We start from the raw sequence: 57671 nt of genomic DNA on the forward strand, positions 1-57671 counted from the left end.
CCTTGTTCTCCGCGTGATGTTAAAACGTTCCACCCCATTTTCGCCAACGCCGGCGCGCCGTCCGACTACAATGGGGTGGAACGTTTTAACATCACGCGGAGAACAAGGCATGGATTGGCAGTTCTGGATCGACCGAGGCGGCACCTTCACCGACATCGTGGCGCGCCGTCCCGATGGACAACTCGTGACGCACAAGCTGCTGTCCGAAAACCCCGAACAGTACCGCGACGCCGCCGTGGCCGGCATTCGCCACCTGCTCGGCGGTAATGCCGCCGGCGCGGCGGTCGAAGCGGTGAAGATGGGCACCACGGTCGCCACCAACGCGCTGCTCGAGCGCAAAGGCGAGCCAACCGTGCTGGCGATCACGCGCGGTTTCCGCGACGCGCTGCGCATCGCTTACCAGAACCGGCCACGCCTGTTCGACCGCCACATCGTGCTGCCCGAACTGCTGTATGCACGCGTGATCGAAATCGACGAGCGCATGGGTGCGCACGGCGACGTGGTGCTTCCGCTCGACGAGGATGCGGCGCGCAGCTCTCTGCAGGAAGCGTTTGACGCCGGCCTGAGCTCGCTGGCGATCGTATTCATGCACGGCTACCGTCATACCGCGCACGAAGCGGCGGTGGCGCGCATCGCACGCGCGATCGGCTTCACCCAGGTGTCGGTGTCGCACGAAGTGAGTCCGATGATGAAGCTGGTGGCGCGCGGCGACACCACCGTGGTCGATGCGTATCTGTCGCCGATTTTGCGCCGCTACGTCGACCAGGTGGCGGGCGAGCTGCCCGGCGTGAACCTGCAGTTCATGCAGTCCAGCGGCGGTCTGACCGATGCGCGCGCCTTCCAGGGCAAGGACAGCATCCTGTCCGGCCCTGCGGGCGGCATCGTCGGTATGGTGCGTGCCAGCCGCCTGGCCGGCTTCGAGCGCGTGATCGGCTTCGACATGGGAGGCACCTCGACCGACGTCTCGCATTACTCGGGCGAGTTCGAACGCGTGTTCGAGACCCAGGTCGCGGGCGTACGCATGCGCGCGCCGATGATGAGCATCCACACGGTGGCGGCGGGCGGCGGTTCGATCCTGCATTTCGATGGCAGCCGCTATCGCGTGGGACCGGACAGCGCGGGCGCCAATCCCGGCCCGGCCAGCTACCGGCGCGGTGGACCGCTGGCGGTCACTGACTGCAACGTCATGCTGGGCAAGGTGCAGCCGCGCTACTTCCCGCGCCTATTCGGACCGGGCGGGGACGACGCGCTCGATGCCGAGGCGGTGCGGGCGTGCTTCGATGAACTGGCCGACCGCATCGGTGAAAGCACCGGCACGCGGCCGGCGCCGGAAGCGGTGGCTGAAGGCTTCATCCAGATCGCGGTCGGCAATATGGCCAACGCGATCAAGCAGATCTCGGTTCAGCGCGGCCACGACGTCACCGAATACGCGCTGACCAGCTTCGGCGGCGCCGGAGGCCAGCACGCCTGCCTGGTGGCGGACGCGCTGGGCATGAAGACGGTGTTCATCCATTCGCTGGCCGGCGTGCTGTCCGCTTATGGCATGGGCTTGGCCGACCAGACCGCGATGCGCGAGCAGGCGGTCGAAGAACGCTTGAGCGACGCAATGCTGGCGTCGCTGCGAGCACGCCTGGCGGAACTGGCGGGGCAGGCGCGCACGCAGTTGCGGATGCAGGGCGTGGCGGACGAGCGCATCGTGCTGGTCGAACGCGTGCATCTGCGTTACGAAGGCACCGACTCGGCACTGCTGGTGCTCCTCGGCAGCGCCGACGAGATGCAGGCGCAATTCGAGCAGGCCTATAAGCGACGCTATTCGTTCCTGATGCCGTCGCGCGCGCTGATGGTGGAAGCGGTGTCGGTGGAAGCGATCGGCCAGTCGGATGCGCCACCTGAAACGCGCGTCGATACGCTGGCGACGGAGCCTGCGCCGGCGCCCTCGGTGACCGTGCGCATGTACAGCGGCGGCGAGTGGCGCGATACCGCGATCCACGCGCGCCACGATCTGCAGCCGGGACACGTGGTGCGCGGTCCCGCGATCGTCGCCGAGGACAACGCCACCACCGTGGTCGAACCGGGCTGGCAGGCGAGCGTGACCGACTACAACCACCTGGTCCTGACCCGCGTCGAAGCGCTGCCGGAGCGGCGCGCGATCGGCACCACGGCCGACCCGGTGATGCTCGAGATCTTCAACAACCTGTTCATGTCGATCGCCGAGCAGATGGGGCTGCGGCTGCAGAACACCGCCTACTCGGTCAACATCAAGGAACGCCTCGACTTCAGCTGCGCCATCTTCGACCACGACGGCAACCTGGTGGCGAACGCGCCGCACATGCCGGTGCACCTCGGGTCGATGGGCGAGAGCATCAAGACCGTGATGCGCGAGAACGCGGGCCGCATGCGCGCCGGCGACGTGTATGTGCTCAACGATCCATACCACGGCGGCACCCACCTGCCGGACGTCACGGTGATTTCGCCGGTATTCGATGCCGAGGGCCGCGAGATTCTGTTCTATGTCGGCTCGCGTGGCCACCATGCCGACATCGGCGGCACCACGCCGGGCTCGATGCCGCCGGACTCGGACCACATCGAGCAGGAGGGTGTCCTGATCAACAACTTCAAGCTGGTCGACGGGGCGGACGGCGTGCTGCGCGAAGAGGCGGCGCGCGCACTGCTGTCGGGCGCGCGCTACCCGGCGCGCAATCCGGACCAGAACATGGCCGACCTGCGTGCGCAAGTGGCGGCCAACCAGAAGGGTGTCGAAGAGCTGGGCAAGATGGTGGCCTACTATGGCCTGGACGTGGTGCGCGCCTACATGGGACACGTGCAGGATAACGCTGAAGAAGCGGTACGGCGCGTGATCTCGGCGCTCAAGGACGGCAGCTTCCACTACCAGCTCGACAACGGCGCGCATATCGACGTCGCGATCCGCGTCGATCAGGCGTCACGCAGCGCGGAGGTCGATTTCACCGGCACCTCGGGCCAGCTGCCGAACAACTTCAACGCGCCGTCGAGCGTGTGCATGGCGGCGGTGCTGTACGTGTTCCGTACGCTGGTGGATGACGAGATTCCGTTGAATGCCGGCTGCCTGAAGCCGCTGAAGGTGATCATCCCGCCCGGTTCGATGCTCAACCCGCATTACCCGGCCTCGGTGGTGTCGGGGAATGTCGAGACCTCGACCTGCATCACCAACGCGCTGTATGGGGCGCTCGGCGTGATGGCGGCGGCGCAGGGGACGATGAACAACTTCACGTTCGGGAATGCGCGCTATCAGTACTACGAGACCATCTCGGGCGGCTCCGGTGCCGGCGAAGGCTTCGATGGGACCGATGTGGTGCAGACCAATATGACCAATTCGCGGCTGACCGATCCCGAGATTCTGGAGTTCAGATTCCCGGTGCGGCTGGAAAGCTACGAGATCCGGCACGGCTCGGGCGGGGCGGGGCGCTGGCGCGGCGGGAACGGGGGCGTACGCAAAGTGCGCTTCCTGGAGCCGATGACGGCGGCGATCCTGTCGAATAACCGGATCCATGCACCGTTCGGCATGGCGGGAGGCGGGGAGGCGCAGCGCGGCAGGAACAGCGTGCTGCGATCCGACGGTTCGATCGAGGAGCTTGGTCATATCGGGAAAACCGATATGGGAGCTGGCGACGTGTTCGTGATCGAGACGCCGGGTGGAGGTGGATTCGGCGAAGTTTGAACAGGATGGCCTGGCAATCGCCAGGCCATTCCGCGCTGAATTCAGGCTGCGATACCGTACTTGCGCCGCGCCGCCTGATACTCCTCTACCAGCACCGCAAGGCGCGGATGCAGCGCATCCTGCGCCCTGATCCCATCCAGCAGCGCCCCCGCAGTCTGCCCCAGCGGATGATCCCACCCCAGTTCGTTCATCTGGCGCAGGATGCCGCCCGCCGTCGCCACCATGATCTGCAGATTGTTCGGCGCGATGTGCAGCGCTTCGAGCAGCGTCTGCACCGCCCCGCGCACGTCGCCCATATTGCGCTTCTCGTCGGCCACGCCGAGCAGGATCTGGGCCTGCGCCTTGAGCTGCTGCCCCATGCCTTCGACCAGATCGCCACGCCCGGCCTTGTCGAACACGCCCATCGCCTGGTCGACCGACACGCCGCTCTGGGCATCGTGCATCACCGTCATCATCACGTCGGCCGCCTGCGCGTCGAGCTGATGATCGAGGCAGGCGCGCGCCATTTCCATCTTGAGGCCGGACGATAGTCCGCTGCTGGCGCGCACCGCGTTCACCGCCGCCTGCAGTTCGGCCGCCGCCGCGCCGCCGTTGCCGGTCTTGTCGTGCAACAGTGAGGTTGCATACGACTTGCAGGCGTCGGCCGCCGGGCTGCCGCGCAGCGAGCGTTCCAGGTCGCGGATCACGCCGGTGGCCTGCACCATGTCGCCGCGCGTCACCAGCGCCTTGACCAGATTCACATGGTCTTCGGGATCGCGAAACTCCGAATAACGTGCCTTGGTCACCACCTGCTTGAACGATTTCTCGGCACCTTCCGCGTCGCCCGTCGCCAGCGCCACTTCGCCCAGCTTGCGCAGGCGCCGCACCACGTGCGGGGAAATCGCTACCGCGTCTTCCAGCACCTTCTTGGCCAGCGCTCCCTCGCCCTCGGTTTCGAGGCAGCGCGCCAGCAGGTCGTAGGCCGCCATCATGCGCGGGTTCGAGATCAGCAGTTCGTCGAGGATGAAGCGGGCGTCGTCGATCTGGTTCAGCGCCACCATGCAGCGCGCCAGGCCCAGTGCGGCCCAGCCGAGCGGGCGCTCGGTCATGATCTGACGATAGACGTTGGCCGCCTGCTGGTGCTCTTCCAGCGTGGTGTGCAGCTCGGCGCGGATGCGCGCGAAGTCGAAAGCGTAGCGCGGCTGCGCCTTTTCGCCTTCTTCGCAGGTGCGGATCGCTTCGCGCAGCTTGCCTGCCGCCGCCTGCTGCCAGGCCGGGAGCAGGGCGGCGCGACGTTCCAGCGCGCGTTTGATGCGGCCACTGAGCAGCTCCACCGTGAACGGTTTCAGCACGTAGTCGGTCGGGGTCAGTTCGGCCGCGCTGACCACCTTGTTGTACACGCCCTCGGAGGTGAGCATGATGAAGATGGTCGAGGCCGAAATCAGGTGATGGTGGCGCAGGTCTTCCAGCAGCTGCTGGCCGTCCTGGCCTTCGCCGCTGCCGCTGGCCAGGTCGTATTCGCACAGCACGACGTCATAGGCGCGCTTCGTCAGCTGCTTGATGGCCGTGTTGGCGTTGATCGCGTATTCGACCTTGCCGATGCCGATCAGCCCCAGCATGTTCTGCAGGCTGGTGCGCATGCCCGGATTCGGATCGACCACCAATACCGCCAGATTACCGTTGTCTTGCATATTCGTTCCCGTTTCTGCTGATGCTGCCTTGAGTGCTAATGCCATCCAAATATTGTTCACCGTAAAGATACCGACAAGCTACGGTTCTATCAAGGAAAGTGGCTTGCTGTGTTGTCAATGTGTTGGGCGCCAGAATACCGACAGCGATTCGCCGATGGCCGGGTCGAACCGGCCAGACCCCCATGGTCGCGCCTTTACAACACTGTATAATAGCGGGCTATCTTCCACCCAAGCAGCCACGCTGCATCAACGACTGTCCAAGCCATGTTGATTCTGCCGGGTTCCAATGCCCTGTCCGCCTTCCGTAGCCAACGCCTCCTGAGCCAACTGCAAGCCGTCGCCCCGTCGATTGCCGCGGTGCAGGCGCGCTTCTACCACTTCATCGATACCAGCGCGCCGCTGACGACGGACGACACGTCGCGTCTGTCGGCCATGCTCACCTATGGCGAGCCGGCCCCTGAAACGCTCTACGAAGGTGTGAGCGAAGAGTTCTTCGTCATCCCGCGCCTGGGCACGATTTCGCCGTGGGCCTCGAAGGCGACCGACATCGCGCACAACTGCGGCATGACCCACGTGCACCGCATCGAGCGCGGCGTCGGCTACACCGTGGTGCTGAAAAGCGGCATCCTGGGCAGCAGCATCGGCGCGCCGAAGAAACTCTCGGCCCCCGAACTGGAAGCCGTCAGCGCACTGCTGCACGACCGCATGACCGAAACCGTGCTGCGCAAGGCGGACGAGGCGCAGCACCTGTTCCGCGAACTGGAAGGCAAGTCGTTGGAAAGCATCGACGTGCTGGGCCAGGGCCGCGAGGCGCTGGTGCGCGCCAACACCGAACTGGGCCTGGCGATGTCGATCGACGAGATCGACTACCTGCACGACGCCTTCACCAAAGCGCAGCGCAACCCGACCGACGTCGAACTGATGATGTTCGCGCAGGCCAACAGCGAACACTGCCGCCACAAGATCTTTAACGCCGACTGGATCATCGACGGCGTCAAGCAAGAGAAGTCGCTGTTCGGCATGATCAAGAACACCCACCAGCTGAACCCGCGCGGCACCGTGGTCGCCTACAGCGACAACTCGTCGATCATCGAAGGCGCAACCGTGACGCGCTTCTTCCCGCGTGATGGCCAGCAGTATGGCCCGTCGACCGAGCTGGTGCACACCCTGATGAAGGTCGAGACCCACAACCACCCGACCGCGATTTCCCCATTCCCTGGCGCCTCGACCGGCGCCGGCGGCGAGATCCGCGACGAGGGCGCGACCGGCCGCGGCGCCAAGCCGAAGGCCGGCCTGACCGGCTTCACCGTGTCGAACCTGCTGCTGCCGGACGCCCAGCGTCCGTGGGAAAACGCGTCGGACGTGACCAAGGCTGACCGTACCGACACCGTCTACGGCAAGCCGGAACGCATTGCCTCGCCGCTGCAGATCATGATCGACGGCCCGATCGGCGGCGCCGCCTTCAGCAATGAATTCGGCCGTCCGGTGCTGGGCGGGTACTTCCGCAGCTACGAGCAGAACGTCGGCGCCGCCAACGCGGTGTACGGTTACCACAAGCCGATCATGATCGCCGGCGGCATCGGCAGCATCTCGGCCGCGCACACCCACAAGGACGAGATCCCGGTCGGCTCGCTGCTGATCCAGCTGGGCGGCCCGGGCATGCGCATCGGCATGGGCGGCAGCGCCGCCTCGTCGATGGCCACCGGCACCAATACCGCCGACCTGGACTTCGACTCGGTCCAGCGCGGCAATCCGGAGATGGAACGCCGCGCCCAGGAAGTGATCAACGGCTGCTGGCAGCTGGGCGAGAACAACCCGATCATCTCGATCCACGACGTCGGCGCCGGCGGCCTGTCGAACGCGTTCCCGGAAATCGTCAACGACGCCAAGCGCGGCGCGATTTTTGAATTGCGCAAGGTGCCGCTGGAAGAAAGCGGCATGGCGCCGAAAGAGATCTGGTCGAATGAGTCGCAGGAACGCTATGTACTGGCGATCGCTCCGGATGACCTGGCGACGTTTGCCGCCCTGTGCGAACGCGAGCGCTGCCCGTTCGCCGTGGTCGGCACCGCCACCGAAGAGCGTCAGCTGCGCCTGATCGACGACCAGGCCCTTGACGCCGCGAATGCGTCGCCGGTCGACATGCCGATGGACGTCCTGCTCGGCAAACCGCCGAAGATGCTGCGCGACGTCGAGCACGTCCAGCACAGCTTCCCGCCGGTCGACCTGACCGGCATCGAATTGAAAGAGGCTGTGCGCCGCGTGCTGCTCAATCCAACCGTCGCCGACAAATCGTTCCTGATCACCATCGGCGACCGTACCGTGGGCGGCATGACCGTGCGCGACCAGATGGTCGGCCCGTGGCAGGTGCCGGTGGCCGACTGCGCCGTCACCGCGATGTCGTACGAAGGCTTCGTGGGCGAAGCGATGGCGATGGGCGAGCGCACCCCGCTGGCCGTGATCGACGCCGCCGCCTCGGGCCGCATGGCCGTGGGCGAGGCGATCACCAATATCGCTGCCGCGCCGATCGCCGATATCTCGGACATCAAGCTGTCGGCCAACTGGATGGCGGCCTGCGGCCAGCCGGGCCAGGACGCCGCGCTGTTCGACACCGTCAAGGCAGTGGGCATGGAACTGTGCCCGGCGCTGGGCGTGTCAATCCCGGTCGGCAAGGATTCGCTGTCGATGCGCACCACCTGGAACGACGAGGGCCAGAACAAGGCCGTGATCTCGCCGGTGTCGCTGATCGTGTCGTCGTTCGCACCAGTCACCGACGTGCGCCGTTCGCTGACCCCGCAACTGCAAACCGACAAGGGCGACACCGCCCTGATCCTGATCGACCTGGGCCGCGGCAAGAACCGTCTGGGCGCCTCGATCCTGGCGCAGGTTACCCAGCAGCTGGGCGACAGCGTGCCGGACGTCGATTCGCCGCAAGACCTGAAAGCCTTCTTCGTCGCGATCCAGCAATTGAATAGCGACGGCAAGCTGCTGGCTTACCACGACCGTTCGGACGGCGGCCTGTTCGGCACCCTGGCCGAGATGGCCTTCGCCGGCCGCACCGGCGTGTCGGTCAACCTCGACATCCTGACCATGGAAGGCGAGCACGCCTCCGACTGGGGCGACGCCAAGAACTGGGCCGGCCAGGTGGCCGAGCGCCGCAACGAAATGACGCTGCGCGCGCTGTTCGCCGAAGAGCTCGGCGCCGTGATCCAGGTGCGTCTCGAGGACAAGAGCGCCGTCATGAACGTGCTGCGCGACCAGGGCCTGGGCGCCTGCAGCCACATCATCGGTAAGCTCAACGATCGCGGCGCGATCGAGTTCACCCGCGACGCCAAGGTGATCTACAACGAAACCCGCAGCAGCCTGCACCGCCTTTGGAGCGAAACCAGCTGGCGCATCGCGCGCCTGCGCGACAACCCGGCCTGCGCCGACCAGGAATACGACCGTCTGCTGGACGAAACCGATCCGGGCATGACGCCGAAGGTCAGCTTCGACCTGGCGGAGAATGTCGCGGCGCCGTTCATCGCGACCGGCGTGCGTCCACGCGTGGCGATCCTGCGCGAGCAGGGCGTCAACTCGCACATCGAGACCGCCTGGGCGATGCACCAGGCCGGCTTCAACGCGATCGACGTCCACATGAGCGACCTGATCGCCGGCCGCGCCAAGCTGGACGACTTCCACGGCATCATCGCCGTCGGCGGTTTCTCGTACGGCGACGTGCTGGGCGCGGGCGAAGGCTGGGCCAAGACCATCCTGTTCAACCCACAGCTGTCCGATGCGTTTGCCAAGTTCTTCGCGCGCCAGGACACCTTCGGCCTGGGCGTGTGCAACGGCTGCCAGATGATGAGCAACCTGAAGTCGATCATCCCGGGCGCGCATGCGTGGCCAAAGTTCACCCGCAACAAGTCGGAACAGTTCGAGGCGCGCTTCGGCATGGTCGAAGTCCTCGATTCGCCGTCGGTCTTCTTCCAGGGCATGGCCGGCACCCAGGCGCCGATCGCCATCGCCCACGGCGAAGGCTTTGCCGACTTCTCGCTGACCGGCGACATCAACGCCGCCAACAAGGCGATGCGCTTCATCGACAACCATGGCCAGGCGACCGAAACCTATCCGTTCAACCCGAACGGTTCGCCGGGCGGCCTGACTTCGGTCACCACCGACGACGGCCGCTTCACGGTGCTGATGCCGCACGCCGAGCGCGTGTTCCGCGGCGTCGTGCATTCGTGGGCGCCGGAATCGTGGGGTGACGAGTCGCCGTGGATGCGCATGTTCCGCAATGCGCGCAAGTGGGTCGCTTGATCATCGGTTGATCATCCGCCTAGCATAAAAAACGCCTCTTCGGAGGCGTTTTTTTATTTCCGGGCCAAAGTGAAGGTATGCTCGACGGCGCAGGGAAATCCACATGGCCGCTATTTGGGCTAACAGAATATCAACCGCTAGTTTGGATCGCTTACATGAAAACTGCCGCTGTCCGTTCGTTGTTCCTGATGGTCCTGACGTGCGTGGCCGGCATCTCCGGCGCCGCACAAAAATATCCGATCGACGATGCGACCCGCAGCGGCATCATCGCGACGCTCAAGCAAAAGATCAGCGAAGAATACGTATTCCCGGATAAGGCGAAACTGATCGTCGAGCGGGTCAGCGACAAGGAGCGGCGCGGCGCTTATCGTGGCCTGAACGACCTGAACCAGCTCGGCGCGGCCCTGACCGAAGATTTGCGCCAGCCGACGAGCGATCTGCACCTGACCGTCAGGACGACTACCGAGGTGCTGCCGGAAAACGAAGAAGGACCGCAGCGCACGCCGGAGATGGACCGCATCATGCTTAAGCGATTCAAGGCCTCCAATTTCGGCGTGAGGAAGGTCGATACGCTGCCGGGCAATATCGGTTACCTCGACCTGCGCGAATTCGCCGCGATCGAATTCGCCGAGCCGACTCTGGGCGCCGCGATGACGCAGCTGGCCGATACCGATGCCCTGATCGTCGACCTGCGCCACAACGGCGGCGGCGATCCGCATACGGTGGCGTTCGTGACGAGCTACCTGTTCGACGGGCGTACGCATTTGAATGACATGTACTGGCGCAAGAGCGGAAGCACCGACGCGTTCTGGACGCGCGACGATGTGCCGGGCAAGCGTTTCGGCGGCACCAAGAATGTGTACGTGTTGACCAGCAAGCGCACCTTCTCCGGTGCGGAAGAGTTCAGCTATAACCTGAAGCAACTCAGGCGCGCGACCATCATCGGCGAGACCACGCGAGGCGGTGCGCATCCGGGCGGCGGGCACCGGCTGCATCCGCACATGTTCGTGTTCATTCCGAGCGGGCGCGCGATCAACCCGATCAGCAAGACCAATTGGGAAGGGACGGGTGTGACGCCGGATATCAAGGTCGCGGCAGATGACGCATTACGCACGGCGGAGCGCGTCGCGCTGCAGCAGTTGTTGAAACAGTCTCCCGCTAAGGGCGTGGGTGAGCGGCGCAAGCGTTTGCAGGAGCTTGGCGGATCGTGAGCCGGGCCGGCGGGCTCTGCGCCCGCATCTCAGTGCTGCCGCAGATCGGCACTGCCATCTATTATCTCTGGAAGAGCAAGCATGGATAACTCACGTGTCCTCACAGTACCGCGCGCGCAATACGATAGCGAAGTCGATTCGCCGGATAGCTCTGTTCGATGGGCGTTCCGTCAGGCCGAAGAGAACCCCGACAATCCATATCAGTACGACCTGATCAACATTCCAAAGCACCTCGCGAACGGCCTGTTTTATCGCTACGCACGTGGTGATTCGCTGGACTCGCTGAAGGCGCATTTCTACGAGATCCATATACCGACGCTGGAAAAGGCTGCCGCGGTCGCCGACCGCTATTTTCCCGGACGCCGCATACGCTCACATTTCGAACAGTATGGCAGCTGGATGCTGCTGGCCGCACTGGTGTGCTTCGACGACGAAGGCGGCATGATCTCGCGGATCGATGACTGGTTCACGCCGGACTGCAATCCTGCCCTGGTCGGCATGGTGTTGAAGGGCTTCGTAAAGGACTTCGATTACGACAGGCCGTACAACCTCCGTGACAGTGTGCTGCCGGACGAGGAAGGGCTGGTCGCGATCCTGCTGCAGCCGCGCCCGACCTGGGAGCGCAGCCTGGCGGCGTACATGAAGCAGTGGCCCAAGCGTACCAAAAGCTACGGCTATCGCGAGCACATCGACGAGCACCGTTACGCATTCGCGGCGCTGCCCCTGCACCTGGCGCTGGTGGTGTGCGCCTTCGATGTCGACGACAGTGCGTTTCGCCACCTGCCGCACTATCCACGCGATCTGGTCGACTACTACCGCGCCCACGTCCGCCACGCGCGCGACGCCTGGCGCACCGCATTCGTCGATCCGACGATCGGGCTGCCCGAGAGCGCCCGGCCGAAGGAGAAGAAGCATTATGCGCTGACCAGGGCCGAAGCCTACGCGCGCTGGGTCGAGCTGATTTGTGGAGAGGATGCGCTGCTGATCGAACGCGCCAGGAAGGCGCTCGGCAAGCGCAAGACCATGCCGCCGTTGGACACGGCGATGGAAGCGCTGGCCGGGGTGGGGCTCGGGATCAATGCCGACCTGAAGGACGACGAGACGGTCTTTGCACATGCCAACTCCATGTGCGCGTCATGGCAGTTGCCGGCGCCGTCCGTGCCGCCGATGGAACAGCAGGGCCCGGCGCGGGTAACGGCCATCCTGAATGCGCTGCAGGCGCTCGACCTGCAACGGGGCAACCGGCTGGCAGTACTGGAGAGTGACAGCGATAACTGGAATGCGGTGTTGTACAGCGATGCCCACGCCGCCGAATTCGCCCTGCTGTGCGAGCAGCTCGAGATCACGTGCATGGGCCGCGAACAGTGGCAGTAGGTTGGCTGTCCCAATTAGCGCCGGACAGGCGGTAGCAGCCCTTGCTCCACCAGTCTGGCGACGATACGCCCGACAGCGGCAACGCCGCCGTCGGCCAGATCCTCGGCGTTGGTTGCCAGTGGCAGGTCGGGTTGCACACCGACCGCCTGGAGTGCAAATGGACGGGCGCGGCTAGGAGCGAAACGGTCCCGGCTGATCAGATCGATCAGGGTGGATTCCTTCATCTCGCCGACCTTCACGTCACCTGCGCTATCGAGCACGGCGAAGTTGCCGCTGTAGTTCACTCTCAAACCGGAGCGCGGCATCGGAAAGCCGGTTGCGGCGGAATCGCGTCCGCCGCCGGCACCGATGGTCTGCTCGCCGACGACGATCGCGCCGGTCGACCACAGCCACGCGGCCATGAACTCGCCGCCGGAGCGGGTGCCGGCATCGGTCCAGACCAGCAGCGGGCGCGGGGTTGCGATGGTGCCGCAAGACGGGTCTTCGATCTGCTCGACCAGCTTCAGGCTGCCCGGCGTACTGCCGCGGAACACGTCGTACGTGCGCGCCAGCGGCTTCGGCGTCAGGGCGCGCGCCAGCAAGCGCGCTTCGCGCGCGAAGCCGCCGAGGTTACCGCGCAGGTCGATCAGCAGCAGGTCGGAGTCGGCCGCGAGCGCGTTGATCTGGACCAGCCGCTTGCGTACGATCGCGCAGTAGCCGGCCAGCATCGGGCCGTCTTCGGTCGCATTCGGTCCTTCGGCGGCCTCGGCGGCGGCCACGAAATCCGCGTCGAACTGCGGCGCGAAAGCGCCGAAACGCACGGTGCCGATCCGGTAGCCGAGCACCTGCATTTTCTCGGGCAAGTCGGAGCGCTCGACAGCCTCGCTGAGGGCGACGATTGCCTGCTGGGTCACTGGCCGGTATGCCAGTTCGACCGTGCGGGTGGCGCCCGTGGTATCGCGCAGGGTCAGGCGCACCGTGTCCGACAAGCCGACTGCCGCGTGATACACGGGCGTGGCCGCGCCCAGCTTGAGCGCCGCTTCCGCCATACGCGAGCGGCGGTTGCCGCCGAAGGTGCGGGCGCCGGCTTGCTCGAGCCAGCGCGCGACCGGCTTGCCGTCGATGGTCAGCACCTGGTCGCCGTTGCGGACCGAGGTCACGCCCGGATCGACATGGCGCCACACCGACATCGCGCCGTCGCTGCTGGTGCGAAACAGCACGCCCAGCGTCCGCTGCTTGCCGGCCTTCGGCCCCACCAGGCCGATGTGCTGGTCCTGGAGCGCGGCCAGGGCGTCGGTCAGTTCGGCGGCGGATTCCAGCGCCGGCACGGATGCGCCGCGCCATAGCGATTCGTTGCCTTGCGCTTCGGCGGGAAAGGCTTGCCGGTAGCGCTCGACCCAGGCCAGCGAAGGATAGTGCTGAAGCAGGTCGGCCCGCAGTGCCTGGCCATCAGTGACGGTGGTCTGCGCGCTCGCGGCGGCGGGGAGGGCGAACGCCGCGCATGGCAGCAGGCAGGCTAGGAGGTTCTTCATGGGAAGTCGGAAAGTCGCGGTGTCGATGGTTGGCGCTGGTCGTCGCGCGGCAGCGAATAGGCGACTTCGCGCGCGCCAGGAGCGCCGCGGCGCCAACCCTGGCGCCCATAAAAACGGTCGGCCCGGGTGCCGGGCGTCGTGGTGAGCGTGACTTGCGCAAAGCCGAGCGTGAACAGCCAATCGACCGCGAGCCGGAGCAGCTGCTTCGCCAACCCGCGTCCCTCGTAGGCAGCATCGACGAACAGCGCCCAGATCGAGCCATCGCGCTTGTCGGCATAGGCGAAAGCGGCGATCGCCCCGTCGATGTCGGCCACCCAGCCACGCCCGTATCGATCCAGGTAATCCTCGTACATCTGCAGCGTGACGCGCGCCGGATCGGACAGCACGTTTTCGGTGACCGACAGCCGGATGCGCGACATCGCCGCGATGTCGGCAGGTTCGGCCCGCCGAAACACGGGCGTCACGCACAAGCCTATTTCCACAGCGGGTGCAGCCGTTCGTTCGATGCGCTGTACAGCATGGTGCGGGTACCGGCGTCGATCCGGGCTGGCGGCACGTGCCGCACCACGGTTCTGGCAAATTCCGGCAAGCCCATCAGCGTTCCCGAAACGCGCACCTTGACGCCCGAGGTGAGCGTGATCCGGTACCAGTTCATGCGCTTGTTGAAGCCGACTTGTTGCACCTCGCTCCACTCGAACGTGCCACGCTGCCCGAAGGCGCGGCCGTACTGCATTCCCTCGTCGCCGACTTCGTGCCGCGCGTTGAAGTAGTCCGCGATCATATACACACCGAGCAGCGCCAGCGCTGCGAAGATCAGGAATGGCCAGGCAGGCTCGGAGGCATCGGCCCAGATCAGCGCGCCGATAAAGCTACCCAGAAAGAAAACGGTGCCGACGATGCCGATGACAAGGATGCTGGTCGGCTGCGTCAGCTGGCGCGCCTGTTCCGCCGGACGGGCGCGCAGCCGGCTGCGGCCAAGCCAGCGCATCGTCAGCGCCATGGCCACGATCCAGAACACTACGCCGAGGGTATAAGGCAGCCAGTTTGAATGCATGCAGCACGTCTTTCGTCAGATGAGGGCGGCGTTGCCGTCGACACCGGCGCGCGCGAAAAACCGCAACGATAGCAAACACGCCCTGCATAGAAATGCGCACAAATCCACAGGCAATAAAAAAGCGCCCCGAAGAGCGCTTTTTCGATCCGACAGTTGCCGGGTAATTACTTGACCGTGGCCTTCTTGACCAGGCTTTCGCGGTACTGCGCGACTTGACGCTGTTGCAGCTGTTCCGCGACCTGCTGCTTGACTTCTTCCAGCGGCGGGATCTTGGCAGCGCGCACGTCTTCCAGCTTGATCACGTGGTAGCCGTATTGCGACTTGACCGGGGTCTCGGTGATGGCGCCTTTTTGCAGGGCGACCATGGCTTTCGAGAACTCAGGCACGTAGTTGGCCGGGCTTGCCCAGTCCAGGTCACCGCCGTTCTGGGCCGAACCGTCTTTCGACTGCTTGGCCAGCTCTTCGAACTTGGCGCCGCCTTTCAGCTTGGCGATGATCGCCTTGGCGTCTTCTTCCTTGTCGACCAGGATGTGGCGCGCGTGGTATTCCTTGTCGCCCATCTGTGCTTTGTACTTGTCGTACTCGGCCTTGATCTCGGCGTCCTTGACCGGGTTCTTCTTGACGTAGTCCGCCAGCATCGCGTTGATGATGATGCTTTGACGGGCATTGTCGATCGCTGCCTTGACTTCGGCGCGGTTGCCGATGTTCTGCTTGTCGGCTTCCTGGATCAGGACTTCACGACCGATCAGGTCTTTCTTGATCATCTCGCGCAGCTGCGGCGAATCCGTGGCGCGGCCCTGGGCGACGACTTGCTTGACGAGCTGGTCGACCTTGGCCTGCGGGATCGCTTTGCCATTGACGGTTGCAGCGTTTTGCGCGAGTGCCGGCAGCGCAACCAGTGCGGACATGGCTAACAGCAGGCGGGCTGGCTTCAAAATCATTGTTGTGATCCTATATAAACACGAAAAGTATCGCCGCAGGCGACGAAAACCGGTGCCCGCGGGCACCGGCGATTGCATATCTTACTGCACCTTTGCCTTTTTGACCATTTGCTCCTGGTACTCTTGCAGCTTGCGCTGCGACAGGGCTTCGGCGATCTGTGGCTTGACCTGATCCAGGGCCGGCAGGGTCAGCGGACGGGTGTCGTCGACCTTGATCACGTGGAAGCCGGCCTGGGTCTTGACCGGGACGTCGGTGATCGCGCCTTTTTGCAGCTTGCTGAAGCCGGCTGCGAACTCAGGCGGGAACTGCGACGGTGGAGCCCAGTCCAGGTCGCCGCCGTTGTTGGCGGTGCCGGTGTCCTTGCTCTGCTTGGCCAGTTCTTCGAACTTGGCGCCGCCTTTCAGCTTGGCGATGACGGCCTTGGCTTCGTCTTCGGTACCCAGCAGGATGTGGCGCACGTGGTATTCCTTGTCGCCGTTGGCAGCTTTGGCCTTGTCGTACTCGGCCTTGATTTCCGCGTCGCTCACCGGATTCTTGGTGATGTAATCGCGCGCCAGCTGGTTGACGACGATGGTCTGGCGGGCGTTGTCGAGCGCCTGCTTGACTTCAGGCTTCTTGTCGAAACCCTGCTTGACGGCTTCCTGCATCAGCACTTCGCGGGTGATCAGTTCTTCCTTGATCGCGGCGCGCAGTTGCGGCGAATCCTGGCCCTGGCCTTGTGCCACGACCTGCTTGACGGCTTCGTCGAGGCGCGACGACGGAATCGCCTTGCCGTTGACCACGGCGGCGTTCTGGGCGAAGGCGGATGCCGAAACGACGGCGATCAATGCTAACAGCAGGCGTGCTGGCTTAAAAGTCATGTGGTGTTCCTGTGACGGGGAAAGTTGCTTGGACGAGATTAGATTAATTCTTGTAACTGCCAGTTCAATTGTCGAACAAATTTCTTAATCCTGCCTGAAAAACGGTGGCTTGGGACGACGGCGACGCCGCTCAAGGCAGCTCGGAAGGCGCCACCGCGTTGATGGCCAGGGCGTGGACTTCCGACTTGTTGATCATGTCGTGCACGGCATCATACACAAGACGATGACGCATGACCAGCTTGAGTCCTTCGAACCTGGATGACACGATTTTGACCGTGTAATGGCTGCCGCCGGAGGCCGCGCCGGCGTGTCCGGCGTGCAGGTGCGAGTCGTCGATGATCTCGAGCGAAGTGGGGGCCAGTTCGGCCTCGATCAGGGCGCGCAGGCGCTCGGTGCGGTCATTGGTGGTCATGCGTCTTCCTCCTTGATGTATTTAGAGAGCATCATCGCCTGGATCATGGTGAAGGCGAAGAAGATGCCGGTAAAGCCGAACAGCTTGAAGCTGACCCAGGCGCTGGTATCGGTACGGAACACCACGAAGGCCATCAGCAGGTTCAGCAGGCCCATGGCCACGAAGAACAGGATCCAGACGTAGCCGACCCGGTTCCACACCGGATCGGGCAGGTTCATGTGCGCTTCCATGACCGAGCGCATCAGGTTCTTGCGGTAGAACACCTGGGCTACCAACAGTACCGCGGCGAAGGCCCAGTACAGGATGGTCGGCTTCCACTTGATGAAGGTCTCGTCATGGAAATAGATGGTGGCGCCGCCGGCGACCAGGATCACGCCCAGCGACAGCCACAGCATGGTGTCGATCTTGCGGCCGCGCACCAGCAAATAGCCGATCTGCAGCGCGGTGGCGACGATCGCCGCCGCCGTGGCCAAGAGGATCGCCGATTGCGAAGCCGGTACCGCGCCGCCCGCCGTCATGAAGCCGAGGAACTCGACGGCCATGCGGTGCGCCCAGTCCTGGTTGTTGTCGCCGTATTTATAGACGCCGAAGAACAGCAGGACCGGGAAAAAGTCGAACAGGAATTTCATCTAAGTGTGACCCTTACTTCGGCTCGAAGCGCATCGCGGCCGAGTTGATGCAATAGCGCAGGCCGGTCGGCGGCGGGCCGTCCGGGAACACGTGGCCGAGGTGGGCGTCGCAGACGGCGCAGATGATCTCGGTGCGGATCATGCCGTGGGTGCGGTCTGTCTTTTCGATGACGTTTTCCGGGTCCAGCGCGCGGAAGTAGCTGGGCCAGCCGCAGCCGGACTCGAACTTGGCGTCCGATTCGAACAGGGGGGTGTCGCAGCAGACGCAATGGTAGATGCCATGCTCGTGGTGGTCCCAGAATTTGCCGGTGAAGGCGCGTTCGGTGGCGGCGTGGCGCGTCACCTGGTATTCCATCGGGTCGAGCTGGGCGCGCCATTCGGCATCAAGCTTGGTCACTTTGTCGGTCATGATTCTCTTTCTCGGGTAAAACCTGTCAATCAGGAAGAGCAGCTCACTTCGAGATGGGCTGCCCAGTCGGGCGGCAGGGCCGCGTACGATTCATTTTCTGGCTGTTCGTCGAACGGGCGCTCGAGCACCGCGAGCAGGCGCTGCACGCCGCCGAAGTCGCCGTTCTGTGCCTGTTCGATTGCGGTCTGCGCCAGATAGTTGCGCAGGACGTACTTGGGATTGACGCGTGCCATGGCCGCGCGCCGGCTGGCGTCGACGCTGTTTTCGCTGCGCAGCCGGGTGCGGTAGGTCGCGGCCCAGGCATCAAACGCTGCGCGGTCGATGAACAGGTCGCGTAGCGGCGCGTCGGCGGCAGGGCCGGCGTCGTCGAGCCTGAGTTCGCCCAGGCGGCGGAAGAACAGCGTGAAGTCGGCATGGTTGGCCTGCAGCAGGCCGAACATGGCGTCGAACAGGCCAGCGTCTTCTTCGCGCGTTTCATTCAGGCCGAGCTTGGCGTGCAGCAGGGTGTCGAGCTGGCGCCCGAACTCGGGGCGGTAGACGTCGAGTGCTTCCTCGGCGGTTTCCGGCTCGCCGATCAAGGGTAGCAGGGCATTGCCGAGCGCATAGCAGTTCCAGTGGCCGACCGGCACCTGGTTCGCGTACGAGTAGCGCCCGCGGCTGTCGGTGTGGTTGCAGATGTGGTTGGCGTCGAATGCTTCCATGAAGCCGAACGGGCCGTAGTCGAGGGTCAGGCCCAGGATCGACATATTGTCGGTGTTCATCACGCCGTGCATGAAGCCGACCGCCTGCCAATGCGCGATCATGCGCGCGGTGCGGCGCGTGACTTCGGCCAGCAATTCCTTGTACGGATTGTCGGCGCCCTGCAGTTCGGGATAGAAGGTGCGGATCACGTAGTCGGCCAGCAGGCGCAGTTCGTCGCGTTGGCCGCGCGACTCCCAATGCTCGAACGAGCCGAAGCGGACAAAGGTCGGCGCCATGCGCGTGACCACGGCGGTGGTTTCCATGGTCTCGCGCGCGACTTGCTGCGGCGAGCCGGTGACCATCAGGGCGCGCGTGGTCGGGATGCCGAGTGCGGCCATCGCTTCCGAGCACAGGAATTCGCGGATCGACGAGCGCAGTACGGCGCGGCCGTCGCCCATGCGCGAATACGGGGTACGGCCGGCGCCCTTGAGTTGCAGTTCCATCGGACCGCTGGCGGTAGCCAGGTCGCCGAGCGTGATGGCGCGGCCATCGCCCAGCTGGCCGGCCCAGACGCCGAACTGGTGGCCCGAATACACGGCCGACAGCGGCTGCGAGCGTGGCGCCACCTTGTTGCCGGTGAACAGTTCGACGAAGTCGGGACGTGCGAGATCGGCCGCATCCAGCCCGAGCAGGGCGGCGGCAGGGCTGCTGGCCGCGATGAAATGGGGCGACGGCAGCGGCGTCGGCATCAGGCGCGTGTAAAACGCCGGCGGCAATTCGGCGAACGAATTGTTCAGGGGCAGGTCGTCAGCAGTAATGGCAGTTCCCGTTGCGGTGAAGTCGGTGAGTGAGTCAGGACAGCATCTGGGCACGATTTTACCGCACCAGCCTGATTCTATTCGCGCACCACTGCAATGCGGACCGGCGTTACATCCGGTAACGCGCCCGCATGCGGGCACGGCATGCGCTTGATGCAGTGCATCATCGAAAAGCGTTGACGCGCCGGCGCCGGCGGCACGACACTTTCCATCATGTTGCCAATCTGTTCACGGGAGCGCCAATGACCGATTTGCCGATGAGCCCCCTGATGGGCCAGATGATGGATCAGCCGCTGCTGATCTCGACCATCATCGAATTCGCCGCACGCCACTATGGCGACACCGAGATCGTCTCGCGCCGGGTTGAGGGCGACCTGCACCGCTACACCTACCGCGACTGCGCGCGCCGTTCGCGCCAGCTGGCCTCGGCGCTCGGCAACTTGGGCGTGGCGATGGGCGACCGCGTCGCCACCCTGGCCTGGAACGGCTACCGCCACATGGAACTGTACTACGGCGTGTCCGGCTCGGGCGCGGTGCTGCACACCATCAATCCGCGCCTGCACCCGGAGCAGATCGCCTACATCGTCAACCACGCCAACGACGAATACCTGTTCTTCGACCTGACCTTCCTGCCGGCGATCGAAGCGATGGCGCGCCACTGCAAGACGGTCAAGGGCTACATCGCCCTGTGCGGCCGCGCGCAGATGCCGCGCGAGAGCGGCATCCCGCTGCTGCTGTGCTACGAGGAACTGGTCGAGGCGGCCTCGCCCGACTACGCCTGGCCGCAGTTCGACGAACGCTCGGCGGCGGCGCTGTGCTACACCTCGGGCACCACCGGCAATCCGAAGGGCGCGCTGTACTCGCACCGCTCGACCGTGCTGCATGCGTATGCATCGAGCATGCCGAATGCGCTCAACGTCTCGGCGCACGACGTGGTGCTGCCGGTGGTGCCGATGTTCCACGTGATGGCCTGGGGCCTGCCGTATTCGGTGCCGCTGTCGGGCGCCAAGATGGTGTTCCCGGGGCCGGCGCTGGACGGCAAGTCGCTGTACGAACTGTTCGAAGCGGAAAAGGTCACGTTCTCGGCCGGGGTGCCGACCGTGTGGCTGGGGCTCTTGAATCACGTGGTGCAGAACGACTTGCGCTTCTCGAGCTTCCGCCGCACCGTAATCGGCGGCTCGGCCTGTCCGCCGGCGATGATGGATACGCTGATCGACCGTTTCGGCGTGGAAGTGGTGCATGCCTGGGGCATGACCGAGATGTCGCCGCTCGGCACCGCCTGCACCCTGATGGCCAGACACGATGCGCTAAGTCCGGATGAGCGGCGCGCCGTGCTGCGCAAGCAGGGCCATGCAATCTATGGCGTGGACATGAAGATCGTCGACGACGACGGCACCGAACTGGCGTGGGACGGCACGACCTATGGCCATCTGCTGGTCAAGGGACCATGGGTAGTGTCGGGCTACTTCCGCGACGAAGGAGGTGAAGTGCTGCAGGATGGCTGGTTCCCGACCGGCGACGTGGCCACCATCGATCCTGACGGCTACCTGCACATCACCGACCGCAGCAAGGACGTGATCAAGTCCGGTGGCGAGTGGATCGGCTCGATCGACCTGGAGAACGTGGCGATGTCGCACCCGGGCGTGCTGCAGGCGGCCTGCATCGGGGTGCAGCATCCGAAGTGGGCCGAGCGGCCGCTGCTGGTGGTGGTGCGCCGGCCCGGCATCCAGGAAGTGACGCGCGAGGAATTGCTGGCGTTCTTCAGCGGCAAGGTCGCCAAGTGGTGGATACCGGACGATGTCGTGTTCACCGATGCCTTGCCGGTCGGCGGCACCGGCAAGATCCAGAAGAACAAGCTGCGCGACGCCTACCAGGACTACCGGCTGCCGACCGCCTGAACGCGGCCGGCGGCCGGCTGCTGCGCGTGGTTCAGCCGCGACGGCGGCGGCGTACGCCGGCCAGCGCCAGCGCGCCCAGGCCCAGCATCGCGATCGAGCCCGGTTCCGGGACCATCGCCAGTTCGTTGTCGTCGAAGAAGGCATCCAGGTCACGGCCAAAATTGCGCACGAAGTGCATGGTGTAGTCGACCGAGAAGGCTGAAACCGGTACCGCGTACACGCTGCTGAAGTTGGTCCAGATGCCGTCGTGCGAATCGATGCTCGGGCTCAGGACGCTGCCGATGACGCTGCCGTCGATGCCGCGCCAGGTCAGCGATACATAGCCCTGGTCGCTCGGGTTATCCTGGTCCAGACCTTGCTCCCAGAACGACAGGCGCACCTGACGCGCCTGGCCATAGCCCGGCAGCAGCACGTTCTGGCTCAGCGAACCGAACAGGCCGCGCCCGCCGAAGAACATATAGGAGCCGGTGCGCGGGTCGATGCCCGGATCTTCACTGCCGTCGTCGATGCGCGGACTGGACACGCCGCCCACGGTCCAGCCCTCCAGCGTGCCGAGTTCGGCGCCGCCGTTGTTGAGCAGGGAGGCCTGGCTGGAGGCGGACAGGGCGAGGCAGGCTGCGGCGAAGACGAGTTTGAGTCGCATGATGGCTCCTGTGAGTATTGGTGACTATTAAGGAGGCCTCACGTTATCAGGCGAGCTCATGCGGTGCAAATACGCGCGTATCGCGAGCGCGACAGTTGCGGTTCGCCGTTGCAGCCATGCATGACTGGAAGGCGCCCGGCGTCAGGCAAAAAAAATGCCGCTGTCGCCAGCGGCATTTGTCGAGCGGTGCCCGCGCCCGTCAGTCGTGAGCGTAGATATTGTTGTCCTTGGTCTCGCGGACGAACAATGCGCCGATGACGAAGGTGATCACCGCGATCACGATCGGATACCACAGCCCGTAATAAATGTCGCCCTTGAACGCCACCAGGGCAAACGCCGTGGTCGGCAGCAGGCCGCCGAACCAGCCGTTACCGATGTGATACGGCAGCGACATCGAGGTGTAGCGGATGCGGGTCGGGAACATCTCGACCAGCATGGCCGCGATCGGACCGTACACCATGGTCACATACAGCACCAGCACGAACAGCAGCAGCACCAGCATCGGTTTGTTGATCGCCGCCGGATCGGCCTTCTCCGGATAGCCGGCCGCCTTCAGCGAACCCGTGACTTCCTTCTTGAGCGCCGCTTCGCGCGCCTTGGAGGCGTCGTCGAAGTTCAGGTTGTCCGGCGTCATGACCGCATTGAACGACTGGAACTGGGTCTCGCCGATCTTGATCGTGGCCACCGTGCCGCTCGGCGCGTCGATCCGGTTGTAGCTGACCGAGGCCGCCGTCAGCATGCGGGTGGCGATGTCGCACGAGGACGGGAATTTCTTGGTGCCGGTGGCGTCCACCTGGAACGAGCAGGTCGCCGGATCGGCCACCACCACCACCGGGGCGCTGCGGATCGCCGCTTCCAGCGCCGGGTTGCCGTAGTGGGTGATCGCCTTGAAGATCGGGAAGTAGGTCAGCGCGGCGATCATGCAGCCGCCCAGGATGATCCACTTGCGGCCGATCCGGTCCGACAGGGCGCCGAAGATAATGAAGAACGGCGTCGCCAGCAGCAGCGCCAATGCGATCAGCACGTTCGCGGTCGGCTCGTCGATCTTGAGTGTCTTGGTCAGGAAGAACAGGGCGTAGAACTGGCCGGTGTACCACACCACCGCCTGGCCCATGGTCAGGCCGATCAAGGCCAGCAGGGCGATCTTGGCGTTCTTCGGTTTCAGGAAGGCTTCCGACAGCGGCGCCTTGGAGGTCTTGCCCTCGGCCTTCATCTTGGCGAAGGCCGGCGACTCGCTCATCGACATCCGGATCCAGACCGAAATCCCGAGCAGGATCACCGAGATCAGGAACGGAATGCGCCAGCCCCAGGCCTGGAATTCCTCTTCGCCCACCAGCGTGCGGGTGCCGAGGATGACCAGGATCGACAGGAACAGGCCGATGGTGGCGGTGGTCTGGATGAAGGACGTGAACAGGCCGCGCTTGCCGTGCGGCGCGTGCTCGGCCACGTAGGTGGCGGCGCCGCCGTATTCCCCGCCCAGCGCCAGGCCCTGCAGGATGCGCAGCGTGACCAGGATGATCGGCGCCGCGATGCCGATCTGGGCGTGGCTGGGCAAGACGCCGACCAGGAAGGTCGAGGCGCCCATGATCAGGATCGTGACCAGGAAGGTATATTTTCGGCCGATCATGTCGCCCAGGCGGCCGAACACCAGCGCGCCGAACGGACGCACGATGAAGCCGGCCGCGAAGGCCATCAGGGCGAAGATGAAGGTGGTGCTGGGGTCGCCGATGAAGAACTGCTTGGCGATGATGGTGGCGAGCGAGCCGTACAGGTAGAAATCGTACCACTCAAAAACGGTGCCGAGGGAAGAAGCGGCGATGACTTTCCGTTCTTCCTTGGTGAGTCCGGCGGAGGAGGGAGCTGCCTGTCCTCCGGCGGTCATGCCGGGTGTGATAGCCATGGGTGTCTCCGTATCGATTTTTTGTGTTGCCGGGAGTGCCGACTGTCGGTCGGCGTATTGACTGTGCGCCGCGAACCTTACGCGATTCTTGCGCCAAGCTTACTCATGCCTTACGCATGACTTCATGACACGCTCGCCTCCGTGTCGGACATTGTCTCGCTCATTCGGCAGGCTCGTCCTATGCAAGCTGCAAGATGACTTGTCGGATTCTTCACGAAACGGTGCGGCGGGCGTATGCTGTTTGCCGTGCCGGCATGCTGCCGGCCACTCTCTTCAACAACAAGCAATTTTTCAGGAGTATCGATGATCAAGCACATCGTGATGTGGAAGCTCAAGGAGCAGGCCGAGGGCGCCGACCGCGCCGCCAACGCGCGCGAAATGAAGCGCCGGCTCGACGAATGCGCCCACATCGTGCCCGGCATCCATGTGTTCGAAGTCACGATCGCCCAGCCGGATCTGGAAGCGACCTACGACGTGGTGCTCTATTCGGAATTCGCCGACCGCGCCGCCTTGCAGGCTTACGCCCAGCATCCGACGCACCAGGCACTGGTGCCCTTCATCGGCGCCATCCGCGAAGCACGCCAGTGCATGGACTACGAGGTGTGATCCCCAACGGCGCTTGAGCGCCATCAAACCAATAAGGAGACCGCATGCGCACCACCCAGGAACTGTTTTCTCTGGCCGGCAAGACGGCGATCGTCACCGGCGGCTCGCGCGGGCTCGGCCTGCAGATGGCGCAGGCGCTGGGCGAGCAGGGCGCGCGCCTGGTGCTGGCCTCGCGCAAGGAAGATGAGCTGGAAGCGACCGTGGCGCGCCTGCGCGAGCAGGGCATCGACGCCGAAGGCATCGCCGCCGACCTGTCCGAGGCCGACCAGGCGCATGCCTTCGTGGACGCCGCGTTGCTGCATCTGGGCCGGGTCGACATCCTGCTCAATAACGCCGGCGCCACCTGGGGCGCGCCGGCCGAGGATTATCCGTTGGAGGCGTGGGACAAGGTGATGAACCTGAACGTGCGCTCGATCTTCCTGGTGTCGCAGGCGGTCGGCAAGCGCTCGATGATCCCGCGCCGCTACGGGCGCATCATCAATATCTCGTCGATCGCCGGCCTCTCGGGCAATCCGCCCGACGCCATGCAGACTCTGGCGTACAACACATCCAAGGGCGCAGTGGTAAATTTCACCAGAACACTTGCTGGTGAATGGGGCCGGTACGGGATCACGGTCAATTCGATCGCCCCCGGCTTCTTCCCGTCGAAGATGACCCGGTCGGTGCTGGCGACCTACGGCGCCGACAACCTGGCGCACGCGGCGCCTCTGAACCGGCTTGGCGACGACGAGGACCTGAAGGGCGCGGTGGTGCTGTTCGCCTCCGACGCCGGCAAGCACATCACCGGGCAGACGCTGGCCGTGGATGGCGGGGTGACGGCGGTGTGAGCCGCCGCCCGTCCATCGCAGGTCGAGCGGCCTGGCCGGTGCCAACGTAGAACATGAGGGCGAAGACGATGGACGAGTTTCACGGAAAGGTGGCGGTCATCACCGGGGCCGCCAGCGGCATGGGCCGCGAGTTCGCCAACCTGGCGGCCAGCCTGGGCATGAAGCTGGTGCTGGGCGACGTGCAGAGAAAACTGCTCGAGCACTTCACCGACGAGCTGCAGCATCGCGGCGCCGAGGTGCTGGCGATGGTGTGCGACGTGCGCAAGGGCGCGCACGTGCAGGAGCTGGCCGACTCGGCGATGGCGCGTTTCGGCGCGGTGCACCTGGTGTTCAACAACGCCGGGGTTGGCGCGGGCGGGCTGGTGTGGGAGAACTCGTGCGAGGACTGGGAGTGGGTGCTGGGTGTGAACGTGATCGGCGTTGCCAATGGCGTGCGCACGTTCACCCAGGTGATGCTCGAATGCGCGGCGGCCGATCCGGGGTATCGCGGCTGGATCGTGAACACGGCCTCGATGGCGGGACTGATGAATGCGCCGGCACTGGGGATCTATAATGCGTCCAAGAGCGCCGTGGTAGCGCTGAGCGAGACCCTGTACCACGACCTGAAGCTGGTCGATGCGCCGATCGGGACCTCGGTACTGTGCCCGTATTTCATTCCGACCCAGATCGCGCATTCGCACAAGCACCGGCCGGACGAACTGCGCACCGATGCCATCATGACCGCGAGCCAGCTGGCGGCGCAGGCGCTGACCGAGAAGGCGGTCGGGTCGGGCAAGGTGTCGGCCCAGGAGGTGGCGGCACTGACCTTCGATGCGATCCGCGAAGGACGCTTCTGGGTGTTTTCGCATCCGCAGGCGCTGGGGGCGGTGAAGGAACGGGTCGATGCGCTGGTGCAGGGCAAGCAGCCGGTGGATCCGTATGCGGCGATGCCGCATTTGAAGGAGATCCTGAAAGCCGGGATGAAGGGGCGGCGCTAGCCGGCGGGCGCGGAGGCTTGGTCGAAAGGCCGGTCGTGTTCGGACGATCGGCTGCCGGCATGCCCGCAGTTATTGCGCTTCGACCACTCCAGGCTGTACCACCCGCTCATGCAGCTCCGGTTCCATCCCCTTGTACAACTTGACCACCGTCGACGTCCGCGTCCCATACCCCGGCGTCTCGATACACACCGGCGACAGCATCCGCTCCACCTCGATCGGCATCCCGGTCTCCGGCAAACGCACGTCCGGCGCGCGCGTGGTATCGGCCAGCATTTCGAAATAGGCGTCTTCCGGCGCTCCCTGGCACAGCAGGCTCGCGAACTGCGCCTTGGTACGCAGCACCTTCGGCCACGGCGCGTCGAGCAGGCCATTGGAAATGCCGTAGATGCGGCCGCGCTCCAGCGGCTGGCCGTTGCGCGGATCGGCGCCGCCCCGGTTCGAATACCAGTACAGCGATTCGCCATCGCCCAGCACCAGGTTGTAGCCGTTGTAGACGTCGCCGTGTTCGACGATGCGGCGCAGGTAGTCCGGCGCAGTCACGTCCTCGCGCAGGAAGTCGGCCACCAGCGCCCCGCGCGACGGCGCATCGAGACGCCGTTCCTCAGGCGCGCGGATATTGGTCAGAGCGGCGAAGCGCGGTCCGTTGCACCCGACCAGCGACACCCCCATCCAGCTGCCACCGCCCTGCAGATCGCGCCCTGCGATCACGTGCGGCGCATCAAGCCAGGGACCGGCCGGGGTGGCGGGGCGGTCGTAGAATTCGTCGCGGTTGGCCGCGGCGATGACGGGCATGCCCGGCAGGACGTGCCATGCGAAGACGATCAGGCACATGGCGGCAGGTCCGTAAAGATTTCGGCGCGGCGCGGACCGTCGATCAGGCCTTCGAAGCCCGCTTCCGAGGCGGCGCGCGCCAGCAGGTCGGCAAAGCCATCGTCCACGCCGGGATAGATTTCCATCCAGGTCTGCACGCCGTCCTTTTCTTCGGGACGGCGTTTCAGCTGGCCGCGCACGCCGTCATGCGCGGCGACGCGTTCCTGCATGGCGCGCACCAGCGGCGCCAGGCGCGACGCGTCCTGGCTGCGTACCTTGTAATAGACGTACAGGTCGATCATCGTCAATCGTCGATTGGATCAAGGCTGTACGGCATCGGCAGGAACTCCAGCCGGGCGCCGGCGCTCGAACCGAGGTGGACCGATTCGTCCAGGGCGGCGAGCTTGATCTCGACCAGCGCGTCGGCGCCACCGGCACCGTTCGGCGCGGCATTGACCACCATGCCGCACGGCTGGTCCGGGTCGGCGCTGGAAAACACTTCGTCGCCGGCGCGGGCGGCGGCGTTGTCGATGCTGACCAGGGTGGCGCGGCGCTTGATCTTGCCGAGGTACTTGGTGCGGGCGACGATTTCCTGGCCCGGGTAGCAGCCTTTCTTGAAATTGACGCCGCCCAGCAGTTCGAGGTTGATCATCTGCGGCACGAACTGTTCCTGGGTCGCGGCGCTGACCTGCGGTTCGCCGGCGTGGATCGTGGCCAGATGCCAGGCCTGGTTGCCGCCCAGCGCCAGCGTTTCCTTGAGTGCCGGCAGGGCGGCGCTGGCCGCTTCGAACGAAGCCAGCCACAGGTAGCGCGGTGCGCCGAACGCATCGTTCAGGCGCAGCACGGTGCCGAAGGCGCCCTGGGTCTTGCTCATCGGCGTTGCCGGCAGCGTGTCGACATGCGCCGCCAGTGCAGCCTGCGCCGCCGCGCCGCCCAGGCCGAGCACGGCCGCGAACGGCGCCTCGTCGGTGGCGTCGCGCAGCTTGGCCTTGGATCGCATCACGAACATGCTCAGGCGTTTCTGCAGCGGCGGCTGGATCGCGCGCGGCAGCTGCAGGTAGACGGCTTCGTCGTCGCGCCACATCAGGAAGCTGGCCTGCAGGCGGCCCTTGGGCGTGCAGAAGCCGGCGAAGCGTGCCTCGGCCGTGCCCAGGTGCTCGACGTCGTTGGTCAGCTGGCTGTGCAGGAATTTGGCCGCGTCTTCGCCGGCGATGGCGGTCAAGCCTTGGTCGGTCACGGGGGCAACGAAGCCGCGGGTCAAATCGCCGACCGTCAGCGGACGGCCGAAATCCTCGACCTCCGCAGCCTGGCCTATGGCGGCCCCGTCAATATGAAAGCGTGCGCCGTGCGCAGAGAGGTGTTCAGTCCAGTTACTCATGAAAATCCGAAATGTTTTGCAATTAGGCTTTATCATTACGGGCTCATTATAGAGTTGTCGGGAAAATCGCGCCGGAGGCGCTGCAATCTCCGGCCAGCCCGTACCAACCAACATACTTACATGGCACTGATAAAAAATCTCGTGGTTGCCGGCGTCGTCGCCGGATTTGCAGCGGCCGGCGGCTTCGCCTGGTGGTCCAAGAATCCCTTGCCCACGCCCCAGCAGCGGGTCGAATTCAACGTCAATCCCGGCAGCGGCGTCGGCGCCGCAGCCCAGCAGATGGTGGACGCGGGTGTGCCCATGAACCAGCACCTGTTCGTGCTGCTGGCGCGCCTGACGGGCGACGCGTCGCGCATCAAGGCCGGCAGCTATGAGCTGAAGCCCGGCACCAGCCCGCGCCGCCTGCTCACGCAGCTGGTGAAAGGCGAGTTCGCGCAGCAGTCGGTGACCATCATCGAAGGCTGGACCTTCAAGCAGATGCGCGCCGCGATCGCCGGCCACACGCGCCTGAAGCACGACACCCTCAAACTGTCGGACGCAGAGCTGATGGCTCAGATCTCGACCGACTACAAGGATCCGGAAGGCCTGTTCTTCCCGGACACCTACCTGTTCTTCAACGGCACCTCGGAACTCGAGATCTACAAGCGTGCCCACCAGGCCATGCTGAACCACCTGAACGATGCCTGGGAAAAGCGCAATAAAGAGCTGCCGTATAAATCGCCGTACGACGCGCTGATCATGGCCTCGATCGTGGAAAAGGAAACCGGCCAGAAGAGCGAGCGCAACATGATCGCCGGCGTGTTCGTCAACCGCCTGCGCACCGGCATGCTGCTGCAGACCGATCCGACCGTCATTTATGGCATGGGCGAGCGTTTCGACGGCCAGATCCGCAAGAAGGATCTGCTGACCGACACTCCGTACAATACTTATACGCGCAGCGGCCTGCCACCGACGCCGATCGCGCTGCCGGGCCTGCAGTCGCTGCACGCGGCGCTCGAGCCGGCCAGCACGCCGGCGCTGTACTTCGTGGCGCGCGGCGACGGCACCAGCCAGTTTTCGGATAACCTGCTCGACCATAACCGCGCGGTGAATCGCTACCAGCGCGGCATCCCGAGCGGCGTCATGAATGGACGAGCACAATGACGCAAGGCAGTACCATGCAGGGCAAATTCATTACCTTCGAAGGCATCGACGGCGCCGGGAAATCGACCCATGTCGGCTTCGTCGAGGCCTTCATCGAAGCACAAGGCAAGACCGTGGTCTCGTCGCGCGAACCAGGCGGTACGCCGCTGGGCGAAAAGCTGCGCGACCTGTTGTTGCACGAAAAGATGGACCTGGAAACCGAGGCGCTGCTGATGTTCGCCAGCCGCCGCGAGCACATCGCGCAGGTGATCGCGCCGAACCTGGCGCAAGGCAACTGGGTGCTGTCCGACCGGTTTACCGATGCCAGTTTCGCTTACCAGAGCGGCGGGCGCGGCCTTGACCGCGCCAAGATGGAAGCGCTGGAAGCCTGGGTGCACCCGCACCTGCAGCCCGACCTGACGCTGCTGTTCGACGTGCCGCTCGAAGTGGCGCGCGAGCGCCTGGACGCCACCCGCACGCTGGACAAATTCGAGCGCGAGCAGGCCGATTTCTTCGCCAAGTGCCGCGCCGAATACCTTCGCCGCGCCGAGCAATTCCCTGAGCGCATCGTGATCGTCGATTCCTCGCAATCGATCGACGCGATCCAGGCCCAGCTGAAACCCGTGCTGGAGAAGTTGCTGTGACGATGTATCCATGGCAAGCCGCCGCCTGGACCCAGCTGCAGCAGATGCGCGAGCGCATGCCGCACGCGATCCTGTTCCACGGCCCGGCCGGCACCGGCAAGGCTGATTTCCTCGAAACTGTTGCCCAGGCGCTGCTGTGCGAGAACGTGCGTCCCGACGGCCACGCCTGCGGCGAGTGCGCCTCGTGCGGCTGGTTCGCCCAGCATAACCACCCCGACTACCGCCGCGTACGTCCGGAAGCGCTGGAAGACGAGCCGCCCGAGAGCGAAGAGGGCGGCGACGGCGAGCGCAAGTCGAAGTCGACCAAGGCACCGTCGAAAGAAATCAAGATCGAGCAGATCCGCCAGCTGGCCGACTTCATGAACATCTCGACCCACCGCCAGGGTTTGCGGGTGGTGGTGCTGTACCCGGCCGAGGCGCTGAACATGCCGGCCTCGAATGCGCTGCTAAAGACGCTGGAAGAACCGCCACCCGGCACCGTGTTCCTGCTGGCCTCGAACAGCCTGGACCGCCTGCTGCCGACGATTCTGTCGCGCTGCCGCAAGTTCGCGCTGCCGATGCCGAACCACGCCGACGCATTGGCCTGGCTCAAGGAGCAGGGGGTGCCGGACGCCGACAGCTGGCTGCGCGAGCAGGGCGGGGCGCCGCTGGCAGCGTTGAACGAGTCGGCCAACGGCAGCCGCGAAGACATGGACGCGCTGCTGCACTTCCTGGCGCGCCCGGCCCCGGACGGCGCCCTGCGGGTCGCCGAGAAACTGGCCAAGGCCGAACTGCCGGCCCTGGTGTCGTGGACTCAGCGCTGGCTGTACGACGTGTTCTCGTACAAACTGTCCGGCACGCTGCGCTACTATCCGCGCTACCAGAAAGAGGTGGCGGCATTGGCGGGACGGGCCCAGTCGGCCGGCCTGCTGCGCGCGATCAAGGCGGTCAACGAGCGGCGCGCGGTGGCCGACCATCCGCTGTCGGCAAAATTGTTTGTCGAGGACATGCTCCTTGAGTACACTGCATGCACTACCTAAACAGATCTTTTTGAAGGGCACGCAGTGAAAGGCACGCAGTGAAGGATCAACGATGAGCGCCAATCCGCCGGACCCGGCCACGCCGCAAGCGCCGCGGCCGTCCGTGCTGTCGCTGGCGATCAAGGAAAAGGCGGCGCTGTATGCCGCCTACATGCCTTTCCTGAAGAACGGCGGCATGTTCGTTCCGACCAACAAGCCCTATAAGATCGGCGACGAGATCTACCTGCTGCTGTCGCTGATGGACGACCCGAACAAATACCCGATCGCCGGCAAGGTGGTCTGGATCACGCCGGCCGGCGCCGCCAACAACAAGGCGCAGGGCATTGGCGTGCATTTCCCGGCCGACGAGTCCGGCGAACGCGCCCGCCTGCGCATCGAAGAAATCCTGGGCGCCGCACTGCGCTCCTCGCGCGCCACCCACACCCTGTAATTGTCCACCCTCCGTTCAACCCAACCTAGCGCTTTATGCCGTCCTACGTCCATCGCCTGGCCCGCCGCGACGACCTGCCGGTCATCGTCGACATCTACAATTCCACCATCGCTTCGCGCGAAGTCACCGCCGACACCGAACCCATCACCGTGCAATCGCGCGAAGCCTGGTTCAACGACCACACGCCCGAGCGCCGTCCGCTGTGGGTGATCCACGATGCGGCGGATACCTCCGACAATCCGGAAGTGCTGGGCTGGCTGTCGTACTCGAACTTTTATGGCCGTCCGGCCTATTCGGGCACGGCCGAGGTGTCGATCTATATCGCGGAAAAAGCCCGCGGCCAGGGCCTGGGCCGCTATTGCCTCGACCTGGCGATCGCCTTCGCGCCGAACGTCAACGTGCATACGCTGCTGGGCTTCATCTTCGGCCACAACGCGCCGAGCCTGGCGCTGTTCGGCAAATACGGTTTCGAGAAGTGGGCGCATTTCCCACGCGTGGCCAACCTCGACGGCGTCGAGCGCGACCTGATCATCCTCGGCAAGCGCGTGGCCTGACCGGTTGATGCGGGGCCTGGTCGCGGCGCGTCCGTGGCCGGCCTCGCGTACAATAATGGGATGTTTATCGATTCCCATTGCCATATCAATTTCCCGGAGCTGGCTGCCCGCATGCCAGAGGTCCTGGCCAAGATGGCCGAGAACAAGGTCACCCACGCTCTGTGCGTCTCGGTCGACCTGCCGGACTTTCCCCAAGTGCTCGCCCTGGCCGAGCAGCATCCGCACATCTTCGCCTCGGTCGGCGTCCATCCCGACTACGAAGACACGCCCGAGCCGACTGTGCAGCAGCTGGTCGAGCTGGCGGATCACCCGAAGATCGTCGCGATCGGCGAGACCGGCCTCGATTACTACCGCCTGGAAGGCGACCTGGAGTGGCAGCGCGAGCGCTTCCGCACCCACATCCGCGCCTCGCGCGAAACGCGTAAGCCGCTGATCATCCACACCCGCTCGGCCAGCGCTGACACCATCCGCCTGATGAAGGAAGAGGGCGCCGGTACCGATGCCGGCGGCGTGGCCGGCGTGATGCATTGCTTCACCGAGTCGCTCGAAGTGGCCCAGGCCGCCATGGAGCAGGGTTTCTATATCTCGTTCTCGGGCATCGTCACCTTCAAGAGCGCCAAGGAACTGCAGGAAGTGGCGAAGGCGGTGCCGCTCGAACGGATGCTGATCGAGACCGATTCGCCCTACCTGGCGCCGGTGCCGTACCGCGGCAAGATGAACGAGCCGGGCTATGTCGCCCACGTCGGCGAATACATCGCCAACCTGAAAGGCGTGTCGCTGCGCGACGTCGCCGCTCAGACCAGCGAAAACTTCTTCAACCTGTTCCAGGCCGCCAGGAGCTGATTCATGCAGATGCGTCGTGTACTTGTTGCCAGTTTGTTGTCCCTCGCCTGCGCCGGCGTTAGTGCGGCGCAACCGCAGCCACCCACGCCGCAGCAGGTGACGGCGTTCTTCCGCGCCGTGCAGATGAACGACGAGAACACGGTGCGCGACATGGTTGGCCAGGTCGTCAACGCCAACGAGCTCAACCCGCTGGGCGGCGAGCCGGCGCTGGTGCTGGCGGTGCGCGAAGGTTCGAACCGGGTGTTCGAAACGCTGCTGCGCCATCCGGGCACCGACCTGGAACGCAAGGCGGTCAACGGCAACACGGCGCTGATGATGGCGGCCTTCAAGCGCGACGAGGACAAGGCGCGCATCCTGCTGGACAAGGGCGCCAGGGTCAACCAGCCGGGCTGGACCGCGCTGCACTACGCCGCCGCCAGCGGCGACGTGGCGATCGCGCAGATGCTGATCGCGCGCGGCGCCAAACTGGATGCCTTGTCGCCGAAGACCAGCGGCGCCTTCACGCCTCTGATGATGGCGGCGCGCGAAGGCCATGCCGAGGTGGCGCGCCTGCTGCTGTCCAAGGGCGCCAAGCCGGCTTTGAAGAATACCGAGGGCATGACGGCGCTGCAGATCGCCGAGCGTGCCGGCCGCGCCGACGTGGTGCAGGTGCTGTCCGGCGCCGCGCGCTGACCCGCCGATTTCACGTTTCAGGCAAGAAGTAGGCGGTAATCACCCCTTAGCTCCAAGCATTGCGTCACAGCAAGAGTGCCCATAATACGCATACGGATCACGTACAGAGTACGGACACACAAAGGACAACCATGCTGAACGAACGCGAAATCGAGAGCTGCTACCTGGGACAATTCATTCCGGTGCACTACCATCACAACATGCTGATGGACCAGAACCGGATGCACAGTTTCAAGTCCGCCATCCACTACGCCGTCCGTCCGGGCGCGAAAGTGCTGGAACTGGGCGGCGGCACCGGCGTACTCTCGTGTTTCGCGGCGCAGTCGGCAGCCAAGGTGTATTGCGTCGAATTCAACCCGGACATGGTGCGCGAGGCGCGCCGCTTCCTGGGCATGAACAAGAACGGCCACAAGGTCGAAGTCATCCACGCCGATGCGTTCGAGTACCTGCCGCCTGAGCCGGTCCACGTCGTCATCTGCGAAATGATCCACGTCGGCATGCTGCGCGAAAAGCAGGTCGAAGTGATCGAATCGTTCAAGCGCCGTTACCTGGCCAAGTTCGGTGGCCCGCTGCCGGTGTTCCTGCCGGAAGCCGTGATCATGGCGGTGCAGCCGCTGCAGCAGGAATACGATTTCGAAGGGTTCTATGCGCCGATCGTGCAGTTCCAGGAAACCGGCGTGGCCTATCCGGGCACGGTCGAGCTGGCGCAGCCGGCGGTGTACAGCGTGCTCGACTTCACCCAACCGGTGGAACAATTGATCGCCTGGGAAGGTTCGATGCTGGTCGAAAAGAGCGGCACCCTGAACGCGCTGCGTTTCGTGACCAAGAACGTGCTGGCCGTGGTGCAGGAGCACGCGACCACCATCGACTGGCTGAACCACTACATGACGCTGCCGCTGTACGAGCCGATCAAGGTCAAGGCCGGCGACCTGCTGCGCCTGTCGTTCGCTTACCGCGCCGGCGGGTCGATCCCGTCGCTGCAGGCGTCGATCCAGACCCGGATCGTGAACGAGCACGCTGTCGAACAGGTCGCCGAGCTCGCCGAGTTTGCCTGATTGATTGCACGGGGAGTGGGCGCCTGGCGGTGCCCGCTCCCCCGTCGCGTTGCGCGACCGTCCAACCCGTCAATTCTTCCATTCATCGCAGCCTGCTCGCGTCGCGCGGCGGTTGTGCTTACACTCAGCGCCGTCAACCCTTACGACGGAGAACCCCATGCTGAGTTTCCTGATCTGGCTGCTCCTGCTGTTCCTGTGCTGGCCGATCGCCATCCTGGCCCTGATCCTGTATCCGGTCTTCTGGCTGATCCTGCTGCCGTTTCGCCTGCTCGGCATCGGCGTCGACGCCGTGTTCAGCCTGCTGCACGCGATCGTCATGCTGCCGGCGCGTGTGCTCGGCCACCGGCCCGGCCATTGATGAGCCTGTTCGAGTGTGGGTCAATTAACAGACGACAGCAAATCATTCTTCTACTGTGGAGTTCCCGCTTTCATCCGGAAAGCGGGCATTGAATAGAGGAAAATGACTATGCGCCTGGATATCTACCGCAGAGCCGAAGAAGACGGCAAACTCTCGTACCTGGCTGTTCCGGAATCCAAGAACATTCCCGAAGAAGCCACCAATACCGATTGGGAAATCGAAGCACGCTCCTTCGAGGCCGAGGACAATGCCGATACGCTGGCCGACTACGACATCGATAACCTGAGCGCTCAAATCGCTGAAAAGGGTTACGCGATCACGTCTGTGCAGCACTAAGACCGATAAGACGGGCTGGTTTTCGCCGGCTCGTCACGATTCAATAGCCGGCCAGCTGGTGCCGGCGCCACACGCTGCCTTGCTCACCCCGGCGAGCAGCCGAGAAAGCGGCCCGGCCTCCACGGCCCGGCGGCCGTTATGGTATCCTGCGTCCTTGATCAAGCAAGCCGGCCGTCAAAACGGGCTGGGACGGAGGATGCGATGAAGTGGGTTGTGGTCGGTTTTTATATTCTGTCGATCCTGCACATCCATTTCAGGGGGCGCGTGCGTCTGCCATTCCGTCGCCAGATCTTCGATCATTCGTCGTTCATGGCGCCGATCAACATCTTCATGCACAAGTTCTCGCGTGTGCCGAGCACCCCGTTCATTCCGGTCAGTGAATTCCCGGAACTGGCGCGTCTGCAAGAGAATTGGCCCATCATCCGCGCCGAAGCCGAAAACCTGCTGGCGCTCAAGAAAATCAAGGCGGCCGAGCAGAACGATGATGCCGGTTTCAATTCCTTCTTCAAGAATGGCTGGAAGCGCTTCTACCTGAAGTGGTACGACGCCAGCCACCCGTCGGCCGAGCGCCTGTGCCCGCAGACCTATGCGCTGCTGCAGTCGATCCCGTCGGTCAAGGCGGCGATGTTCGCCGAGCTGCCGCCGGGCGGCAAACTGAACCCGCACCGCGACCCGTTCGCCGGTTCGATGCGCTACCACCTGGGCCTGGCCACGCCGAACGACGACCGCTGCTTCATCGAAGTCGACGGCGAGCGCCACAGCTGGCGCGACGGGCAGGGCGTGGTGTTCGACGAAACCTTCATCCACTGGGCCATCAACGGCAGCGAGAGCGACCGCGTGATCCTGTTCTGCGACGTCGAGCGTCCGATGCGCTACCGCTGGATGGGCGCGTTCAACCGCTGGTTCGGCCGCACCGTGATGACCGCCGCCGCCTCGCCCAACGAGACCGGCGACCAGGTCGGCCTGGTCAGCAAGCTGTTCCGCATTTCGTTCTACATGGGCCAGTACCGCCGCCGCCTCAAGGCCTGGAACAAGACCGTGTACAACATCACCCGCGTGGCGCTGGTAGTGGCGCTGGCTGCTCTCATTTACTGGATCTGATGTTGCCGGCGCGGCAAGCGCGCCGGTTCAGAACAGTTCGTCCAGGAGCAGGTGGAAGGTGAGCTTGGCCTCGTCGATGTGCGCGATGCCATATCGCTGCATGAAGCGCTCCTGTAGCGGAGCACCAAATTCTCCCAGGCAGTTCCACATGATCGCCAGATCCTGGTAGCGGTCGGCGATGCCGACCCGTCCGGTATCGATGCACCCGACCACTTCACCATCCTGGATGAACAGGTTGTCGAGCGAATAGTCGCCATGGGTGACGACCGTATCTGGCGTGAGCGGCAGCAGTTCCTGCATCGCACCCCACACCTGCTCGGCAGTCCAACCTTCGCGTTCTTCATCGAAATCGTCTTCGTCGACCAGTCCGGCGTCGATGCGCGCCCGTGCCAGGGCCAGTCGCTGCGCGTGGCTGCTCTGGAATGGGCAGCGCTCGACCGGGATCGCATGCAGCCGCTGGAGGAACAGGGCCAGGGCGTCCACGACGACCGTCCTGAGTTCCGGGTGCCCCTGCATGACCTGATAAGCGGTCAGTCCGGGCATCGCCGTCATCAACAACCAGGCTTCGTGCGGCATGCGTTCGGCCTGCACGACATGCGGGACCGGCAGATAGTCGGCCAGCCAACGCAGTCTGGCGGTTTCCGAATGAATGTCGCTGGCGACGGAGCCGTGGCCGTGCTTCAGGTACAAGTCGGGTGCGCCGGCCTTGCCATGGAGCCGGTAGACAGCGCCGCCTGATTCTCCGACCGTGTCGCGTGCCCACCGGTAGCCGTCCAGCGTGGCAGTCCAGCCCGACGGCACGGCAATCACCGTGCATGGTTTTTCTCGCTTGCTTCCCATTCACGCCGCTCCCTCGATCGTCAATACTGCACAGTGTGGTGCAGCCAATTCCCAAGTGTCAATATATTGTCGAGCCAGTGAGCGCGCACGGTAGACCCGACCGGCAAAGGCAATCGTCCTTGCCGCTACAATGGCCGTTCCGACAAATCACTCAGCTGGAGGTAGGCGATGTCAAAGGTACTGGTCCTGTATTACTCGACGTACGGTCATATCGAAACGATGGCGAACGCGGTGGCCGAAGGCGCGCGCAAGACCGGCGCGACGGTGGACGTGAAGCGCGTGCCGGAGACGGTGCCGGAAGACGTCGCCAAGGGCGCCCACTTCAAGCTGGAGCAGGACGCACCGGTCGCCAACCCGCAGGAACTGGCCGACTACGACGCCATCATCATCGGCGCGCCGACCCGCTACGGCCGCATGCCGGGACAGATGGCGGCCTTCCTCGACCAGACCGGCGGCCTGTGGGCGCGCGGCGCACTGAACGGCAAGGTCGGCGGCGCCTTCACCTCCACCGCGACCCAGCACGGCGGCCAGGAAACCACGCTGTTCTCGATCATCACCAACCTGCTGCACTTCGGCATGACCGTGGTCGGCCTGCCGTACAGCTACCAGGAACAGATGACGCTGGACGAAATCATCGGCGGCAGCCCGTATGGCGCCAGCACCATCGCCGGCGGCCAGGGCCAGCGCCAGCCGAGCGAGCTGGAACTGGGCGGCGCCCGTCACCAGGGCGAGCTGATCGCCAGGACGGCCAACAAGCTTTTCGGCTGAGTGATCGACCCGCCGTGTTGGGCGGCGGGTGTCCACGATCTTTGGTAAGGTCTGCACGACAGGGCCGCATCCGGCGGCCCGCCTACCTGCGTGCAGACCATGAGCGATCTATCGTCCTTCCCCATTACCGAAAAGTGGCCGGCGCAGCATCCCGAGCGGTTGCAGCTGTATTCGATGCCGACGCCGAATGGCGTCAAGGTGGCGATCATGCTCGAGGAAATCGGGCTTGCCTACGAGCCGCACAAGGTCGACTTTGCCACCAACGACCAGACCTCGCCGGCCTTCCTGTCCCTCAATCCCAACAACAAGATCCCGGCCATCATCGACCCGGACGGCCCCGGCGGCGCGCCGCTGGCACTGTTCGAGTCGGGCGCGATCCTGCTGTACCTGGCCGAGAAAACGGGCAAGCTGATCCCTGCGGATGCAGCCGGCCGCTACCACGTGATCCAGTGGCTGATGTTCCAGACCGGCGGCATCGGTCCGATGTTCGGCCAGCTGGGCTTCTTCCTCAAGTTCGCCGGCAAGGATTACGAAGACAAGCGGCCGCGCGACCGTTACCTCGACGAGTCGCGCCGTCTGATGGGCGCCCTCGAGCACCAACTGAGCCGCCACGCCTGGGTCGCCGGCGACGAGTATTCGATCGCGGACATTGCCGTGTTCCCATGGGTGAACGGCTTGCTGAACTTCTACCAGGCGGGCGATCTGTTCGGAACCGCTGAGTTCCCGCACGTGACGGCCGCGCTCGAAAAGTTCCTGGCGCGGCCGGCGGTGCAGACCGGGCTCAAGATCCCGGCCTGACCGTCAGTACGGGCTGGCGGTCGGGCGTACGATGATCTCGCTGACGTCGACGTCCGCCGGCTGGTCGATCGCGAAGCCGATGGCACGGGCGATCGCTTCCGGCTTGATCGCGACCTTGCGGAAGTCGCGCATGGTGTCGCGCGCCAGCGGATCCGAGATCGATTCGGCCAGCTCCGACTCCACCACGCCGGGCGAGACCAGCGTCACCCGGATGTCACCGCCGACTTCCTGGCGCAGCCCCTCGGTGATCGCCGCCACCGCGAACTTGGTGGCGCAATACACGGCCGCGGTCGGGCTCACGGTGTAGGCGCCGATCGAGGCGATATTGATGACCTGGCCGCTGCGCCGCGCCCCCATGTGGGGCAGGGTCGCGGCGATGCCGTGCAGCACGCCGCGGATGTTCACGTCGATCATCCGGTTCCATTCGTCGATCTTGAGCGCGTCCAGTTTCGACAGCGGCATCACGCCGGCATTGTTGACCAGCACATCGACCTGGCCGTGACAGTCGAGCGCGAAGGCGATGAATTCCTGCATGTTGTCGAGACTGGTCACGTCGAGCTGATGCACATCGGCGCGGCCACCCGATTCGCGGATCTCGCCGGCAAGCTGCACCAGCCGTTCGGTGCGGCGCGCGCCGAGCACGACGCGGTGTCCGGCGGCCGCCAGGTGGCGCGCGGTGGCTTCGCCGATGCCGCTGCTGGCGCCGGTGATGAGGACGACTTTGCTATTGATGGCTTGCATGATGGGCTCCCTGGTGTATTGAACAGTGGAACCAGTATGCGGGCGCGGGAGAGTGCTGAACATGCCGGAAAGTCGGAACCGATTGCCCGATTCTCCGGATTTGAAGACGCCGACCTGCGGCGGCGCAGCGTGTCAGTCGAGGAAGAATTCCAGCCCGCGCGCCATTGCGGGGAAGCTGGCCGAACCATGGTTCTCGTGCGCCAGCAAATGGAACTGCACGCGCGAAAGGGTGCCCGCCGCACTCAGCTTGCCTGCCAGTTCGCGTGCTTCGTCCACCATGCGCCGGCCGGCTGCGACCGCGTCGCGGCCCTGGTATGGCTTGTCGCTTGGCGCTGGCTGCTCCAGTTCGCCGACCGACAGCATCAGCGCCGGCCGCGCCGGCAGGCGTGCCAGGCGTTGTTCGAAACCCTGCAGGCCGGACAGCACGGCGCGCTCGCCATACCAGATCGACGGGCTGGCCGCGAGATAGGTCTGGAACATGGCGGGCCGATTGAACAGCGCATACAGCGTGCATAGTCCGCCATAGGAGTGGCCATACAGCGCCTGGCGCGATGGATCGAGCGGCGCCAGCGTCGCGATCAGCGGCCTGAGTTCGCGCTCGATGAAGTCGAGGAACAAGTCGACGCCGCCGCTGGCGCCGGTCTTGTCGCCCGGGATGCCGGACGGCGGCGTATAGTCGCGCCCACGGGGCATGCCGTAGTCGCGCTCGCCCTGATAGCCGATGCCGACGATGACAGGCGCCGTCTTTCCGCCCGCACCGCGCCACGCGCTCATGCGGCCCAGCAGCGCCAGCGTCGGAAAGCTGGCGTTGCCGTCGAGCGCGAACACCACCGGATAGCCGCCGGCCGGGGCGGGCGCTTCCGGCACGCTGACGAAGATGCGGTACTGCTGGCCGGTGATGGCGGAAGTGATGTCGCGTTGTCGTGCCTGCGACAGGACGGCCGGCTGCCAGCCGTCGGCGGCGCGGGCCGGTGCGGCCAGAGTGCCGCATGCCAGGACGGCGGCGGCGTGAACGAATCGGCGGCGGGGAAGAATGATCGAGGACAAGGCAGCTGCTCCGGCGAATTGATGAGAATGATTCTCATTATAAGCGCCGAGCGATGCTGCCCGTCATTTTTCCTACGCACCGCGAGCGCGATGCGCAGCTCGTGCCGCTACGTCAGGCGCGCGGACGCTGGCGGTGGAAGGTCAGCGGGGTGTACTGCACGGCCGATGGTGGCGGCTGCTTCAGGATGTTGGTCTTCATCGCGCCCACCACGTGCATCTCGCACGGCTTGCAGTCGAAGCGCAGCGTGTAGCGTTCTTCGCCGCTCACCAGCGTCATCGGCTCGGCCTTGACCTGGCCCTGCACGCCTTGCACGCCCTTGGCTTGCTTCGGACACAGGTTGAACGAAAAGCGCAGGCAGTGCTTGGTGATCATCAGCGACACTTCGCCTGGCTCTTCATGCGATTCATAGGCCGCATCGATCAATTGCACGCCGTGCTTGTGATAGAAGGCGCGCGCCTGTTCGTTGTAGACGTTGGCCAGGTAGCTCAGCTGGGTGTCCGGATAGGTCGGGCGCGGTTCGACCGACGCCTTGCGCTGCGGACGTTCCCACGCAGCCAGGCGCGCGGCCTCGTGCGCGACGACCGCGTCGCGGCGCAGCGCGTTGATCGCGGCCGACGGCACGAACCACGGCTGGCTCAGCTTGAGCTCGACGTGGCCGGCTTCGAACATGGTGTTGCCCAGCTTGGCCACCGCCGAGCGCAGCGAAGCCTCGGCCTGGGCCGCCTGCTGCGCCGGCTGCAGGGCGATCCCGGCGCTGGCTTGCGAGGCGATGCCGTCTTCGTCGACGATCGACAGCACCAGGCCGCCCGGCTGCTCGCCCAGCGTCAGGTCGAGCGACACCTTGCGCTCGGACGACTTCTTGCTCAGCGTCGCTTCCCACTGGTGATCACGGTTGCGGTGGATCACGGTGCCGACTTTCAGGCCGGCCAGCGAGGACATGGTCTCGTTCGGGTACACGCGCCAGCGCTGGCCGTCTACCTCGTCGCCCAGCTTCTCGGCGCGGTTGGCCTGGATGCCGGCGGTGGCGCGCTTGTTCATGTAGTTCAGGCCGTCACCGTTGGCCATCGGCGCATTGGTCACCACGTCGAACGAATCGCTGCCGAGGCGCGCCACGATGCCCAGCTCCACGCCCACGTATTTTGGCGAGTCGAAGGCGCCGATGTCGGCCTGGCGGCCCTGGGCGAAATAGTCGGTGTGGCCGCGGTGGAAGTTCTTGTCGACATCCGGGGTGAACAGCACGCGGCTGCGGCCGCTGGCGGCGCGCACGAATTCCGGGCGCCCCTCCAGCAGCTCGTCCAGCAGCAGGCGGTAGTGGGCCGTGATGTTTTTCACGTAGCCCATGTCCTTGTAGCGGCCCTCGATCTTGAACGAGCGGATGCCGGCATCGACCAGCGCCGCCAGGTTGGCGCTCTGGTCGTTGTCCTTCATCGACAGCAGGTGCTTTTCGAATGCCACCACGCCGCCCTTGCTGTCGCTCAGCGTGTAGGGCAGGCGGCAAGCCTGCGAGCAGTCGCCGCGATTGGCCGAGCGGCCGGTGTCGGCGTGCGAGATGTAGCACTGGCCCGAGAACGCCACGCACAGGGCGCCGTGCACAAAATATTCGAGCGGGGTGTCGGTGGCGGCGTGGATCTTGCGGATCTGCTCGACGGTGAGTTCGCGCGCCAGCACCAGTTGCGAAAAGCCGACGTCGCCCAGGAACTTCGCCTTTTCGGCGGTGCGGATGTCGCACTGGGTACTGGCATGCAGCTGGATCGGCGGCAGGTCCATCTCGAGCAGGCCCATGTCCTGGATGATCAGCGCGTCCACGCCGGCTTCGTACAGCTGCCAGATCTGCTTGCGCGCGAGCTCCAGTTCGCTGTCGTGCATGATCGTGTTCATGGTCACGAAAATGCGCGCGCGGTAGCCGTGCGCAAACTTCACCAGCGCGGCGATGTCTTCCAGCGGATTGCTGGCGTTGTGGCGCGCCCCGAATGCCGGGCCGCCGATGTACACGGCGTCGGCGCCGTGGAGGATCGCTTCGCGGCCGATTTCGGCGGTCTTGGCGGGCGAAAGCAATTCGAGCTCGTGGGGCAGCAGGGACATGGGGACAGATTCCTTTGGGGCGAAGGCCGAAATTATAGCGGGGTGGCGGCCTGCCGTCATGCGCGGTGTTGCGGGTGTTGTCGTAATGTCCAGCGCGATATTTAGCAGGGACATGCAGCGGACGCTACCGTGCCGCGCAGGTGCGGGCGTTGAGCGACCACAAACGATCGCTGTGTGCCGATGGCGCGGGGCGTAGCGGGCCACCTAAGCTGGAAGCTGACGACGCATCATGCGCCAGTCATCATTCGAGACGTCCGGAGCAATTTATGAAAGCGCCGATATCCGCGATCCTGCGTTGCATTGCCGTTGTCATGTTCCTGAGTATCGGTGCAATGACCGCCGCAGCCCCCGCGCCGGCGAGTCCGGCCGCTTCAACGGCCTCACGAGCGATAGCCCGGCTCCCGGCAAGCGATGCTGCCATCGCCGAGGTGCTGCGCGACGCGGCCCGCGACGACGCGCAAGCATCGTGCGCCGTCGCCTGCGATGGACGCCATCACTACGGCATACGCTACAGCGTACGGCGCCTGCAAGTCGTCGGCGGCGAGGGCGACCTGCCGACCGCCCTGAACAACCTGGGCATCGTCGTCGGCTATGCCATCGCCAACGGCATTTCGTATCCGGTTGTCTGGATCGGACGCCGCGGCTTTAGTCTGGCAGCGCCCGGGGAAATCAATGGCGTCGCGCTGGACATCAATGACGTCGGGCAAATCGTGGGCAGTGTCTATGTCGAGGCCGCCTCGCGCGAAGAAGCCAGCAGCTGGTTCCTCGGCCGGCGCCGCAATCTCGGCAGTCTGGGCGACGCCGGAACTTCGGCCGGCGCCAGGGGCATCAACCGTTCCGGGCTCATCGTTGGCGGGAGCGGCATCGCCGGCGGTGGCGCTTCCTACGCGGTGGTGTGGGACCGCGGCGCTCCGCGAGCACTGCCCACGATCGGCGGCAATATCGGCGGCGCGGCGCGGGTCAGCGACCGCGGGTATATCGTGGGCGCCAGCACCGGCACGGACGGGCAGCAGCACGCCTCCCTATGGCGTCCGGACGGCAGTATCACCGACCTCGGCACGCTGGGTGGGCAGCAGAGCTGGGCGACCGATATCAACAATCGCGGCACGGTCGTCGGCTACAGCTTCAGGCCCGGCGACGTCGACATTGCCGCGGTCGTGTGGCGCAACGGCGCCATCGCCGAACTGCCCGGGCTGGGCGGGACCAGCAGCCAGGCGAACGCCATCAACGAACACGGCCAGATCGTGGGCAACGCTGGCACGATCGAAAACCGGCAGTATGGCGTCACCTGGTTCAACGATTCGCCGGTGCGTCTGGAGACACTGCTCGACGATGAGAGCCATGGTATCGCGGTTGCCAACGCTTACGCCATCAACGAGCGCGGGCAGATTGCAGCGGTGCGCAACCTGAGCAATGGCGGAACGGAGCCGTTGGTGCTGACACCAAGGCCTTGTCGCAAGCGCTGAGCGTTGCTAGCGCACCGTACCGGAAAGGAGGTCGATGTTAGCGCAAACCGATCGCTTCAACTGTTCAGCGTCGCTCTTGCACGCTGCACAGACCCGCCGGAGGCAGGTCCATGGATGTTTGCGTAACTGTGCTAACATTGCGCAAACACCAGTAGCCTGACAGGAACCTCCCCGACATGACCAAAGCGACGATCGAATCCATCCGCGAGACGATGGAGAACGGCAAACCCACGATGGTGGACGTTGCCCGGCTCGCGGGCGTGTCCGCGATGACGGTGTCGCGCGTCATGAACGGCAAGGGACTGGTGCGTGAGAGCACGCGGCGCAAGGTGGCGGAAGCCGTCGCCGCGCTAAACTACACCCCGAACCAGGAAGCGCGCAACCTGGCCGGGTCCAAGCCGATCCGGGTCGGTTTCTTGTACAGCAACCCATCCGCCGCCTACCTGAGCGAATTCCTGGTCGGCCTGCTGAACCAGTCGGGCCTGAACAATGTGCAGCTGTTCGTCGAGAAGTGCGAGGCGGGCAACCACGAAGCCGAGCACACCCAGCGCCTGATCGAGAACGGCCTGGACGGCGTGATCCTGCCGCCGCCGCTGTGCGACAGCGAAGCGGTGCTCGACTGCATCGAGCGCGCCGGCATCCCGGCGGTGGTGGTGGCCTGCGGTTCGCCGGCCGAGAATGTCGGCGCGGTCAGCATCGACGACTACGAAGCGGCGCACTTCATGACGCGCCACCTGATCACCCTCGGGCACCAGCGCATCGGATTCGTGGTCGGCCATCCGAACCAGACCGCCAGCGCGCGCCGCCTGGCCGGTTACCGCGCGGCCATCGGCGAGAAGGGCGCCGACGCGTCCGAGGAGCTGGTAGTGCAGGGCATGTTCACCTACCGCTCCGGCCTGGATGCGGCGGAACACTTGCTGGCGCTGGAAGACCGCCCGACGGCGATCTTCGCCAGCAATGACGACATGGCCGCGGCCGCCGTCGCCGTCGCGCACCGCCTTGGGCTGGACGTGCCGGGCGACCTGACCGTCACCGGCTTCGACGATACCGCACTGGCCACCACCATCTGGCCTGAACTGACCACCGTGCGCCAGCCGATCGCCGGCATGGCGCGCGAAGCCGTGCAGTCGCTGGTGCGCCGCGTACGCGCCCAGCGCGAAGGCGAAGCGGGCGAGCCCGAGCTGACGCGCATGGATTTCGAACTGGTGCGGCGCCAGTCCGACGCTGCCCCACGCATCCGTCCGCCGGCACGCCTGCCGGCCGTCGCGAAGACCAAAGGCAAGGCGAGCTACGCCAGCTAAATACGCTGTGCCCGTCAGAACGGCCGTCTTCGGACGGCCTTTTTGTTTCGTAACGCAGTCGCGTTCCCCTGTGCTGGAAGCCCAGCGCACGCGGCTTCCTCCAGCCAATCCGGCCACCCCAGTTTCACTTGAATAATTCGTTGACAACCCTTCCGCTGCACGTATAGACTGGAATGGTTGCGGTAACATTTCTGTTAAAAGAATGTTCTAAGCCGACAGCATATAACGACAATCAAGGAGACAACATGCCTGACCAGGATATCCAGTCCCGGTGCGACGGCCCGCTCGACCTGCGCACGCCTTTGGCGGCGCAGCGTGAAGCGAGCGGCCGTCCCTCTGCCATGGCGCGCCTGCGCGCGATCAGCACTGCAGTCACTCCTGCAGTGCCACCGTTTCCCATTGCCTGACACGTACCGGCACCGGCGCATCGCCACGCATGCGCCGGCGCTTCGCGGTCCCATAACAATACGAGAGACAACATGACAGCCCACCACATCAATTCGCTGCCCGAGGACGCCGCCCAGGCGCTGCTGGTCGGCCGGGTATGGCGTCCGGCCCCGGTCGACGGTCCCGCCGTGGTCGCCGTGCGCGCCGGCCGCCTGGTCGACATCACCCGCCACGCCATCACCGTCGCCGACCTGTTCGAGCGCGACAGCGCCAGCCTGCTCGCTATCGTGCGTGACGCCGAGGGCGAAGACCTGGGCGACGTCGATGGCCTGATCGCGGCCGCCCTCGACGGCAAGGCCGGCCCCGGCGGCCTGCGTCTGCTGGCGCCGTGCGATGTGCAGGCGATCAAGGCCGCCGGCGTCACCTTCGCCGTCAGCCTGCTCGAACGCGTTATCGAAGAGCAGGCCAAGGGCGACCCGGCCCGCGCGGCCGACCTGCGCGGCGAGCTGCAGGCCACGATCGGCGGCAACCTGGCCGATATCGAACCGGGTTCCGACGCCGCCATGCGCCTGAAGGACGACCTGATCCAGCGCGGCCTGTGGTCGCAGTACATGGAAGTGGGCATCGGCCCGGACGCCGAAGTGTTCACCAAGTCGCAGCCGATGTCGGCGGTCGGCCACGGCGCCGCGGTCGGCCTGCATCCGACCTCGAACTGGAACAACCCCGAACCGGAAGTGGTGCTGGCGGTGAACAGCCGCGCCGAAGTCGTCGGCGCCACCCTCGGCAACGACGTCAACCTGCGCGACATCGAAGGCCGCAGCGCGCTCTTGCTCGGTAAAGCCAAGGACAACAACGCTTCGTGCTCGATCGGGCCATTCATCCGCCTGTTCGACGCCAACTACACCATCGACACCCTGCGCCAGTGCGAACTGGGCATGCTGATCGAAGGCGTCGACGATGGCTTCGAACTGTCGGGCTCGAGCCGCATGCGCGAGATCAGCCGCGACCCGCTCGACCTGGTGCGCCAGACCTGCGGCGCCCACCACCAGTACCCGGACGGCTTCATGCTCTTCCTCGGCACCATGTTCTCGCCGATCAAGGACCGCGACGCGGCCGGCGGCGGCTTCACCCACCACCTTGGCGACCGGGTGTCGATCTCGACCCCGTCGCTCGGCACCCTGGTCAACACGGTTCAGCGCAGCGACGCGATCGAGCCGTGGACCTTCGGCGTGCGCGCCCTATACGGCAACCTGGCGCGCCGTGGCCTGCTGCCTGCATCCTGATTCCAATAACAACGCCGCCCGAGCGCGGCACGATCCGACACTAGCGAGTACACAATGGCAGAACAAGCAGTACAACCCCTGGTCTACGCGACCTATCCCGACCTGCGCGACAAGCGCGTGGTCATCACTGGCGGCGGCACCGGCATCGGCAGCGAGCTGGTGACCGCATTCGCCGGCCAAGGCGCGCGGGTCTGGTTCCTCGACATCGCCGACGAAGCTTCGCACAAGCTGGCCGACGCCCTGAGCGGCTCGGCCCACGCGCCGCAATACCGCCGCTGCGACCTGACCGACCTCAATGCGCTGGCCGCCGCCTTCGCCGCCATCGATCAGGAAGCGGGCGGCATCGACGTCCTGCTGAACAACGCCGCCAACGACGACCGCCACGAAATCGACGACGTCACCCCGGCGTATTACGAGAACCGCATGGCCGTCAACCTGCGCCACCAGTTCTTCTGCGCCCAGGCGGCGGTACGCATGATGCGCAAGCAAGGCGGCGGCGTGATCCTGAACTTCGGTTCGATTTCCTGGCACCTGGCCTCGAGCCAGCTGTCGCTGTACATGACCGCGAAGGCCGCGATCGAAGGCCTGAGCCGCGGCATGGCGCGCGACCTCGGCGCCGACAACATCCGCGTCAACGCGGTGATCCCGGGTGCGGTGCGCACCCCGCGCCAGCAGGCGCTGTGGCACACGCCGGAAGAAGAAGCGCGCATCCTGTCCGGCCAGTGCCTGCGCGAGCGGGTCGAGATGCAGGACGTGGCGGCGCTGACGCTGTTCCTGGCATCCGACAACGCGCGCCGCTGCAGCGGCCGCGAATACTTCGTCGACGCCGGCTGGTACGGCGCATGAGCATGGCGTCCGATCCGCGCTGCCTGTGGGACGTGAAGGCCACGCTGGGCGAGGGCGCCCTGTGGGACGCCGCGCGCCGGCAGGTCTGGTTCGTCGACATCAAGGGCCGCCGCATCCACCGCTGCGATGAAGATGGCGGCGCCCAGCGCAGCTGGGACGCGCCGAGCCAGGTCGGCTTCGTGGCGCCACTAGAAGGCGGCGGCATGGTGTGCGGCCTCGAAGATGGCCTGTACCGTTTCGTCGAAGCCACCGGCGAGTTTGCGCCGCTGGTCAAGGTCGAAGCCGACCTGCCCGGCAACCGCTTCAACGACGGCCACGTCGACGCCAAGGGCCGCCTGTGGTTCGGATCGATGGACAACGGCGAAGAAGCGGCAACCGGCGTCCTGTACCGCTTCGACGGCGCCCAGGTGGCCAGCATGGACGCCGGCTACATCATCACCAACGGCCCGGCCTTCAGCCCGGATGGACGCACGCTGTACCACACCGATACCCTGGCCAAGCGCATCTACGCCTTCCACCTGACGCCGAACGGCGCGCTGGAAAGCAAGCGCACCTTCATCGAGCTCGACGCGCCCGGCCACCCGGACGGGATGGCGGTGGATGCGGAAGGCCACCTGTGGGTGGCGACCTTCGGCGGCTGGCGCATCGACCGATTCGACCCGCAAGGCAAGAAGGTCGGCGAAGTGCGCTTCCCGTGCTCCAACATCACCAAGCTCGCCTTCGGCGGCGCCGACCTGCGTACCGTGCACGTGACCACCGCGCGCAAGGGCCTGAGCGAAGAACAGTTGAAAGAGCAGCCACTGGCCGGCGGCCTGTTCACCTTCCGCAGCGAGACGCCCGGCCTGGCGCAGCACCTGCTGCGCATGTAGTCAGGTAACGAGAATCTAAAGAGAATCAGCATGAGCAACCCCATCGTCAAGCGCCGCTTCCGTTCCCAAGACTGGTTCGACAATCCGGAACGGATCGACATGACTGCGCTGTACCTCGAGCGCTTCATGAACTACGGGATCACCCCGGCCGAACTGCAGTCCGGCAAACCGATCATCGGCATCGCCCAGAGCGGCAGCGACATCGCGCCGTGCAACCGCATCCACCTGGAGCTGGCCAAGCGCGTGCGCGACGGCATCCGCGACGCCGGCGGCATCCCGATGGAGTTCCCGCTGCATCCGATCTTCGAAAACTGCCGCCGTCCGACCGCGGCGCTCGACCGCAACCTGGCCTATCTGGGCCTGGTCGAGATCCTGCACGGCTACCCGATCGACGCGGTGGTGATGACCACCGGCTGCGACAAGACCACCCCGGCCCAGCTGATGGCTGCGGCCACCGTGGACATCCCGTCGATCGTGCTGTCGGGCGGCCCGATGCTCGACGGCTGGTTCGAGGGTGAACTGGTGGGCTCGGGCACCGCGATCTGGCGCGCGCGGCGCAAGCACGCGGCCGGCCTGATCGACGACCAGAAATTCCTCGACATCGCCACCGCTTCCGCACCCTCGGCCGGCCACTGCAACACCATGGGCACCGCATCGACCATGAATGCCGTGGCCGAAGCGCTAGGCATGTCGCTCACCGGCTGCTCGGCGATTCCTGCGCCGTACCGCGAGCGAGGCCAGATGGCGTATGACACCGGCCGGCGCATCGTCGAAATGGCGCACGAAGACCTGCGTCCGTCGACCATCCTGACGCGCGACGCCTTCCTCGACGCGATCGTGGTCAACGCCGCCATCGGCGGCTCGAGCAACGCGCAGCCGCACATCGTGGCCATGGCGCGCCACGCCGGCGTCGAGATCACGCCGGAAGACTGGATGGAATACGGCTTCAAGGTGCCGCTGCTGCTGAACATGCAGCCGGCCGGCAAATACCTGGGCGAGCGCTTCCACCGCGCCGGGGGCGTGCCGGCCGTGATGTGGGAGCTGGAGCAGGCCGGCCTGCTGCTCTCGCAGCGTCCGACCGTGACCGGGCGCTGGATGAACGAAAACCTGGCCGGCCGCGAGAGTGACGACCGCGAGATGATCCGCCCGTTCGCCCAGCCGCTCAAGGAATACGGCGGCTTCCTGGTCCTGAAGGGCAACCTGTTCGACTTCGCGATCATGAAGACCAGCGTCATCTCGCAAGCCTTCCGCGAACGCTACCTGTCCACGCCCGGCGCCGAGAACTGCTTCGAATGCAAGGTGGTGGTGTTCGACGGCTCCGACGACTACCACCACCGCATCAACGACCCGTCGCTGAACATCGACGAGCGCACCATGCTGGTGATCCGCGGTTCGGGTCCGGTCGGCTGGCCCGGTTCGGCCGAAGTGGTCAATATGCAGCCGCCGGATCACCTGATCAAGGCCGGCATCAATGCGCTGCCGACGCTGGGTGACGGCCGCCAGTCCGGCACCTCGGACAGCCCGTCGATCCTGAACGCGTCGCCCGAAAGCGCGGCCGGCGGCAACCTGGCTTACCTGCGTACCGGCGACGTGGTGCGCGTGGACCTGAACACCGGCAGCTGCAACGTGCTCCTGGCGGACGGCGAACTGGAAGCGCGCAAGAAGGACGGGCCGCCCGAGATCCCGGCCAGCCAGACCCCGTGGCAGGAGATCTACCGCGCCACCGTCGGCCAGCTGCACACCGGCGCCTGCATGGAGCTGGCCTTGCCATACCGCGGTGTGCGCGACGACGTGCCGCGCCATAATCACTGAGGTGGCCACCGACTGTTACTACTGAACAGTAGCGCTGTCACGATTTTTTGAGCAAAATAGCAATACAGGCTGCATGAGAGACGCCATGCAGCCGACAATAAAGGAGACACAACGCATGAAAAAGATCATCACCGCCATCGGCCTCGGTTGCGCCATGCTGTTCGGTAGCGGCGCCGCCGTGGCCGATGCCAAGAATCCCAAGATCGGTTTCTCGATCGACGACCTGCGCCTCGAGCGCTGGACCCGTGACCGCGACTACTTCACCCAGGCCGCCGAAAAACTCGGCGCCAAGGTGTTCGTGCAGTCGGCCGACGCCAGCGAGCAGCGCCAGATCGCCCAGATCGAGAACCTGATCTCGCGCGGCGTCGACGTGCTGGTGATCGTCCCGTACAACGCCACGGTGCTGAACAACGCGGTGCGCGAAGCCAAGAAGGCCAAGATCAAGGTGGTCTCCTACGACCGCCTGATCCTCAATGCCGATGTCGACGCCTACATCTCGTTCGACAACAAGGCGGTGGGCGAACTGCAGGCGCAGTCGATCGTGGCTTTGAAACCGAAGGGCAGCTACTACTTGCTGGGCGGCGCGCCGACCGACAACAACGCCAAGATGCTGCGCGAAGGCCAGCTGAAAGTGCTGCAGCCGCTGATCGACAAGGGCGACATCAAGGTGGTCGGCAAGCAGTGGGTCAAGGACTGGAGCGCGTCGGAGGCGATGTCGATCGTCGAGAACGCGCTGACCGCCAACGGCAACAAGATCGACGCCGTGGTCGCGTCCAACGACGCCACCGCCGGCGGCGCGATCCAGGCGCTGGCCTCGCAAAAGCTGGCCGGCAAGGTGCCGGTCTCGGGCCAGGACGCCGACCTGGCTGCGGTGCGCCGCGTGATCGGCGGCACCCAGGCCATGACGGTCTACAAGCCGCTCAAGCAGATCGCCACCAGCGCCGCCCAACTGTCGGTGCAGCTGGTGCGCAACGAGAAGCCGGCCTTCAACGCGCAGCTGAACAACGGCTTCAAGCAGGTCAACACCGTGCTCCTGAAACCGGTCCTGCTCAACAAGCAGAACGTCGACGTGCTGGTGAAGGACGGGTTCTATACCCAGGCCCAGCTGGCCGGCAAATAAGCACCCCATGAGGCCCGTGCGAACGGGTCGCGGACAACGCATGCAAGACGGGTACCGGAGGCGCAGCGCGCCACCGGCGGCCCGTGCCGCGTCCGGATTTTCCACGCAAATATCAATACGTTGCAGCGAGTACCTGAATGTCCGGCTATCTGCTTGAAATGAAAGGAATCGCCAAGCGATTCAATGGGGTGCCCGCGCTGGACGGCATCGACCTGGCCATCCGGCCCGGCGAATGCATCGGCCTGTGCGGCGAGAACGGCGCCGGCAAGTCGACGCTGATGAAAGTGCTGTCGGCGGTCTACCCGCACGGCAGCTGGGATGGCGAGATCGTATTCGACGGCCAGCCGCTGCGCGCGCGTTCGGTGCGCGAGACCGAGGACGCTGGCATCATCATCATCCACCAGGAACTGATGCTGGTGCCGGAACTGTCGGTGGCCGAGAACATCTTCCTCGGCAATGAGATCACGCTGCCGGGCGGGCGCCTGGACTACCACGCCATGAACCGGCGCGCCGAAGAGATCCTGCGCGAACTGAAGCTGCCCGACGTGAACGTGGTGCTGCCGGTGAAGAACTACGGCGGCGGGCACCAGCAGCTGATCGAGATCGGCAAGGCCCTGAACAAGAACGCGCGCCTGTTGATCCTGGACGAGCCGTCAGCCTCGCTTACCGCGTCCGAGATCGAGGTGCTGCTCGAGATCATCCGCGACCTGAAAGCCAAGGGCGTGGCCTGCGTCTACATCTCGCACAAGCTGGAAGAAGTGGCCGCGATCTGCGACACCATCGTCGTGATCCGCGACGGCAAGCACATCGCCACCACCCCGATGCCCGAGATGAGCGTGGACCGCATCATCGCCCAGATGTGCGGACGCGAACTCAATCAGCTGTATCCATCGATGCCGCACGAGATCGGCGACGTGGTCATGGAAGCGCGCAACATCACCTGCTGGGACCCGGACCAGCCGCAGCGCAAAAAGGTGGATGACGTCTCGTTCCAGCTGCGCCGCGGCGAGATCCTCGGCATCGCCGGCATCGTCGGCGCCGGACGCACCGAGCTGGTGACGGCGATCTTCGGTTCCTATCCCGGTAAGCACACCGGCGAAGTCTGGCTAGAAGGACAGCGCGTGAACACGTCCGACCCGCTGCGCTCGATCGGCAACGGCTTCGCGCTGGTGCCGGAAGACCGCAAGCACCACGGCATCGTGCGCGACCTGTCGGTAGGCGAAAACATCACCTTGTCGGTGCTGGGGCGCTACTCGCACCTGACCCGCATCGACGAAGGGGAAGAGGGCCGCGAGATCAATGAGCAGATCCGGCGCCTGGCACTCAAGACCGCCACCCCGGCGCTGCCGATCACCGCGCTCTCCGGCGGCAACCAGCAGAAGGCGGTGCTGGCCAAGATGCTGCTCACCGGCCCGCGCGTGCTGATCCTGGACGAGCCGACCCGCGGCGTCGACGTCGGCGCCAAGTTCGAGATCTATAAACTGATGCTCGAACTGGCGGCCCAGGGCATCTCGATCATCATGGTCTCGTCCGAACTGTCGGAAGTGCTGGGCGTGTCGGACCGCGTGCTGGTGATGGGCGAGGGCAGGCTGCGCGGCGAATTCCTCAACCAGGGACTGACCCAGGAGACCGTGCTGGCGGCGGCGCTCGGACAACACCGACCTTCCGCATAACCGTAGAACGCGAACAACGATAATGAATACGACTACTCTGAAACGCCTTTTCACCGATTACAAGATCCTGGCGCTGCTGATCGCGGTGGCCCTGATCTGGCTGTTCTTCAACATCAAGACCGATGGCGGCTTCACCTCGGCGCGTAACCTGTCGAACCTGATGCGCCAGATGTCGATCACCGGCATCCTGGCCTGCGGCATGGTGTTCGTCATCATCTCGGGCGAGATCGACCTGTCGATCGGCTCATTGCTCGGGCTCCTGGGTGGCTTGGCGGCGGTGCTCGACGTCACCCACGGCATGCCGCTGCCGCTGTCGATCGCCGTGGTGCTGGGCGCCGGCCTGATGCTCGGCTTTATCAATGGCTTTCTGACGGCCTATGCGGGCATCCCCTCGTTCATTGTCGGCCTGGGCGGCATGCTGGCGTATCGCGGCGTGGTGCTGGGCCTGACCGACGGCGCCACCATCGCCCCGGTGTCGCCAGGGATGGAGCAGCTGGGCCAGGCCTACCTGCCACCCGTCTTCGGCGCGGCGCTCGGCATCGCACTGTTCGTGCTGGCCGGCGTGCTGGCCTGGCGCCAGCGCGTCAGCCAGGCGCGCCATAACCTGCCGGTGCTGCCGGTGTGGCGCTCGGTGTTCCGCGTGGCGGTGGCCGGCATCGTGCTGTATGGCCTGATCACCACCTTCAACAGCTACGAAGGCATTCCGCTGCCGGTGCTGGTGCTCCTGGTGCTGCTGGGCGTGTTCAGCTACATCGCGCGCCAGACCGTGTTCGGCCGCCGCATCTACGCGGTGGGCAGCAATATGGAAGCGACGCGCCTTTCCGGCATCAACGTCAAGGCGGTCAAGCTGTGGATCTTCGGCTTGATGGGGCTGATGTGCGCGCTGGCGGGCCTGATCAACACCGCGCGCCTGGCGGCCGGTTCGCCGTCGGCCGGCGTGTCGGCCGAACTGGATGTGATCGCGGCCTGCTTCATCGGCGGCACCTCGATGCGCGGCGGCGCCGGCACTGTGCACGGCGCGCTGGTCGGGGCGCTGGTGATGGCGAGCCTGGACAACGGCATGTCGATGCTGGACGTCGACGCTTACTGGCAGATGATCGTCAAGGGCCTGATCCTGACGCTGGCGGTGTGGCTGGACGTCGCGACCCGCAGCAGCAGCCGCTGATCGCGAATTGTCCCGTTCGCGCAACGTACAGTTGAGCTTGCGCGAACGCCGGGTTTGATTCAAAGCAAACTCTTCGCTTGTCGCTGTTCGGGTGGCGCAAGCTTTTCTTAGACTCGTGGGAACACCGACTGCTGTGTTCACGACGAGGACAAGAAAATGACGAGCAAAGGCGCGCGTAGGCGACTGCTGTTGAAAACCGCATCAGGCTTGGCGGCCGCCCCATGGCTGCCGCAGTTGGCGCACGCAGATCCGGCGATCCGGATTCGCCAGGAATGGCAGCAGTTCAAGACCACCAGCCAGTACCAGTCGTTCCTGGCGGCGTTCGCGGCGATGCGTGCCAATACCAACGCGTCCGACCGCAGCTCGCTGGCCTACTGGGCCAACGTCCACGAGACCCATTGCCCGCACGGCGCGCCGTACTTCATCGCCTGGCACCGCGGCTACCTGTACTACTTCGAGCAGCAGCTGCGCATCGTCTCGGGCAATCCCGACCTGAATGTCCCGTACTGGGACTATTACTCGTACGCGACGCTGCCGGCCGAATTCACCAATCCGGCCTCGAACAATCCGCTCTACGTGCCGCGCCTGAGCGCCAACGTGCACAGCGCGCTCGACCTGGCCCCGTTCGCGCCCACCGTGTACAACTTCCAGCATGGCGCATTGAACGCGTTCGAGCCGAAGATCGAGGACGTCCACAATCCGATCCATGACCTGATCGGCGGCGTGATGACCACGATGCAGTCGCCGCTGGACCCGATCTTCTACCTGCACCACGCCAGCGTCGACCGCCTGACGCATGCCTGGGCGCTCCCCGACGGCAAGGGCATCCCGTATTCGAACAATCCGTACTCGCCCACCAACAGCGACCCGTACTGGGGCGGCAATCACGTGTATGCGGCCGACCTGAGCATCGAACGCTACAAGACGCTGGACCCGACCTGGATCGGCACCGATTACGCTGACACCACGATGCCGACCACGCTGCCGCCGGCGCCATCGACCAGCCGCACCGATACCGGCAGGACCACGCCCGCCACGCGTTTTACGGCGATACGGCGTCCGCCGTCGCGCAGCTTCAAGCCGGCGCCGAAGCGCCGGCTGTCGGCGACGCGGCGCGTGGTGAGCGGCGTGTTGCTGCCGACCTTCGACGAGCAATCGATATCGATTGCGCTGCAACTGGAGAAAAAGGATGCGGCCGAAGCGGCGCGCATCGTCGCCGCGCGGCGCAGTATCGACAAGGGCAGCCGGCTGGGAAGCCTGGGCAGCATCAAGGTCGTGATCGACCGGGCGACGGTCAGCGCCGCCGCCGGCCAGGGAGGTTTCTTCTATGCGTTCTACCTGAACATGCCGAACGTGATCGACTCGGGCACCACGCGCGCGCTGCACTTTGTCGGCACGCTCGGCGCATTCCAGATCGCCGCGGCGTCGCACCACGGCGCGGCCACGATCGAGTTCGACGTCACCGGCGTGCTGGCGCAGCAGAAGCGCTTCGACTTTTCCGAGCTGTCGCTGTCCTGGGTGCGCGTCGATGGCGACCGGCCGCCGAAAGGCAAGACCATCGACGTGGCCGAGGCGCGCCTCGACCTGACGTTCGATCCCCAACCCGCGCCGGCACCCGCGTTGGCGAAGCCGGCGCTCTGGTACCGCAGCCGCGGGCGCGGCGCTTAGCCCGGGACTGTCAGCGCACCGTCCACCAGGCGCACGATGCTGAGCGGGTTGCCGTCCTTGAGCGCTTCCGGCAGCAGGCCGGCCGGCACGTCCTGGTAGCACACCGGACGCAGGAAGCGTTCGATCGCGGTGGCGCCGACCGAGGTGCTGCGCGGGTCCGACGTGGCTGGGAACGGGCCGCCGTGCACCATCGCGTACGACACCTCGACGCCGGTCGGGAAGCCGTTGAACAGGATGCGGCCGACCTTGCGCTCGAGCAGCGGCAGCAGCGAGGCCGCGATCGCATGGTCGCTCTCGGTGGCGTGCACGGTGGCGGTCAGCTGGCCTTCCAGGTGGCGCGTCACGGCCAGGATCTCGGCCTGGTCGCGGCAGGCGATCATCAGGGAAACCGGTCCGAAGATCTCTTCTTCCAGGTCCGGGTTGGCCAGGAAGGTCGCCGCGTCGCACTGGTACAGCGCCGCCTGCGCCGCGCAGCCCGAGCCTTCAGCGCTGCCGCGTGCCACCAGCTGCAGGCCTTCGATGCCGGCGCGCTTGTCGATCGCGCTCGAATACGCCTGGTGGATGCCGGCGGTGAGCATGGTGCCGGCGGGTTTCAGGCCCAGCGCTGCCGCCGCGGCTTCGCGGAAAGCGTCGAACCCGGCGCCGGCCAGGCCGATCACCAGGCCCGGGTTGGTGCAGAACTGGCCCACGCCCATGGTCAGCGAATCGACGAAGGCGCCGGCCAGTTTGGCGCCGCCTTCGGCCAGTGCGCCCGGCAGCAGGTAGACCGGGTTAATGCTGCTCATCTCGGCGAACACCGGGATCGGTACCTTGCGCGCGTTGGCGATGCGGGTGAGGGCGATGCCGCCGGCGCGCGAGCCGGTGAAGCCGACCGCCTGGATCGCCGGATGGCTGACCAGGTCCGATCCGATCTGGTTGCCTTCGCCGATGATCAGCGAGAACACGCCTTCCGGCATGCCGCAATCCATGGCCGCCTTCAGCACCGCCTTGGCCACCAGTTCGGAGGTGCCGAGGTGGGCGTTGTGGGCCTTGACCACCACTGGGCAGCCGGCGGCCAGTGCCGAGGC

General features: G+C 65.2%; 52 protein-coding genes (1 of these 52 only partly in view). 32 read left to right on the top strand and 20 right to left on the bottom strand.

Annotation, left to right across the window (positions count from 1 at the left end; translation table 11 throughout):
* Positions 1 to 109: 109 nt before the first annotated feature.
* Positions 110 to 3697, top strand: coding sequence for a hydantoinase B/oxoprolinase family protein (locus tag RTQ83_RS18075; protein ID WP_312517438.1), 3588 nt, complete (start codon positions 110 to 112; stop codon positions 3695 to 3697).
* Between the two features lie 41 nt (positions 3698 to 3738).
* On the opposite strand, the gene RTQ83_RS18080 is transcribed toward RTQ83_RS18075, so the two are convergent.
* Positions 3739 to 5367 carry a response regulator gene (locus tag RTQ83_RS18080; RefSeq protein WP_312517443.1) on the bottom strand — a complete coding sequence of 543 codons (1629 nt, stop codon included), beginning with the start codon at positions 5365 to 5367 and terminating at the stop codon, positions 3739 to 3741.
* 264 nt (positions 5368 to 5631) lie between these two features.
* Between RTQ83_RS18080 and purL the strand changes: the two genes are divergently transcribed.
* The 3 genes from purL (at position 5632) to RTQ83_RS18095 (ending at position 12248) form a co-directional block, all read left to right on the top strand.
* Positions 5632 to 9663 carry a phosphoribosylformylglycinamidine synthase gene (gene purL, locus RTQ83_RS18085; RefSeq protein ID WP_312517445.1) on the top strand — a complete coding sequence of 1344 codons (4032 nt, stop codon included), beginning with the start codon at positions 5632 to 5634 and terminating at the stop codon, positions 9661 to 9663.
* Between the two features lie 77 nt (positions 9664 to 9740).
* Positions 9741 to 10874 carry a S41 family peptidase gene (locus RTQ83_RS18090; RefSeq protein WP_312517447.1) on the top strand — a complete coding sequence of 378 codons (1134 nt, stop codon included), beginning with the start codon at positions 9741 to 9743 and terminating at the stop codon, positions 10872 to 10874.
* Between the two features lie 81 nt (positions 10875 to 10955).
* A complete protein-coding gene (locus RTQ83_RS18095) occupies positions 10956 to 12248 on the top strand; it encodes a PoNe immunity protein domain-containing protein (protein WP_312517449.1) in 1293 nt (430 codons plus the stop codon).
* 14 nt (positions 12249 to 12262) lie between these two features.
* Here RTQ83_RS18095 and RTQ83_RS18100 read toward each other — a convergent pair whose 3' ends face one another.
* The 9 genes from RTQ83_RS18100 to RTQ83_RS18140 all read right to left on the bottom strand — a co-directional run bounded on the left by RTQ83_RS18100 (position 12263) and on the right by RTQ83_RS18140 (position 19618).
* Entirely contained in the window at positions 12263 to 13759 is a 1497-nt protein-coding gene (locus tag RTQ83_RS18100; protein ID WP_312517452.1) for a S41 family peptidase, read from the bottom strand.
* Complete coding sequence (locus tag RTQ83_RS18105) at positions 13756 to 14223, bottom strand: GNAT family N-acetyltransferase (protein WP_312517454.1); 468 nt, start codon at positions 14221 to 14223, stop codon at positions 13756 to 13758. Before RTQ83_RS18105 ends, RTQ83_RS18100 begins: the two co-directional genes overlap by 4 nt.
* A gap of 8 nt (positions 14224 to 14231) precedes the next feature.
* Complete coding sequence (locus RTQ83_RS18110) at positions 14232 to 14759, bottom strand: PH domain-containing protein (RefSeq protein WP_312517456.1); 528 nt, start codon at positions 14757 to 14759, stop codon at positions 14232 to 14234.
* A gap of 218 nt (positions 14760 to 14977) precedes the next feature.
* Positions 14978 to 15754: a peptidyl-prolyl cis-trans isomerase gene (locus tag RTQ83_RS18115; protein ID WP_312517458.1), complete on the bottom strand. Its 777-nt coding sequence runs from the start codon at positions 15752 to 15754 to the stop codon at positions 14978 to 14980.
* A gap of 81 nt (positions 15755 to 15835) precedes the next feature.
* Positions 15836 to 16615 (bottom strand): peptidyl-prolyl cis-trans isomerase, encoded by a 780-nt coding sequence (locus tag RTQ83_RS18120; RefSeq protein ID WP_312517460.1) that lies wholly within the window; start codon positions 16613 to 16615, stop codon positions 15836 to 15838.
* Between the two features lie 130 nt (positions 16616 to 16745).
* Positions 16746 to 17027: a BolA family protein gene (locus RTQ83_RS18125; protein ID WP_312517462.1), complete on the bottom strand. Its 282-nt coding sequence runs from the start codon at positions 17025 to 17027 to the stop codon at positions 16746 to 16748.
* Positions 17024 to 17656: a septation protein A gene (locus tag RTQ83_RS18130; protein ID WP_312517465.1), complete on the bottom strand. Its 633-nt coding sequence runs from the start codon at positions 17654 to 17656 to the stop codon at positions 17024 to 17026. Before RTQ83_RS18130 ends, RTQ83_RS18125 begins: the two co-directional genes overlap by 4 nt.
* 13 nt (positions 17657 to 17669) lie before the next feature.
* Complete coding sequence (gene msrB, locus RTQ83_RS18135) at positions 17670 to 18065, bottom strand: peptide-methionine (R)-S-oxide reductase MsrB (protein ID WP_312517468.1); 396 nt, start codon at positions 18063 to 18065, stop codon at positions 17670 to 17672.
* A 29-nt stretch (positions 18066 to 18094) separates the two neighbouring features.
* A complete protein-coding gene (locus tag RTQ83_RS18140) occupies positions 18095 to 19618 on the bottom strand; it encodes a protein adenylyltransferase SelO (RefSeq protein WP_409456126.1) in 1524 nt (507 codons plus the stop codon).
* A 188-nt stretch (positions 19619 to 19806) separates the two neighbouring features.
* Between RTQ83_RS18140 and RTQ83_RS18145 the strand changes: the two genes are divergently transcribed.
* On the top strand, positions 19807 to 21462 hold the full coding sequence (locus RTQ83_RS18145; RefSeq protein ID WP_312517471.1) for a 3-(methylthio)propionyl-CoA ligase: 1656 nt from the start codon (positions 19807 to 19809) through the stop codon (positions 21460 to 21462).
* Positions 21463 to 21493: 31 nt separating this feature from the next.
* Here RTQ83_RS18145 and RTQ83_RS18150 read toward each other — a convergent pair whose 3' ends face one another.
* Positions 21494 to 22105, bottom strand: coding sequence for a PEP-CTERM sorting domain-containing protein (locus RTQ83_RS18150; RefSeq protein ID WP_312517474.1), 612 nt, complete (start codon positions 22103 to 22105; stop codon positions 21494 to 21496).
* A gap of 199 nt (positions 22106 to 22304) precedes the next feature.
* Positions 22305 to 24005 (bottom strand): MFS transporter, encoded by a 1701-nt coding sequence (locus RTQ83_RS18155; RefSeq protein ID WP_312517476.1) that lies wholly within the window; start codon positions 24003 to 24005, stop codon positions 22305 to 22307.
* A 303-nt stretch (positions 24006 to 24308) separates the two neighbouring features.
* On the opposite strand from RTQ83_RS18155, the gene RTQ83_RS18160 reads away from it, so the two are divergent.
* From RTQ83_RS18160 to RTQ83_RS18170, 3 genes are all read left to right on the top strand, one after another.
* On the top strand, positions 24309 to 24611 hold the full coding sequence (locus RTQ83_RS18160; RefSeq protein WP_312517479.1) for a Dabb family protein: 303 nt from the start codon (positions 24309 to 24311) through the stop codon (positions 24609 to 24611).
* Positions 24612 to 24655: 44 nt separating this feature from the next.
* Positions 24656 to 25438, top strand: a complete 783-nt coding sequence (locus tag RTQ83_RS18165; RefSeq protein WP_312517481.1) for an SDR family oxidoreductase — start codon at positions 24656 to 24658, stop codon at positions 25436 to 25438.
* Positions 25439 to 25506: 68 nt separating this feature from the next.
* Complete coding sequence (locus RTQ83_RS18170) at positions 25507 to 26415, top strand: SDR family oxidoreductase (RefSeq protein WP_312517483.1); 909 nt, start codon at positions 25507 to 25509, stop codon at positions 26413 to 26415.
* 69 nt (positions 26416 to 26484) lie between these two features.
* Here the strand turns inward: RTQ83_RS18170 and RTQ83_RS18175 are convergent, their stop codons facing one another.
* The 3 genes from RTQ83_RS18175 to RTQ83_RS18185 are packed head-to-tail and all read right to left on the bottom strand — an operon-like array spanning position 26485 to position 28603.
* A complete protein-coding gene (locus RTQ83_RS18175; protein ID WP_312517486.1) occupies positions 26485 to 27246 on the bottom strand; it encodes an NRDE family protein in 762 nt (253 codons plus the stop codon).
* Positions 27237 to 27527: a DUF4936 family protein gene (locus RTQ83_RS18180; protein WP_312517488.1), complete on the bottom strand. Its 291-nt coding sequence runs from the start codon at positions 27525 to 27527 to the stop codon at positions 27237 to 27239. Before RTQ83_RS18180 ends, RTQ83_RS18175 begins: the two co-directional genes overlap by 10 nt.
* Positions 27528 to 27529: 2 nt before the next feature.
* Positions 27530 to 28603, bottom strand: coding sequence for a folate-binding protein (locus RTQ83_RS18185; protein ID WP_312517491.1), 1074 nt, complete (start codon positions 28601 to 28603; stop codon positions 27530 to 27532).
* Positions 28604 to 28723: 120 nt separating this feature from the next.
* On the opposite strand from RTQ83_RS18185, the gene mltG reads away from it, so the two are divergent.
* The 11 genes from mltG to lpxO all read left to right on the top strand — a co-directional run bounded on the left by mltG (position 28724) and on the right by lpxO (position 36737).
* Entirely contained in the window at positions 28724 to 29746 is a 1023-nt protein-coding gene (gene mltG / locus RTQ83_RS18190) for an endolytic transglycosylase MltG (RefSeq protein WP_312517494.1), read from the top strand.
* Positions 29743 to 30369, top strand: coding sequence for a dTMP kinase (gene tmk / locus RTQ83_RS18195; RefSeq protein ID WP_312517496.1), 627 nt, complete (start codon positions 29743 to 29745; stop codon positions 30367 to 30369). The genes mltG and tmk overlap by 4 nt, the downstream gene beginning before the upstream one ends.
* Before the next feature lie 2 nt (positions 30370 to 30371).
* Positions 30372 to 31388, top strand: coding sequence for a DNA polymerase III subunit delta' (locus tag RTQ83_RS18200; protein WP_312517565.1), 1017 nt, complete (start codon positions 30372 to 30374; stop codon positions 31386 to 31388).
* Positions 31389 to 31440: 52 nt separating this feature from the next.
* Positions 31441 to 31818, top strand: coding sequence for a PilZ domain-containing protein (locus RTQ83_RS18205; RefSeq protein WP_312517498.1), 378 nt, complete (start codon positions 31441 to 31443; stop codon positions 31816 to 31818).
* Between the two features lie 35 nt (positions 31819 to 31853).
* A complete protein-coding gene (locus RTQ83_RS18210; RefSeq protein WP_312517502.1) occupies positions 31854 to 32372 on the top strand; it encodes an N-acetyltransferase family protein in 519 nt (172 codons plus the stop codon).
* 60 nt (positions 32373 to 32432) lie between these two features.
* Positions 32433 to 33215 carry a TatD family hydrolase gene (locus RTQ83_RS18215; protein ID WP_312517504.1) on the top strand — a complete coding sequence of 261 codons (783 nt, stop codon included), beginning with the start codon at positions 32433 to 32435 and terminating at the stop codon, positions 33213 to 33215.
* Positions 33216 to 33218: 3 nt separating this feature from the next.
* The gene (locus RTQ83_RS18220; RefSeq protein ID WP_312517507.1) at positions 33219 to 33887 is read left to right on the top strand and encodes an ankyrin repeat domain-containing protein; all 669 of its coding nucleotides are present in this window, start codon (positions 33219 to 33221) and stop codon (positions 33885 to 33887) included.
* A gap of 59 nt (positions 33888 to 33946) precedes the next feature.
* Complete coding sequence (locus RTQ83_RS18225) at positions 33947 to 34942, top strand: methyltransferase domain-containing protein (RefSeq protein WP_312517510.1); 996 nt, start codon at positions 33947 to 33949, stop codon at positions 34940 to 34942.
* A gap of 157 nt (positions 34943 to 35099) precedes the next feature.
* Positions 35100 to 35300: a hypothetical protein gene (locus tag RTQ83_RS18230; RefSeq protein WP_312517512.1), complete on the top strand. Its 201-nt coding sequence runs from the start codon at positions 35100 to 35102 to the stop codon at positions 35298 to 35300.
* Positions 35301 to 35408: 108 nt separating this feature from the next.
* The gene (locus RTQ83_RS18235) at positions 35409 to 35636 is read left to right on the top strand and encodes a DUF6139 family protein (protein ID WP_312517514.1); all 228 of its coding nucleotides are present in this window, start codon (positions 35409 to 35411) and stop codon (positions 35634 to 35636) included.
* A gap of 201 nt (positions 35637 to 35837) precedes the next feature.
* Positions 35838 to 36737 carry a lipid A hydroxylase LpxO gene (gene lpxO, locus RTQ83_RS18240; protein ID WP_312517517.1) on the top strand — a complete coding sequence of 300 codons (900 nt, stop codon included), beginning with the start codon at positions 35838 to 35840 and terminating at the stop codon, positions 36735 to 36737.
* 27 nt (positions 36738 to 36764) lie between these two features.
* On the opposite strand, the gene RTQ83_RS18245 is transcribed toward lpxO, so the two are convergent.
* Entirely contained in the window at positions 36765 to 37577 is an 813-nt protein-coding gene (locus tag RTQ83_RS18245; protein ID WP_312517520.1) for an APH(3')-I family aminoglycoside O-phosphotransferase, read from the bottom strand.
* Positions 37578 to 37745: 168 nt separating this feature from the next.
* On the opposite strand from RTQ83_RS18245, the gene wrbA reads away from it, so the two are divergent.
* On the top strand, positions 37746 to 38345 hold the full coding sequence (wrbA, locus tag RTQ83_RS18250; RefSeq protein ID WP_312517522.1) for an NAD(P)H:quinone oxidoreductase: 600 nt from the start codon (positions 37746 to 37748) through the stop codon (positions 38343 to 38345).
* A gap of 99 nt (positions 38346 to 38444) precedes the next feature.
* Complete coding sequence (locus RTQ83_RS18255; RefSeq protein ID WP_312517524.1) at positions 38445 to 39143, top strand: glutathione binding-like protein; 699 nt, start codon at positions 38445 to 38447, stop codon at positions 39141 to 39143.
* A 3-nt stretch (positions 39144 to 39146) separates the two neighbouring features.
* Here the strand turns inward: RTQ83_RS18255 and RTQ83_RS18260 are convergent, their stop codons facing one another.
* The 3 genes from RTQ83_RS18260 to RTQ83_RS18270 form a co-directional block, all read right to left on the bottom strand.
* Positions 39147 to 39884: an SDR family oxidoreductase gene (locus RTQ83_RS18260; protein WP_312517527.1), complete on the bottom strand. Its 738-nt coding sequence runs from the start codon at positions 39882 to 39884 to the stop codon at positions 39147 to 39149.
* Between the two features lie 132 nt (positions 39885 to 40016).
* Positions 40017 to 40931 (bottom strand): alpha/beta hydrolase-fold protein, encoded by a 915-nt coding sequence (locus RTQ83_RS18265; RefSeq protein WP_312517530.1) that lies wholly within the window; start codon positions 40929 to 40931, stop codon positions 40017 to 40019.
* A 112-nt stretch (positions 40932 to 41043) separates the two neighbouring features.
* Complete coding sequence (locus RTQ83_RS18270) at positions 41044 to 43014, bottom strand: U32 family peptidase (protein ID WP_312517532.1); 1971 nt, start codon at positions 43012 to 43014, stop codon at positions 41044 to 41046.
* Between the two features lie 266 nt (positions 43015 to 43280).
* On the opposite strand from RTQ83_RS18270, the gene RTQ83_RS18275 reads away from it, so the two are divergent.
* The 11 genes from RTQ83_RS18275 to RTQ83_RS18325 all read left to right on the top strand — a co-directional run bounded on the left by RTQ83_RS18275 (position 43281) and on the right by RTQ83_RS18325 (position 56604).
* Positions 43281 to 44480, top strand: coding sequence for a hypothetical protein (locus tag RTQ83_RS18275; protein WP_312517534.1), 1200 nt, complete (start codon positions 43281 to 43283; stop codon positions 44478 to 44480).
* A gap of 176 nt (positions 44481 to 44656) precedes the next feature.
* The gene (locus tag RTQ83_RS18280; RefSeq protein ID WP_312517536.1) at positions 44657 to 45781 is read left to right on the top strand and encodes a LacI family DNA-binding transcriptional regulator; all 1125 of its coding nucleotides are present in this window, start codon (positions 44657 to 44659) and stop codon (positions 45779 to 45781) included.
* A gap of 245 nt (positions 45782 to 46026) precedes the next feature.
* The gene (locus RTQ83_RS18285; RefSeq protein ID WP_312517538.1) at positions 46027 to 46188 is read left to right on the top strand and encodes a hypothetical protein; all 162 of its coding nucleotides are present in this window, start codon (positions 46027 to 46029) and stop codon (positions 46186 to 46188) included.
* Positions 46189 to 46260: 72 nt separating this feature from the next.
* Positions 46261 to 47451, top strand: coding sequence for a fumarylacetoacetate hydrolase family protein (locus tag RTQ83_RS18290; protein WP_312517540.1), 1191 nt, complete (start codon positions 46261 to 46263; stop codon positions 47449 to 47451).
* A 54-nt stretch (positions 47452 to 47505) separates the two neighbouring features.
* Positions 47506 to 48297 carry an SDR family oxidoreductase gene (locus RTQ83_RS18295; protein WP_312517542.1) on the top strand — a complete coding sequence of 264 codons (792 nt, stop codon included), beginning with the start codon at positions 47506 to 47508 and terminating at the stop codon, positions 48295 to 48297.
* Positions 48294 to 49166: an SMP-30/gluconolactonase/LRE family protein gene (locus RTQ83_RS18300; RefSeq protein WP_312517545.1), complete on the top strand. Its 873-nt coding sequence runs from the start codon at positions 48294 to 48296 to the stop codon at positions 49164 to 49166. The genes RTQ83_RS18295 and RTQ83_RS18300 overlap by 4 nt, the downstream gene beginning before the upstream one ends.
* Before the next feature lie 30 nt (positions 49167 to 49196).
* Positions 49197 to 50978 (top strand): IlvD/Edd family dehydratase, encoded by a 1782-nt coding sequence (locus tag RTQ83_RS18305; RefSeq protein ID WP_312517547.1) that lies wholly within the window; start codon positions 49197 to 49199, stop codon positions 50976 to 50978.
* A 154-nt stretch (positions 50979 to 51132) separates the two neighbouring features.
* Positions 51133 to 52098: a D-xylose ABC transporter substrate-binding protein gene (xylF, locus tag RTQ83_RS18310; RefSeq protein WP_312517567.1), complete on the top strand. Its 966-nt coding sequence runs from the start codon at positions 51133 to 51135 to the stop codon at positions 52096 to 52098.
* Between the two features lie 137 nt (positions 52099 to 52235).
* Positions 52236 to 53771 carry a D-xylose ABC transporter ATP-binding protein gene (xylG, locus tag RTQ83_RS18315; RefSeq protein WP_312517550.1) on the top strand — a complete coding sequence of 512 codons (1536 nt, stop codon included), beginning with the start codon at positions 52236 to 52238 and terminating at the stop codon, positions 53769 to 53771.
* Positions 53772 to 53793: 22 nt separating this feature from the next.
* Positions 53794 to 54936 (top strand): ABC transporter permease subunit, encoded by a 1143-nt coding sequence (locus RTQ83_RS18320; RefSeq protein ID WP_312517552.1) that lies wholly within the window; start codon positions 53794 to 53796, stop codon positions 54934 to 54936.
* Between the two features lie 189 nt (positions 54937 to 55125).
* Positions 55126 to 56604, top strand: coding sequence for a tyrosinase family protein (locus RTQ83_RS18325; protein WP_312517555.1), 1479 nt, complete (start codon positions 55126 to 55128; stop codon positions 56602 to 56604).
* Here RTQ83_RS18325 and RTQ83_RS18330 read toward each other — a convergent pair.
* Positions 56601 to 57671 carry the 3' portion of an aldehyde dehydrogenase (NADP(+)) gene (locus RTQ83_RS18330; RefSeq protein WP_312517557.1) on the bottom strand. The gene runs 510 nt beyond the window's last position, so 1071 of the gene's 1581 nt are visible here — the last part of the coding sequence; its start codon lies beyond the right edge, outside the window; it ends in the stop codon at positions 56601 to 56603. The genes RTQ83_RS18325 and RTQ83_RS18330 overlap by 4 nt on opposite strands.

The organism is Massilia sp. (genome assembly GCF_031995545.1).
In the GTDB taxonomy this organism is placed as follows: Bacteria; Pseudomonadota; Gammaproteobacteria; order Burkholderiales; family Burkholderiaceae_D; genus Telluria.

Coding starts and splice junctions, on each gene's coding strand:
- RTQ83_RS18290 (WP_312517540.1), top strand. CDS start 46,261: ATGACAGCCCACCACATCAATTCGCTGCCCGAGGACGCCGCCCAGGCG.
- tmk (WP_312517496.1), top strand. CDS start 29,743: ATGACGCAAGGCAGTACCATGCAGGGCAAATTCATTACCTTCGAAGGC.
- mltG (WP_312517494.1), top strand. CDS start 28,724: ATGGCACTGATAAAAAATCTCGTGGTTGCCGGCGTCGTCGCCGGATTT.
- RTQ83_RS18090 (WP_312517447.1), top strand. CDS start 9,741: ATGCTCGACGGCGCAGGGAAATCCACATGGCCGCTATTTGGGCTAACA.
- lpxO (WP_312517517.1), top strand. CDS start 35,838: ATGAAGTGGGTTGTGGTCGGTTTTTATATTCTGTCGATCCTGCACATC.
- RTQ83_RS18125 (WP_312517462.1), bottom strand. CDS start 17,027: ATGACCACCAATGACCGCACCGAGCGCCTGCGCGCCCTGATCGAGGCC.
- RTQ83_RS18275 (WP_312517534.1), top strand. CDS start 43,281: ATGAAAGCGCCGATATCCGCGATCCTGCGTTGCATTGCCGTTGTCATG.
- RTQ83_RS18175 (WP_312517486.1), bottom strand. CDS start 27,246: ATGTGCCTGATCGTCTTCGCATGGCACGTCCTGCCGGGCATGCCCGTC.
- RTQ83_RS18280 (WP_312517536.1), top strand. CDS start 44,657: ATGACCAAAGCGACGATCGAATCCATCCGCGAGACGATGGAGAACGGC.
- RTQ83_RS18095 (WP_312517449.1), top strand. CDS start 10,956: ATGGATAACTCACGTGTCCTCACAGTACCGCGCGCGCAATACGATAGC.
- RTQ83_RS18295 (WP_312517542.1), top strand. CDS start 47,506: ATGGCAGAACAAGCAGTACAACCCCTGGTCTACGCGACCTATCCCGAC.
- RTQ83_RS18120 (WP_312517460.1), bottom strand. CDS start 16,615: ATGACTTTTAAGCCAGCACGCCTGCTGTTAGCATTGATCGCCGTCGTT.
- RTQ83_RS18270 (WP_312517532.1), bottom strand. CDS start 43,014: ATGTCCCTGCTGCCCCACGAGCTCGAATTGCTTTCGCCCGCCAAGACC.
- RTQ83_RS18155 (WP_312517476.1), bottom strand. CDS start 24,005: ATGGCTATCACACCCGGCATGACCGCCGGAGGACAGGCAGCTCCCTCC.
- RTQ83_RS18100 (WP_312517452.1), bottom strand. CDS start 13,759: ATGAAGAACCTCCTAGCCTGCCTGCTGCCATGCGCGGCGTTCGCCCTC.
- RTQ83_RS18130 (WP_312517465.1), bottom strand. CDS start 17,656: ATGAAATTCCTGTTCGACTTTTTCCCGGTCCTGCTGTTCTTCGGCGTC.
- wrbA (WP_312517522.1), top strand. CDS start 37,746: ATGTCAAAGGTACTGGTCCTGTATTACTCGACGTACGGTCATATCGAA.
- RTQ83_RS18230 (WP_312517512.1), top strand. CDS start 35,100: ATGCTGAGTTTCCTGATCTGGCTGCTCCTGCTGTTCCTGTGCTGGCCG.
- msrB (WP_312517468.1), bottom strand. CDS start 18,065: ATGACCGACAAAGTGACCAAGCTTGATGCCGAATGGCGCGCCCAGCTC.
- RTQ83_RS18150 (WP_312517474.1), bottom strand. CDS start 22,105: ATGCGACTCAAACTCGTCTTCGCCGCAGCCTGCCTCGCCCTGTCCGCC.
- RTQ83_RS18160 (WP_312517479.1), top strand. CDS start 24,309: ATGATCAAGCACATCGTGATGTGGAAGCTCAAGGAGCAGGCCGAGGGC.
- RTQ83_RS18285 (WP_312517538.1), top strand. CDS start 46,027: ATGCCTGACCAGGATATCCAGTCCCGGTGCGACGGCCCGCTCGACCTG.
- RTQ83_RS18215 (WP_312517504.1), top strand. CDS start 32,433: ATGTTTATCGATTCCCATTGCCATATCAATTTCCCGGAGCTGGCTGCC.
- RTQ83_RS18185 (WP_312517491.1), bottom strand. CDS start 28,603: ATGAGTAACTGGACTGAACACCTCTCTGCGCACGGCGCACGCTTTCAT.
- RTQ83_RS18235 (WP_312517514.1), top strand. CDS start 35,409: ATGCGCCTGGATATCTACCGCAGAGCCGAAGAAGACGGCAAACTCTCG.
- xylG (WP_312517550.1), top strand. CDS start 52,236: ATGTCCGGCTATCTGCTTGAAATGAAAGGAATCGCCAAGCGATTCAAT.
- RTQ83_RS18260 (WP_312517527.1), bottom strand. CDS start 39,884: ATGCAAGCCATCAATAGCAAAGTCGTCCTCATCACCGGCGCCAGCAGC.
- RTQ83_RS18180 (WP_312517488.1), bottom strand. CDS start 27,527: ATGATCGACCTGTACGTCTATTACAAGGTACGCAGCCAGGACGCGTCG.
- RTQ83_RS18245 (WP_312517520.1), bottom strand. CDS start 37,577: ATGGGAAGCAAGCGAGAAAAACCATGCACGGTGATTGCCGTGCCGTCG.
- RTQ83_RS18255 (WP_312517524.1), top strand. CDS start 38,445: ATGAGCGATCTATCGTCCTTCCCCATTACCGAAAAGTGGCCGGCGCAG.
- RTQ83_RS18300 (WP_312517545.1), top strand. CDS start 48,294: ATGAGCATGGCGTCCGATCCGCGCTGCCTGTGGGACGTGAAGGCCACG.
- RTQ83_RS18320 (WP_312517552.1), top strand. CDS start 53,794: ATGAATACGACTACTCTGAAACGCCTTTTCACCGATTACAAGATCCTG.
- RTQ83_RS18170 (WP_312517483.1), top strand. CDS start 25,507: ATGGACGAGTTTCACGGAAAGGTGGCGGTCATCACCGGGGCCGCCAGC.
- RTQ83_RS18210 (WP_312517502.1), top strand. CDS start 31,854: ATGCCGTCCTACGTCCATCGCCTGGCCCGCCGCGACGACCTGCCGGTC.
- RTQ83_RS18110 (WP_312517456.1), bottom strand. CDS start 14,759: ATGGCGCTGACGATGCGCTGGCTTGGCCGCAGCCGGCTGCGCGCCCGT.
- RTQ83_RS18200 (WP_312517565.1), top strand. CDS start 30,372: ATGTATCCATGGCAAGCCGCCGCCTGGACCCAGCTGCAGCAGATGCGC.
- RTQ83_RS18220 (WP_312517507.1), top strand. CDS start 33,219: ATGCAGATGCGTCGTGTACTTGTTGCCAGTTTGTTGTCCCTCGCCTGC.
- RTQ83_RS18145 (WP_312517471.1), top strand. CDS start 19,807: ATGACCGATTTGCCGATGAGCCCCCTGATGGGCCAGATGATGGATCAG.
- xylF (WP_312517567.1), top strand. CDS start 51,133: ATGCTGTTCGGTAGCGGCGCCGCCGTGGCCGATGCCAAGAATCCCAAG.
- RTQ83_RS18305 (WP_312517547.1), top strand. CDS start 49,197: ATGAGCAACCCCATCGTCAAGCGCCGCTTCCGTTCCCAAGACTGGTTC.
- RTQ83_RS18165 (WP_312517481.1), top strand. CDS start 24,656: ATGCGCACCACCCAGGAACTGTTTTCTCTGGCCGGCAAGACGGCGATC.
- RTQ83_RS18075 (WP_312517438.1), top strand. CDS start 110: ATGGATTGGCAGTTCTGGATCGACCGAGGCGGCACCTTCACCGACATC.
- RTQ83_RS18205 (WP_312517498.1), top strand. CDS start 31,441: ATGAGCGCCAATCCGCCGGACCCGGCCACGCCGCAAGCGCCGCGGCCG.
- purL (WP_312517445.1), top strand. CDS start 5,632: ATGTTGATTCTGCCGGGTTCCAATGCCCTGTCCGCCTTCCGTAGCCAA.
- RTQ83_RS18080 (WP_312517443.1), bottom strand. CDS start 5,367: ATGCAAGACAACGGTAATCTGGCGGTATTGGTGGTCGATCCGAATCCG.
- RTQ83_RS18115 (WP_312517458.1), bottom strand. CDS start 15,754: ATGATTTTGAAGCCAGCCCGCCTGCTGTTAGCCATGTCCGCACTGGTT.